Below are 57,671 nucleotides of genomic sequence, written 5' to 3'. Positions count from 1 at the left end.
CTTCCTGGATTGTCATTGTGATTATCAGCCGTGAGTTCGCGGTTACAGGCCTAAGGCTTGTCCTTGCAGGCGAAGGGGAAGTTGTGGCAGCCAATATGCTTGGCAAGGTGAAAACATGGGCGCAGATCGTCGCCATTTCGGCACTCTTGCTGCATAACATCATCTTTGAATTGATTTCCGTGCCATTCGATGACATTGCGCTTTGGGTGGCGATGATCTTTACAATCTGGTCAGGCTGGGATTATTTTTATAAAAATAGAGCAGCTTTCATCAATTCCAAGTAATAGGCAAGTGATGTAAGATGAGGCGTCAACAGGAGGGGACAAAGGAAATGAATGCAGAAATCATTGCGGTGGGTTCAGAGCTTTTGCTAGGACAAATCAACAATACAAACGCCAGATTCCTCTCCAGGCAGCTGGCGGATATCGGCATCAATGTGTTTTACCATACGGTTGTTGGAGACAATCCTTCCAGGCTCAAAGCGGCGATCGGGATAGCCGAGGAGCGCTCTGACTTGGTCATCTTCACAGGGGGCCTCGGCCCGACCAAGGATGATCTGACAAAAGAGGCCATTGCAGAGCATCTGGGCGCCGAGCTTGTCCACAATGAAGAGGCGCTCCGCCAAATCGAGCTTTATTTCGAAAGGACCGGCCGGGTGATGACAGAGAACAACCGGAAGCAGGCGATTGTACTTAAAGGCTCTGAAGTGCTTCCGAATGACCATGGCATGGCACCTGGAATGGTATATACAAAAGGTACTAAAACGTATATGCTCCTTCCCGGCCCTCCAAAGGAAATGGAGCCGATGTTCCTCGCATACGGCCACCCCGCACTGCTTGCCAGGATGGATTCTCAGGACAAAATCCTCTCCAGGGTGCTCCGGTTCTTCGGGATCGGGGAAGCTATGCTTGAGACAGAAATCGAGGACCTGATTGACAGTCAGTCCAATCCAACGATAGCGCCCCTCGCTGCAGACGGGGAAGTGACCCTGAGGCTGACAGCCAAGCATCAAAGCCTTGACGCGGCACTGCGGCTGATAGAAGAGGCAGAAGAGAAGATACTCAGCAGGACAGGTGAATTCTTCTATGGGTATGATGAAACCTCCTTAATGAATGAGCTGACAAAGCGTCTGAAGGAAAAAGGGCTGACGATCGGCTGTGCGGAAAGTCTGACAGGCGGGATGTTCCAGCAGGAATTCACTTCCATACCTGGAGCGGGAAGCCTTCTTAAGGGCGGAGTTGTCTGCTATACGAACGAAGTGAAGGAAAAAGTCCTGAAGGTAAAAAAGGAAACCATTGAAAAAGATGGCGTTGTCAGCAAAGCCTGTGCCGCAGAACTGGCTGAAAATGCAGCTTCCCTGACAGGCGCCGACATTGGGATCAGCTTTACCGGGGTTGCCGGACCGGATGAGCTTGAAGGCAAACCTGTCGGCACGGTCTACATCGGGATAGCCATCAAAGGCAGGCCGGTACATGTGGAGAAGCTGAACCTCGGCGGATCGCGTGCAGCCAACCGATCACGATCCGTGAAGTACGGCTGCCATTTCTTAATGAAAGAGCTGGAAGAGATATAAAGGAAACGGGCCGTTGGACTATGGCCTGTTTTCTATTTTTCTGGCATAAAGATCTACTTTGGACGGTCTTGTACATATTCAATTAAAGCAACATTAAGAAAAGCAGTTTAAGAGCAAGTTTTTTCTTCTCTCCCATCCATAAAAGAGCGGAGGACCATCCCGGATCTTTATGAGGGAATCCGTGACAGGTTGAAAAAAAGCGGAGAAATTTCCCCAAACACTCTAAAACAGCTCAAAGAGACGGAGAATGTCCGGCTATCATCTCAAAAAACAGGAAAATGGCCAACTTCAATCTGCTTAACCGGAGATTTTCCGCTTATTTACACCCAGCCAGGCCATATTCAGCAGTAAACTTGAGAAACTCCGTTTATTTTATGGCTTGCCGGCCATTCAAATAAAGGATAAGTCTGCCTGTTATTAAAACCATTCCTTTACGATCTCCCCGCTAGTCAGATAACTGATCTGGCAATTTGGCAAACTGCGAAACTCCGTAACTTCCCTTTCAATATTCAGAAAGCTTTCCGTTTTGCCGTTTCAGTATTAAAGGAGGCGGCTGAAAAGAGTTTTCTCTTGAGGGAATCGGGGTATTTACCCATCAATATCCCTCTCAAAAAAAACGAATGAATGTTCGACTTTTTGCTCGACAAACAAGCGGAAAAAGTATATAGTAAAGATAGGTTCTTTGAGATAGATTTTGTAATATGCAATGCATATTTTTCTTTATATATAAAGGAGGAAATCACTAGTGAGTGAACGTCAAGCTGCATTAGATATGGCTTTAAAGCAAATAGAAAAACAATTTGGTAAAGGTTCGATCATGAAGCTTGGAGAGCAGACAGACCGCAAAATTTCAACTTCTCCGAGCGGCTCCCTGGCGCTGGATGTTGCGCTTGGTGTCGGAGGCTACCCTAAGGGGCGCATAGTCGAAATCTATGGTCCGGAAAGCTCAGGTAAAACGACTGTTGCCCTTCATGCGATTGCTGAGGTGCAGGCAAATGGCGGACAAGCTGCCTTTATCGATGCTGAGCATGCCCTTGATCCTGTATATGCCCAAAAGCTGGGCGTAAACATTGATGAATTGCTGCTTTCCCAGCCTGATACCGGGGAACAGGCGCTAGAAATTGCTGAAGCCCTTGTGCGAAGCGGTGCCATTGATATCCTTGTCATCGACTCAGTAGCGGCACTTGTACCGAAAGCAGAGATTGAAGGAGAAATGGGTGACTCCCATGTCGGTCTCCAGGCCCGCCTTATGTCCCAGGCCCTTCGTAAATTATCTGGTGCGATCAATAAATCAAGGACGCTCGCCATCTTTATCAACCAGATCCGTGAAAAAGTCGGAGTCATGTTCGGAAATCCTGAAACCACTCCAGGCGGCCGTGCTCTTAAGTTCTACTCTTCCGTACGTCTGGAAGTGCGCCGTGCTGAAACGTTAAAGCAGGGCAATGAAATGGTCGGAAACAAGACAAAAATCAAGGTCGTCAAAAACAAGGTTGCTCCTCCATTCCGTGTCGCAGAAGTTGACATCATGTACGGGGAAGGCATCTCAAAAGAAGGCGAAATCATTGATATGGGCTCTGAACTGGATATTGTCCAGAAGAGCGGCTCCTGGTATTCATACAATGAAGAGAGACTGGGCCAAGGGCGTGAGAATGCGAAACAGTTCCTTAAGGAGAACCCTGATTTAAGGCTGACTATCCAAAAGCAGATCCGCGACCACTATGGTCTTGATGAGGAGAAGTTATTAGATGAAAACCAGGATCAGGATCAGGAGCATTTCGAACTGATTGACTGATCACTTGAGGCAAAGCCACAGGCTTTGCCTTTTGCTTTTATGGAGGTTAGAATGAAACAAAGGGCAGCTCATTTGGCATGGAATACGTCAAATGGGGGATACATCCGGCGCAGTTGCCAGACTTGTCCGAAATATTAAAAAAAGCCGCAAGGACAAACCCTTGACAATAAAAATCCACAGCTTTACAATTATATTGTATATTTTACATTTTTATGAGTATTTGAAAACGTTTAAAGCCTTAGTGCTGTATGTTGATCCTAAACAATGTACATGCCGACACTTTAGAAACGTAACACAAAAAAGTTCATAGCAAGAGGAGGTGAAATGATGGATATTTTATTAGTCATCTCCATTTTGCTTGCCCTAGTCGTCGGTGCAGTTGTTGGCTATTTTATTCGCAAATCGATTGCCGAAGCAAAAATTGCAGGAGCTAAGAACGCTGCTGAGCAAATCCTTGAGGATGCAAGGCGTGAAGCTGATGCTTTAAAGAAGGAAGCCCTGCTGGAAGCAAAAGATGAAATTCACAAGCTTCGGACTGAAGCTGAACAAGAAGTTCGTGATCGAAGAAATGAGCTGCAAAAACAAGAAAATCGTTTACTGCAAAAAGAGGAGAATCTTGACCGGAAAGATGAATCGCTTGATAAGCGTGAATCAATCCTGGAGAAAAGAGACGATTCTCTTAACAAAAAACAACAGCATATTGAAGAGATGGAAAGCAAAGTGGACGAGATGGTACGAGCACAGCAATCTGAGCTGGAACGCATCTCAGGCTTAACTCGTGAAGAGGCAAAATCCATCATTTTAGATCGGGTCGAGCAGGAAGTTGCTCACGATATTGCCATAATGGTGAAGGAAACGGAAAACCGCGCGAAGGAAGAGGCAGACAAGAAGGCGAAGGAAGTATTGTCATTGGCCATTCAGCGCTGCGCTGCAGACCATGTTGCAGAAACGACCGTATCAGTGGTCAATCTGCCTAACGATGAAATGAAGGGACGTATCATCGGCCGTGAAGGACGGAATATACGTACACTCGAAACGCTTACCGGAATTGATCTTATCATCGATGATACTCCGGAAGCAGTCATTTTATCCGGGTTTGATCCAATCCGCCGTGAGACAGCAAGGCTTGCTCTCGAAAAATTAGTTCAGGATGGACGCATTCACCCGGCGAGGATTGAGGAAATGGTGGATAAAGCGCGCCGCGAAGTGGACGAGCATATCCGTGAAATCGGTGAGCAGACGACCTTTGAGGTCGGCGTACACGGACTTCACCCGGACCTTATCAAAATTCTCGGCCGCCTGAAGTTCCGTACCAGCTACGGACAGAATGTGCTGAAACACTCAATGGAAGTTGCCCAGCTTTCAGGGCTGCTGGCTGCTGAGCTTGGCGAAGATGAAACGCTTGCCCGCCGCGCCGGCCTGCTTCATGATATCGGTAAAGCAATCGACCATGAAGTAGAAGGAAGCCATGTTGAAATCGGTGTTGAGCTTGCTACTAAGTACAAAGAGCATCCGGTTGTCATCAACAGCATTGCTTCCCACCATGGCGATACTGAGCCTACATCCATTATCGCTGTACTTGTTGCTGCAGCAGATGCTTTATCAGCAGCAAGGCCTGGAGCGAGAAGGGAAACGCTTGAAAATTATATCCGCCGTCTGGAAAAACTGGAGGAGATTTCCGAATCCTATGATGGGGTCGAGAAATCATTTGCCATCCAGGCCGGAAGGGAAATCAGGATTATGGTTAAGCCAGATCAGATTGATGACCTTGAGTCACACAGGCTCGCAAGGGATATACGCAAAAAGATTGAAGAAGAGCTTGATTATCCAGGACATATCAAGGTTACGGTCATCCGTGAAACGAGAGCCGTTGAATACGCAAAATAAAGCAGTGCTTCGGCGCTGCTTTATTTTTTTGGCATTACAATACGAATGGGAATCCTCCTTTTTGTGTTACAATGATAAAAGTGAAGAAATTGAAGTTAGAAAGGGTTTGCTGAATGAATATTTTGTTTGTTGGAGATGTAGTTGGTTCTCCCGGGCGTGATATGGTAAAAGAATATCTGCCCAAACTGAAAGATAAGTACCGTCCACAGGTGACCATTATTAATGGTGAAAATGCTGCAGGCGGAAAAGGAATTACTGAAAAGATTTACCGGGGGTTTTTGGAAGCAGGCGCGCAGGCGGTGACCCTTGGCAATCATACATGGGATAACAGAGAGATTTTTGAGTTTATTGAGAGTGCGAAATATCTGATCAGGCCTGCGAACTTCCCGGATAATAACCCTGGCAAAGGCATTGTCTATTTAAAGGTGAACAATGATGAAGTGGCTGTTATTAACCTTCAGGGCAGGACCTTTTTGCAGCCGTCCGACTGTCCGTTTAAAAAAGCGGATGAGCTCATCGAGGAAGCCCGGCAGCGCACTCCCTTCATCTTTGTCGATTTTCATGCGGAAGCGACAAGCGAAAAGCAGGCCATGGGCTGGTATCTTGATGGAAAGGCATCTGCTGTCGTTGGTACGCACACACATGTCCAGACGGCAGATAACCGGATCCTTCCTGACGGGACTGCCTTCATAACTGATGTAGGCATGACCGGCCCTTATGACGGAATCCTGGGCGTTGAGAAGGAAGCCGTATTGAAAAGGTTCATGACAAACCTTCCTGTCCGTTTTGAGGTGCCGAAGGAAGGCAGGGACCAGCTTAGCGCTGTATCGGTCGAACTGGACCGGAAAACAGGGCTTGCCAGGAAAATAGAAAGAATTCTGATCAACGAAGATCATCCTTTTTTCAGCTGAATAACAGGGGCTGCCTTTCCATGGGCAGTCTCTTTTTGTTTATGTGAATCCGTAAAGTACGGAATTTTCCAATATTTTGTCCAAGCTGGAATATGTTTTTTATCCTCTGAATATAGTAGCAATGGAATGATATACCTGATGTGCCCGGGGCATTAATCCCGAGGGCATGCAGGAGGGGATAAACAAGGAGGAGCTAGGAATGGAAATATTAAAAGTTTCAGCAAAGTCTAATCCTAATTCTGTAGCTGGTGCGCTTGCTGGTGTTCTGCGTGAAAGAGGCGGCGCAGAGATCCAGGCAATTGGTGCGGGTGCATTGAACCAAGCGGTTAAAGCAGTAGCGATCGCCCGAGGATTCGTAGCGCCTAGCGGAGTGGATTTGATCTGCATTCCTGCTTTCACCGATATTAAGATTGACGGTGAAGAGCGGACAGCGATCAAGCTGATTGTTGAGCCAAGATAACAAAAGGGAAAAGTAGAGGCATACAAAATATAGCGGCCCTTTGCTTTGGGCAATAAATAGCCGGCAGTACATCATTTTTGCCTGTTTGCTTAAAAAGAGCAAACAGGCTTTTTTCCATTCATGCATGTGCTGCTCCATTTTTATTTTATGATCAGTGCAGTCTGAATAAAGGAATTGAAATAGCATCCATCGAATATAGTTGCTATCCAGATATATTGAAAGGGGAGGAAAACATGAACATTTTTGATTCTCACTGCGACGTCCTTTATAAAATGTTTATTGATCCTTCAATTGATTTCAGGAGCAGCAGCCGGCTGCATATTGATTACGAGAAGCTTGTAAAAGCAGGCTCCAAGGTTCAATGCTTTGCCGTCTATGTCCCGGAATCGGTCCATCCGAACATGAAGTTTCATGCTGCGCTGTATATGATTGAGCTTTTTTACGATAGGGTGCTGAAGCCGTTCCCGAAGATGAAGCACATCAGGGATAGAGGGCAGGCATACCAGCTGAAGGAGGACGAAATCGGCGCAGTCCTGACTCTTGAAGGGTGCGACTGCATCGGAGATGACCTTCTTAAGCTGAAAACCCTGATAAGGCTTGGCGTATCTTCTGTCGGGCTCACCTGGAATTACAGCAATTATGCAGCAGACGGCGCCCTTGAGGAAAGGGGGGCAGGACTATCTTCATTTGGAAAAAAAGCGGTCGGGATCCTGAATGAAAAGCAGTGCTTATGCGATGTATCCCACCTCTCTGAGAAAGGGTTCTGGGATGTGATGGAGCTGGCAGAATTACCTTTTGCCTCCCATTCCAACTGCCATGCCCTCTGCCCTGTGCCAAGGAATTTGAACGACAATCAGCTGAAGGCGCTGATTGAGCGGGACAGCGTCATCGGACTGACATTTGTTCCGGAATTTTTGACAGGAACCAAAGAATCCGCGATTTCTGACATCCTTAAGCATGTAGAACATGTCTGTTCCCTGGGAGGAGAAGACCATACCGGTTTTGGATCAGATTTTGACGGCATTGATGATACAGTAAAAGGGCTGTCTTCTTTCCAATATTATGGGAACCTAGTAAACGAACTTCAAAAACATTATTCTGAGATACAAGTAGAAAAATTCCTTTTTCGCAATATGGAAAAAAGGCTGCCTCCTGCCTGAAGAAACGAGATTGGCGGATGAAGGACTTCCTTTAAAAAAACCTTTCGCTCAGGGGCTTAGGACAGGACTGTGCAAGCCATTCCTCCAAGGGATTTATTCTTTGGAAAGGGTTGCTTTTTTCGGGGGTTCGGTCTAGAATTGAAATCGTTTAGTACCCTTTTGCACCTTTTTTGAAGCTGTTTTCCATTGTTTGATAGGCTGCAGGGGTTAATTAATAGACCATACAATTATACATATATAGAACAATCCGAAGGGGTGTAATGAATGTTAAAGCAGCTTTCTTGGAAAGTAGGCGGACAGCAGGGGGAAGGAATTGAGAGTACAGGGGAAATCTTCTCTATAGCTCTTAACCGCCTCGGCTATTATTTATATGGGTACCGGCATTTTTCTTCGAGGATCAAAGGAGGGCATACGAATAATAAGATCCGGGTCAGCACGTCCCAGATCCGCTCCATTTCCGATGATCTTGATATTTTAGTAGCTTTTGACCAGGAAACGATTGATGTGAACTATAAAGAGCTTCATGATAAAGGCGTTATCATTGCCGATGCGAAATTTGATCCGAAGAAGCCAGAGGATACGAATGCATCGCTGTTTGCTGTACCTTTTACCGAGCTTGCCACTGAGCTGGGGACTTCTTTGATGAAAAATATGGTCGCTGTCGGCTCGACCTGTGCCATTCTTAACCTGGATATCAAAGTTTTTGAGGAAGTTGTCCAGGAGATTTTCGGCAGAAAAGGGCAGCAGGTTGTCGATAAAAATATGGAAGCCATCAAAGCCGGATTTGACCGGATGAAGGAACTGGCTGGCGAAGGCGCAGAACTTATGGAGCTTGAAAAAGCTGATGGGAAAAAGCGCATGTTCATGATCGGGAATGACGCCATCGCACTTGGTGCTCTTGCCGGCGGCTGCCGCTTCATGGCGGCCTATCCGATTACTCCTGCATCCGAGATCATGGAGTACCTGATCAAGAAGCTTCCACCGCTTGGCGGGAGCGTTATCCAGACAGAAGATGAAATTGCGGCTGTTACCATGGCGATCGGCGCCAACTATGGCGGTGTCCGTGCAATGACTGCTTCAGCAGGACCCGGGCTTTCATTGAAGATGGAAGCGATCGGTCTTTCCGGCATTACCGAAACGCCGCTTGTGATTGTAGACACACAGCGCGGAGGACCTTCTACAGGACTGCCTACAAAGCAGGAGCAGTCTGACCTGATGGCGATGATCTATGGAACCCACGGGGAAATCCCTAAGATCGTGTTTGCGCCAAGCACGGTCCAGGAAGCTTTCTATGATGCAGCAGAAGCTTTCAATCTGGCAGAAGAATACCAGTGCCCTGTCATCATGCTTTCTGACCTGCAGCTGTCTCTCGGCAAACAGACAGTCGAACCGCTGGACTTCAGCAAAGTTGAAATCCGCAGGGGCAAGCTAGTGGATGAAGAGCTGCCTGAAATCGAAAACAAAGGTTATTTCAAGCGCTATGAAGTGACAGAAGACGGGGTATCCCCGCGCGTGGTGCCAGGCATGAAGAACGGCATCCACCACGTAACCGGCGTAGAACATGACGAAACTGGAAAGCCTTCTGAATCCGCAGCAAACCGCAGAGATCAGATGAACAAGCGTTTCCGGAAAGTCGAAAATATCAAATTCAGCAATCCGATCCATAAAAATGCGCCGCATGAGGAAGCAGACCTCCTGATTGTCGGCTTCAACTCCACAAGGGGAGCGATAGAAGAGGCTATGGGCCGCCTTGAAAAGGATGGCCTGAAGGTGAATCATGCTCACATCCGCCTGATTCACCCGTTCCCGGCAGAAGAGCTCAGATCTCTGATGGAGTCTGCCAAAAAGGTGGCTGTGATTGAAAACAATGCAACAGGCCAGCTGGCAAACATCATCAAAATGAATGTCGGCCAGCATCAAAAAATCAATAAAATCCTGAAATATGACGGGAATCCATTCCTGCCTAATGAAATCCATACCACTTGCAAGGAGCTGTTCTAAATGGCCACATTTAAAGATTTTCGCAATAACGTCAAGCCAAACTGGTGCCCTGGATGCGGAGACTTCTCTGTCCAGGCCGCCATCCAGCGGGCAGCTGCCAATGTAGGGCTCGAGCCGGACAGCCTTGCAGTCGTCTCAGGCATTGGATGTTCCGGCAGGATTTCCGGCTATATCAACTCATATGGATTCCACGGCATCCACGGGCGCGCACTCCCGATTGCCCAAGGCCTTAAAATGGCAAACCGCGATCTGACAGTCATCGCTTCCGGCGGCGACGGTGACGGCTTTGCGATCGGGATGGGGCATACCGTCCATTCCATCCGCCGTAATGTCGATATTACCTATATTGTAATGGACAATCAGATTTACGGACTGACAAAAGGGCAGACTTCACCAAGGTCTGCTGCCGGATTCAAAACAAAGTCCACGCCGCACGGCTCTGTCGAGCAAGCCATTTCACCGATGGAAATGGCGCTGACAGCGGGGGCAACGTTTGTGGCCCAAAGCTTTTCAACTGACCTGAAGGACCTGACAGCGCTGATCGAAGCAGGCATCAAGCATAAAGGCTTCTCGCTCATCAACGTTTTCAGCCCCTGCGTGACTTATAATAAAGTGAATACGTACGACTGGTTCAAAGAAAACCTGACAAAGCTCGCCGATGTGGAAGGCTATGACTCTTCAGACCGCTCCATGGCCATGCAGACGCTGATGAAGCATGACGGACTTGTGACAGGCTTGATCTACCAGGATACAGAGCGCAAATCCTATCAGGAAATGCTCCCTGGCTATTCCGAAACACCGCTTGCCCATGCAGACCTGAAGCTCGATGAAGAGCATTTCGGCAAACTGACAGCAGAATTTATGTGAGTTGAAAAACCGCTGGGCCGCCCTGCGGAAAGCGAAGCTCCTGGAACGGAAAACAACAGACTTCATGTGAAAGGCAGGGGCCCTGCAAAGAAAATAGTTCAGATAATATGGAGCCAACAGCCTGAACAATACACGTTTTGTAATGGAAATTAATAAACCAAAATAGCCTGGGATATCCCGGGCTATTTTAAATAGGTTATTCTTATGCCCCATCGCTGGATAATTGAACTGCCGAGTTATTTTTAGTAAAACCAGGTTCCCTGCTGATGGAGAAAAATAGAGGGAGAAATTCCCCTAATATGAAAAATAGCACTGAAAACCCCTTAAATAGAGGGAGAGATTCCTCTTATTGGAATTGGAAGTATGAAAATAGAGGGCTTTTCTTTTAATAGAGGGAAAAACTCCCCTTATTTTACTCAAAAACCCGCTCTAATCTGCGATTAGCAGTAAAATCTCCCCTTATTTTTCTATCACGGTTACTACTCTTCAGCTTTCCATCTGCTGTATCTGCTAAGAGCAAGTATGTACTCAAAGCGGTCTCATTTGCCATTTTCAGTGATTCTCCACGGAAAGTGAACTACTTGCCTGCAAAGCCCATGCCTTTTTATCCAGCATCATCCCCAGCTGCCAAAGTACCAATAGAGTCAGTATCCTTACAGGATTTCTATTGTTTTCAGCGTTTTAAACCCTTATACTATTATAATGTGTACAACATTTTAACTGCGCTTACATGATAGAAATGAAAACAGCGATTAGCGTTTGGATAGACAGAAGAAAGGGGTACTTTCTATGAACGAAAAACAGCGGATGGAAGGCCAGCTGGCGGCTGCTGCCAATCTTTCGGACAAAAAATCCGAAAAGGACTACAGCCGATACTTTGAAACCGTATATGCGCCTCCTTCCTTGAAAGATGCAAAAAAACGCGGGAAAGAAGAGGTCCGCTATCATAAAGATTTCAATATTCCGGCTGAATTCCAAGGCATGGGGAATAACCGCAAATTCTATATCAGAACATTCGGCTGCCAGATGAACGAGCATGATACCGAAGTCATGGCCGGCATCTTCCTCAGTCTCGGCTATGAGCCGACTGATACTGTCGAGGATGCAAATGTCATTCTCCTGAACACTTGTGCAATCCGTGAAAATGCGGAAAACAAAGTATTCGGCGAGCTCGGCCATTTGAAGCACCTGAAGAAAGAACGCCCTGACCTGCTGCTCGGCGTATGCGGCTGCATGTCCCAGGAAGAATCTGTCGTGAATAAAATCCTCAAGACATATGACCAGGTGGATATGATCTTTGGCACGCATAATATCCACAGACTTCCGAACATTCTGCAGGAAGCTTATATGTCTAAAGAGATGGTCGTTGAAGTGTGGTCCAAAGAGGGAGATGTCATTGAAAATCTTCCTAAAGTCCGCAAAGGCAATATCAAGGCCTGGGTCAACATCATGTACGGCTGCGATAAATTCTGCACCTACTGCATTGTTCCTTACACAAGGGGCAAGGAGCGGAGCCGCCGTCCTGAAGAAATCATCCAGGAGGTGCGCCAGCTTGCCGCCCAGGGGTATCAGGAAATCACCCTTCTTGGCCAGAATGTCAATGCGTACGGCAAGGACTTTACAGACCTTCAGTACGGACTTGGCGATCTGATGGATGAAATCAGAAAGATTGATATTCCGAGAATCCGCTTCACTACAAGCCATCCGCGTGATTTTGATGATCATTTGATTGAAGTGCTTGCCAAAGGCGGCAACCTTCTTGAACATATCCACCTTCCAGTCCAGTCAGGCTCAACAGATGTCCTGAAAATCATGGCAAGGAAATATACACGCGAACAGTATTTGGAGCTGGTAAGGAAAATCAGGGCCGCCATTCCGAATGCCACTTTTACAACGGATATTATTGTCGGCTATCCGAATGAGACGGATGAGCAGTTTGAGGAAACTCTCTCCCTCTATAAGGAAGTCGGATACGAGTCTGCCTATACTTTCATCTACTCTCCGCGTGAAGGCACACCAGCGGCCAAGATGAAGGATAATGTGCCGATGGAGGTCAAGAAAGAGCGCCTTCAGCGCCTGAATGCCCTCGTTAATGAAATGTCGGCAGAAGCGATGAAGAAATATCACGGCCAGACTGTTGAAGTCCTGGTTGAAGGCGAAAGCAAAAACAATCCTGAAGTTCTGGCAGGGTATACAAGAAAGAATAAGCTTGTAAACTTTAAAGGGCCAAAGTCAGCGATTGGAAAGATTGTTTCTGTTAAAATTACAGATGCAAAAACATGGTCATTAAATGGAGAAATGGTTGAAGAGCTTCAACCAGCTGAGGTGAAATAATGGGAAAATATACTAAAGACGATATTATCGCACGTGCAAGGGAGCTTGCACAAATCATAGCAGAAACAGAAGAAGTGGACTTCTTCAAAAGAGCGGAAGCTCAGATCCACAGCAATGAAAAGGTCCGCACTGCGATCACCAGCATTAAAGGACTGCAGAAGCAGGCAGTCAATCTGCAGCATTTTGGCAAAGAAGAAGCTTTAAAAAAGACCGAAGCCAAAATCGAGGAGCTTGAGCGCCAGCTTGATGAGATTCCGGTTGTCCAGGAATTCAAGCAATCCCAGGTGGAAGTGAATGAGCTTCTTCAGCTTGTTGCGAACACCATCAGCAATAAAGTCACAGATGAAATCCTCGTTTCAACAGGAGGCAATATCCTGAGCGGTGAAACAGGAGCAGAACTGCAAAACAAAAACAGCTGCCAGCATTAATGCTCAGATCCCTGCATCCCTTTTGGGTGAAGGGGTCTTTTTTTTGCCTATTTTCATTCGAATGGCATCAGTCTCCCTAAGCCGGTGCTCCCCGGTCCGTTTCCATGGCACCAAACCATGGGTATCCGCATAGAATACCGTATATCGCACCCTACAAGAAGCTTTGCATGCACCCTTAAAATTGTAATCACACTAGTCTAATATCCCGCATAGGATGAATTGAAAATGAATGAGGAGGGTTCGCTCGCAATGGGAGAATACAGAGAGATAATTACAAAAGCCGTCGTAGCGAAGGGACGCAAATTCACCCAGTCCAATCATACGATATGCCCGGCACACCACCCGTCAAGCATCCTTGGCTGTTGGATCATCAACCACAAGTATGAGGCGAAAAAGGTCGGCAAGACAGTTGAAATCTGCGGCTATTATGACATTAACGTTTGGTATTCCTATAACGATAACACAAAGACGGAAGTCGTTACTGAACGGGTTGAATATAAAGATGTCATCAAACTTAAATACCGTGATCATGACTGCTTAGATGATCAGGATGTCATTGCCAAAGTACTGCAGCAGCCGAATTGTGTTGAAGCAGTCATTTCCCCGAACGGAAACAAAATCATCGTCCACGTGGAAAGGGAATTCCTTGTGGAAGTAATCGGCGAGACGAAAGTCTGTGTAGCTGTGTACCACGGCGAATGCGATTGCGATGATGACGAAGTATGGGGCCTCGATGTCGAGGATGAGGAATTTGAGGATTTGAATCCCCACTTCCTGGTCGGAACAGAAGAGGAATAATCGTAAACTAGGAAGGTTCCGCTTCCTAGTTTTCTTTTGTTTTCTCCGGAATCAGCCAGTCAAAAAGACGAAGGCGGCCTCCGTCCTTAGGCTGAATCTTCTGCATAGTGTTTCTCTTATAATGAATCTGAAGCAAGACTGGCAGACAAAGGAGAGATTTTTATGCAGATTTACCAGGTTAACCTGCAGTGCTTCCATCTGGAAGAGATGTGCGCCTTTTATACAGAAGTGCTTGAGATGGAGCTGATTCACCAGACTGAGAGATGGTTTTCCGTCAGGGCAGGAAGCACCAAGCTGTTTTTTGAAAAAGGGGAAACAGTCCCTTATTATCATCTTTGCTTCCGGACAGATGCAGCTTATTTTGAACATATTTTCAGCAGGCTTGGAGCAGAAAGCTGCCTGCTTGCCAACGAAGATGGCGAATACAGCATGTTTTGGGAGGGAAAGCAGGCCTATTTCACCGATCCGGACGGCAACATCCTTGAATGTCTTGAGCGGCCAGCATTGCGTTGCCAGGCAGTGGGCTGGCATGATGTCGGGGAAGTTGGTTTCCCTTCGGCTGACGTTGCCGGAATGCAGGCGAAGCTGCAGCCGATTCTTGCTGATAAGCAAGGGGCAGATAACAGTTCATTCGCGTTTTATGGTGATGATGCAGGTGTCCTTGTCCTTGTAAAAGAAGGGCGCTGCTGGTATCCCACAGACCGGAGAGCCGAGATCCATCCGATTACATTAATCGTCTCAGGCAGCAGGGATGCCTATTATATGGACGATGGCCTTCCGTACGAGATACAGGTCAGAGGGGAATGGCAGCAGCCAGTATCTGCCGTTCAAGTCAGGATTGCCAGGCCGACAAACCAGCTGGAAAAAATAAAGCATTTTTATGGAGAAGGCCTTGGCCTTATAGAGCTGGGGGGATTCCACCATGAAGGATATAAAGGGATTATGTACGGGCTTCCGGACAGGCAATATCATCTTGAATTCACCCAGACGGATGAAAAACAGGAACTCCCTGCACCTGCAAAAGACCATATGCTCGTCCTTTACATCCCTGACCTTCACAAACTCAAAGCGGCTGCTGCCCGGCTTTCAGCCTTGGGCTATCAGGAAGTCGAGCCGGAGAATCCCTACTGGGGAAGGGGCGGTATTACCATTGAAGATCCTGACGGCTGGAGGATTGTGCTGATGAATACAGCAGGGATTTGAGATAAGTTTATATTTTGCCAGAAAAAAAGTAATGCCAGATATCCCCTCTAACTCGTATTTCTGCCTGCTGTCATCATATCCCTCAGCAAACAACGGGAGCTTCGCTTATGCTATAATAGATAGCTGAAGAGAAATAATGAGAGATGTTGTTTGGAGGATATTATGGCAGCTTACACGCCGATGATACAGCAGTATTTACGAGTAAAAGCAGACTATCCTGATGCCTTTTTATTTTTCAGGCTCGGGGATTTCTATGAAATGTTTTTTGAAGATGCCATCAGGGCGTCCCAGGAGCTTGAGATTACCTTAACAGGCAAGAATGGCGGAGTGGAAGAGAAAATCCCGATGTGCGGGGTTCCCTACCACTCTGCCCAGCAATATATAGAGCAGCTGGTGGAAAGAGGCTATAAAGTAGCCATCTGCGAACAGACAGAGGACCCCCGCCAGGCCAAGGGCGTCGTGAAAAGGGAAGTGGTGCAGCTCGTCACGCCCGGTACCCTGATGGAAGGGCGCGGGCTCAATGAAAAGGAAAATAACTATATTGCATCCATTTCCGCATTTTCAGACGGGTCGTTTGGATTTGCCTGCAATGACCTTTCCACAGGAGAGAACAAAATCACCTTACTTGCCGGCCAGGAAGAAGTTCTGAATGAGCTCTCGATGTCAGGTGCAAAGGAAGTGGTTGTTTCCTCCGGCTTCGACCCGGAAATGGAGCGCAAATTCAGGGAGCGTTCTGTCGCGGCCGTGTCTTATGAACAGGACGCAGGCATATCAGAGATGAGCGCTCCCTTATTGGATGCCCTTAATCAGGACAAGCTCAGGGAGACAGCGGCAAGACTGCTGAATTATCTGTTCAGGACACAGAAACGGAGCCTTGACCACCTTCAGCCGTTTGCCACATACCAGGTGCACCAATTCATGAAGATTGACTATTTTTCCAAAAGGAATCTGGAGCTGACTGAAACAATCAGATCGAAAGGGAAAAAAGGTTCGCTTTTATGGCTTCTGGATGAAACAAAGACGGCAATGGGGGCAAGGATGCTGAAGCAGTGGATTGACCGTCCGCTGATCGATAAAGAGGCGATCGGGCGGCGCCATTCGCTTGTCCAGTCCCTTCTGGATGATTATTTTGCCAGGCAGGATCTGCGTGAAAAACTGAAAGAGGTTTATGATCTTGAGCGCCTTGCCGGACGTGTCGCATTCGGGAATGTTAATGCCCGCGATCTGATCCAGCTGAAAAGCTCGCTCCTCCAGGTGCCATTGCTGAAGGAGCTTGTGGGCGGCCTTCAGAATGAGGATGCGAAAGCGCTGGCGGAAAAGCTCGATGCATGTGAGGAAATCACGGATCTTCTTGAAAGCGCGATTGTTGATAATCCGCCGATTTCCGTGAAGGACGGGAATATGATCCGGGATGGCTACCATGATGAGCTGGATCAGTACCGCGACGCGAGCAGGAACGGCAAGACCTGGATTGCCCAGCTTGAGGCCCAGGAGCGGGAACGTACGGGCATCAAGTCTTTAAAAATTGGCTATAACCGGGTATTTGGCTATTATATTGAAGTTACGAAGGCTAATATCCATCTTCTTGAGGAAGGGCGGTATGACCGGAAGCAGACTTTGGCCAATGCCGAGCGGTATATCACCCCTGAGCTGAAGGAGAAGGAAACATTGATCCTTGAAGCGGAAGAGCGCATTACCGAGCTTGAGTATGAGCTGTTTTGCCATGTCCGCGACCATGTGAAGGAATACATCCCGAGGCTGCAGTCACTCGCTAGGACGGTCAGCGAGCTTGATGTGCTCCAGTGCTTTGCGCAGATCAGCGAGGACCGCCACTATGTCCGACCTGTTTTTTCCGGTAATCGGGAAATCAGCGTGAAGGAAGGGCGCCATCCTGTCGTGGAAAAAGTGATGGACAGCCAGGAATATGTCCCGAATGACTGTGTGATGGGTGACGGACGCGAACTGCTCCTGATCACAGGACCGAATATGTCCGGTAAGAGCACCTATATGCGCCAGGTTGCCCTGACTAGCATCCTTGCACAGATTGGCTGCTATGTTCCGGCTTCAGAGGCGGTGCTGCCGATTTTTGACCAGGTGTTCACGAGGATCGGGGCAGCGGATGATCTGATCTCCGGCCAGAGTACCTTTATGGTTGAAATGCTGGAAGCGAAGAATGCGATTGCCAATGCCACACAGAACAGCCTCATCCTTTTTGATGAAATCGGGCGCGGGACTTCCACCTATGATGGAATGGCGCTGGCCCAGGCGATCATTGAGTATATCCATTCACGGATCGGGGCAAAGACCCTGTTCTCGACCCATTATCATGAGCTGACCGTGCTTGCAGAAGAGCTCCCTGATCTGCAGAATATCCATGTCAGTGCCATTGAGCAAAATGGCAAGGTCGTGTTCCTTCATAAAATTAAAGAAGGAGCAGCAGACAAGAGCTATGGAATTCACGTCGCCCAGCTGGCAGAGCTGCCGGCAGAACTGATTGACCGGGCAAATGAAATACTGGAGAAGCTTGAAAAGAAAGAGGGAGAACCCGCTGAAAAGCCCGTCCGCGAAAAAGTAGCAGCAGGCATGCCTGAGCTCACTGCAGCTGACCCGGCCCCAGCTCCAGCTCCAGAAGTTCACGATGCCCAGCTGTCATTCTTTGATGGTCCGGCAGAGCCGAAGAAAGCAAGCTTGAGCCCGGCCGAAAAGAAAATCCTGGACAAGCTGGCCAAGATGGATATTCTTGAAATGACACCGCTTGATGCGATGAATACTTTATATGAACTGCAAAAAACGGCAAAAAGCACAAAGAAATAGTAAGAGGAGGTGTTGCTCGTGGGAAAGATAGTTCAGCTCGATGATGCCCTTTCCAATAAAATTGCCGCAGGTGAGGTGGTCGAACGGCCGGCATCTGTCGTAAAAGAGCTGGTGGAGAATTCCATTGATGCGGGAAGCACCATAATCGAAATTGATGCAGAAGAGGCGGGCCTCGCAAAAATCCGCATCATTGACAACGGGGAAGGCATTGAAGAAGACGATGTGATGACGGCCTTCCAGCGCCATGCCACAAGCAAGATCAAAGATGAAAATGATCTGTTCCGCATCCGGACACTCGGCTTCAGAGGGGAGGCGCTGCCCAGCATCGCCTCTGTCTCCAGGCTGGAGCTGAAGACCTCGACAGGAGATGCAGGCACAAGGATCCTGATTGAAGGCGGAAAGGTTGCAGAATTTGAAAAGTCCGCCAGCCGGAAAGGGACAGATATCACCATTTCCGATCTGTTTTATAATACACCGGCCCGGCTGAAATATATGAAGACGGTCCACACGGAGCTTGGCAATATTACCGACGTGGTCAACCGCCTCGCACTTGCCCATCCCGAGGTGTCCTTCCGCCTTGTCCATAATGGCCGGAAGCTCCTGCATACAGCCGGGAACGGAAATGTCCAGCAGGTGCTGGCTTCCATTTATGGCATGAATATTGTCAAGAAAATGATTCCCGTCGAAGCAAGCTCGCTCGATTTCCATGTTCATGGCTATATCGCGCTCCCGGAAATCACCCGCGCTTCGCGCAATTATATTTCAACAATGATCAACGGCCGGTTCATCAAGAATTATCCGCTGGTTAAAGCGATCCAGGAAGGATATCATACCCTGCTGCCGATCGGGCGTTATCCGATTGTGCTTTTGAATGTACAGATGGATCCGCTGCTTGTGGATGTCAATGTCCACCCTTCCAAAATGGAGGTCAGGCTGAGTAAGGAGCATGAACTGAATGAGCTTGTAGCCGGTACCATTAAAGAGGTCTTCAAGTCACAGGAACTGATTCCTGCCGGCTTTGCCCCGGCAAGGGCTGAAACACCGAAGTCTGAGCAGACCTTTTTTGAACTTGACCATCTTCCGGAAAAGGAGATGGAATATAAGGAACAGGCTCAGAACAGGCAGAATGACAGCAGGCAGGCCCCATCTGAATCCGGACAGCCAATGTTCATTAAAGAGGAAATAGCTGTCCGGCAACATGAGGAAGCACCGGCATTTAAGCCGCAGGATTTACTGCGGACTGACAGCATGGCATTTCCATTCAAGGCCGAACAGCCTGCGGAAAGCCAAGCCTTTTTGGAAGATGATGAAGAAGAGGTGATCGAGGGGACAGCAGAGCCGGAAGCTGCTGCCGTTCACAGGGTGCCGCCATTATATCCGATCGGCCAGATGCATGGCACCTATATTCTCGCCCAAAATGACCGCGGACTCTATATCATTGACCAGCATGCTGCCCAGGAGCGGATCAAGTACGAGTATTTCAGGGACAAAGTCGGCCAGGTGGAAAGCGAGCTGCAGGAAATGCTCGTTCCACTGACATTTGAGTACCCTGCAGATGAATATATTAAGATTAATGAGCATATTGCTGAGCTTGAAAAGGTCGGGATCTTCCTGGAACACTTCGGGCAGAACACATTCATTGTCAGGTCCCACCCCCAGTGGTTTCCTAAGGGAGAAGAGCAGCAGATCATAGAGGATATGATTGAACAAGTGCTTTCCATGAAAAAGGCCGATGTGAAAAAGCTGAGGGAAGAAGCAGCCATCATGATGAGCTGCAAAGCTTCTATCAAGGCCAACCACCATTTGCGCAATGATGAGATACAGGCTCTGCTTGATATGCTCCGCAAATCATCAGACCCGTTCACATGCCCGCACGGCCGTCCGATTATCATCCATTATTCTACCTATGAAATGGAAAAGATGTTTAAAAGAGTCATGTAGTTCTGTCATGTCTTACCTATATTTTAACAGTTTTATGAAATCCGGCAGAAAGCCCTTCCCACAGAGGAAGGGCTTTCTATATGATAGAAAAGGAGGCGAAATGAAATGAAAAGGTATTGGCTTGTGAGACTCAGGAAAAACAGGAATCTGACCCAGGCAGAAATTGCAGAGCTTATTCATATAGACAGAGCCTATTATTCACAAATTGAATCAGGCTTGAGAAATCCGAGCGAAGAAATCAGCCGATCGATCGGCAGGGTCCTCAACATTGATCCTTTGCTCCTTTTCTCAGATACCAATGCCTTTCAGGATGCATTTTTCCAGACCCAAAGCATCCTTGCCCACAGCGACCTCGACCTCCGCTATACATGGGTCTATAACCCGACCGGCATGGAGAAGGTCCAGCATTTTATCGGTGCCAGGGATGATGAGCTTAATTACACGATTGATGCAAAGAAAATACTCGATCTGAAACAGAAGGTCATCGATACTCAAAAGACCGTCTCCGTCTATGACAGCTGTTTCCACAACGGAGAATCTTATAATTATTGCTTCATCGGCTATCCTCTGGTCGATCAGTCAGGCGTATTGATAGGGGTAGGCACCATTGCCATGAGGATGGATAATATGGCAGTGGAAGAATGAACACGATATGCCCTTCTGGCAGGAAGGGCATATCGTGTTTAACGCCCGATTTCCAGTCTTATCTGCTTTCTGTTCTGCACTCTCTTTTGATAAGCTCCTTTTTCAACTCTTCAAATGTGCCGCTCAGATGGATAACCTGCGGTAAAAAATAGAAGGTGGAAGCTTCAGCCGGGTGTTCCTTCAAATCTCCCTCAGCGTATAGATACACCCGTTTTCCAAAGCCAAGGGCGAGCCCAAGCTCAATGTGGCTTCCTTTCCCTGCCGGAAGGAGAATGACAACAAAGCCAGCTTCCTTCACTGCTGCAAATTCAGCTTCCGCGATTGAGCGGAGCTCCTCCGCATCTTCAGCCCGGCTATTGCTGGTCCAGTCATAGGTTTGCCGAAAACCCTGCTCCTTTAAGATTGCCGCGAGCTCCCGAACCCGAGAAATATTGGAAAAACTTGAGCCGATGTAAAATTTCATCCTATCATCCTTTCAAGTAGTTATTCATAGTGTATAGTGTCAGAACAATTTGTCAATGAGAGCCAAAGTTGAAGGTTATAATAATAATATTATGTAAACAAAGATTCTGATTTCTGCCTGCATCCGTTTTACACACCTTCCAGTATAGTTTCGGCAGAAGGGAAATAAGGCAAGAACAGCGAAATAATGATTGAGAACTGGAAGGGGGAGGATATTGTATGCTGCTCGGCTTAAATCCTGATGAAGTGAGGCTGACAGACCATTCACCAGGCTGGAAAACAGAATTTCAAAAGGTGCGCAAAAATCTGCTAGAAAACACAAATATCCCTGACAGCCATATTGCACATATTGGCAGCACCGCTATCACAGGCATCCCAGCCAAACCCATCATTGATGTTATGGCAGCTGTTGAAGACCTGGCTGCTATTGATAAACAACTGATTGCCGGACTGAGAGCCGCAGGATTTCTTCAATTGAAAGTCAAACGGCCAGGGGAAATGGTTTTTGCCAGATTTGCGGATGAAGATTATAAAATCAAAACCCATTTCCTGCATCTTGTCGAATATGAAGGAGTTTTATGGAAGAATCTCCTTTTCTTCAGGGACTATTTAAACGATAACGAAGATGCAAGAAAAGAATATGTACAGCTGAAGCTTGATTATATTAAGAATACTTCCACAGGCATTAAAGCGTATACAGAGTACAAGGAAAGCTTTGTGAACAGGATTACAGAGCTGAGGGGAACAGAGGAAAAGTGATAGGTGGCCAAAACGGAAAAGCCATTAAACTGAAAAAAGAAGTCCGATGGATCTTTTTTGATGCGGGCGGTGTACTTTTTGATACACCTGTAAAACTGGGTGAAAGGGTTCAGGAGTTCCTGGTGAAGAAAGGATACAGTCTTTCAGAAATAGAGAAAAGCATTATAGCGGCTAAAGGGATACAGACACCCTTTGTGACGTCTTTTCAGGAAGAAGAGGACTTTTATAAAAGGTTTTATGGGACGATGGCAAGGGAGCTCGGTGATAAGGCACTAGGAGATGAATTGTTTTCTGAAACTCATTATGCAGCCCACTGTGAGCTTTACCCTGAGGTGATCCCTGTTTTGGAAGAGCTGAGCAGGAATTATGAACTGGCTGTCATCTCGAATGCGATGCCCAGTATGGACCAGGTGTTCAGCAGGCTGGGGATACGGCACTATTTTAAAACCATCATTCTCTCTGCTTTTGTACATACCGAAAAGCCGGATCCAGCTATCTATCAAAAAGCCCTTGACTGTATGAATGCTAAAGGTGAGGAAAGCGTCTTTATTGATGACAAGTTGATCAATATTGAAGGAGCCGGCAGGTCTGGGATAAAAGGTTTTCACCTGGACCGGAGCGGAATGGATCTAGCCGCTCTTCTGATGAAATATAACCTGCTGCAAAAAAATCTGTCCGGCTGAAGCCATGACTGGGGGATAAACAAACGGGCAAAGTTCCAGGAAGTCTGTCTTTTAAGGACTTTTTGCTCGTCTGCCAATCCAGTCGGAACAAGCTTTTACCACTATGCCTAAAACAAAAAGTGACAAGAACGAATAGGTATAATTCCATTTATACAAAATGTATAAACGATAATGCACAAACAATGGAATCATGATATACGAGACGAATAGAAAAATGGCCGCACTGGCAATCAGATAGTTTCTCCATTTGCGGAAGAATTGATAGCTTAAAGTGATCATAACCGGAATAACCGCAAAATCAACAGCATTGAAAGAGCGCAGGACGGTTATAAACTGATGCGGATAGGTCCACAGGCCATAAAAATAGCCTAATTCATCCACAATCCCGACAAGGATAAAACTTATAAGGAAAGCAAGGCTCATTTGCATCAGCCGGTAGCGGTCAATCAGAACCAATAACAGAAGTATGAATAATAGATTTAAGATAGTAATGAACCACCAGTGCGGACTGAATAAATCTTCAATCAGCCAGTATTCCAATTCCAGACGGCTGGCTCTTTCATTCAGGTCCTGGACCATCTTGAACATAATGGGTGCCTCCTATTATATTATCTAGTTGTTGATTATATCCAACGAGGCTTAAAATTATTCAGCAGTGGCTGTCCATAAAAAAACAGCCTATAAACGGCATGAAAGATCGTTTATAGGCTGTTTTTTTAAAAAGAAATACACTATCTCACTGCTGTCTGCAGCTTATCAATAAACTTAAGCGCCTTGCCTGTCCCGATTGCTACAGATTCAAGCGGGCTGGACGCGAGGTGGACGGGAACGACGATTTCCTGTGAAAGCCAGTCCTGCATGCCATTCAGCAGTGAGCCGCCTCCTGTAAGGATAACGCCGCGGTCCACTATATCGCCGCTCAGTTCTGCCGGGCTGTCTTCAAGAGTGGCCCGGATCGCTTCAAGGATATGAAGCAGGGATTCTTTCATTGCATCCCTGATCTCATATGAAGTAAGGCTAATGGTCTTCGGCAGTCCTGTTACCAGATCCCTGCCGCGGATATCCATTTTCATTTCCTCATGGTCGATGAGGGCATAGCCGATTTCCATTTTGACCAGTTCGGCTGTTCTTTCCCCGATCAGGACATTGTACTCTTTGCGTACATATTGGATAATATCGTCATCAAGCCTGTCTCCGCCTATGCGGACAGAATGGCAGGCTACCACTCCGCCAAATGAAATGATCGCCACTTCTGTCGATCCCCCGCCGATATCGACGATTACATTCGCGACTGGTTCATCGACCGGAAGCCCTGCCCCGATTGCTGCAGCTACAGGCTCTTCAATCAGGTGAACCTTCTTTGCTCCTGCATTCCGGACAGCATCATGGATGGCCCTTCTTTCAACGCTTGTTGAGCCTGATGGTGTGCAGACCACCACATTCGGCTTGCGGATGGCAAAGCCAAGCTTTTTCGATGCCTGTCTCATGACATGGCGAAGCAGCTCGGTCGTAATATCATAATCGGCAATTACTCCATCCTTCAAAGGACGGATGGCAACGATTTTGCCCGGCGTCTTGCCGATCATTTCCTTTGCTTCCGTGCCGACAGCAAGCACCTTCCTTGTATCTGTGTCAATGGCCACAACAGAAGGTTCGTTAAGGGCAATACCTTTATTTTTGCTGTACACCAGTATATTAGCAGTTCCTAAGTCAATTCCAATTTCAGAAGTTGAAATCATCCTATCACCTATTCTTTCATTATGATTGCCTAATAATCTTCTGTAACATTAGCACGAAAAAGGGGGTCTTCTGACGAATGTTATCGAATCGTTAAATAAATGTAATGAATGATGAAATTTTTATCATAAATGGTAAAATAAAAGGGAGGAATTGGCTGAATAAAGAAAAACCTTGCTGGCAATACTGCTTAGATATTCAACTGCACAGGCAAGTTATGGTAGGATATAGGAAAGCCAAAAGGATCAACAGCCCTTATGGCCCAGAGAATGAAAGATAAAGGCAGTGTGAATGGATTGGATACAAAGCAGAAATTGATCGTGCTGATCGGCCCGACAGCTGTCGGCAAAACCAGGCTCAGCATTGAATTGGCCAAAAGGTTTGATGCCGAAATCATCAGCGGCGACTCTATGCAGATCTATAAAGGCATGGATATAGGGACAGCCAAGATTACAGAGAACGAAATGGATGGGATCCCCCATCATTTGATTGATATTAAAGCGCCAAATGAACCTTTTTCAGCAGCTGAATTCCAGGAGCTCGTCAGAAAGGAAATCGCCTGCATCGCTTCCCGGGGGAAAATGCCTATGATTGTTGGGGGAACAGGCCTTTACATACAATCCGTCATTTATGACTATCAATTTTCCGAAGCCCCGTCAGATGATGCCTTCAGGGGTGAGCTGGAAAAGCGCCTTGAAGCAGAAGGGGCAGAGAGCCTATTCAAGGAACTTTGTGAAATCGATCCTGCCAGTGCCGAAAAAATGCACCCCAATAACACAAGAAGGGTGATCCGCGCGCTTGAGGTATACCATTGTACAGGAAAGACCATGTCCCAGTACCAGGAACAGCAGGTGCCTGAGCTGCTGTATGATACAAGCATCATCGGGCTATTCATGGACCGGGAAAAGCTGTATGATCGGATCAACAGCCGGGTTGATAAAATGATGGACGATGGCCTTCTGGAAGAAGTCGAAGCTCTTCACAGGCAGGGGCTAAAGGACTGCCAGTCAATCCAGGCAATCGGCTATAAGGAAGTCTATGAATACATAAACGGCCGCATCTCTTTAGAGGGCGCGGTCGAAAATCTGAAGCAAAATTCACGCAGATACGCAAAAAGGCAGCTGACCTGGTTTCGAAACAAGATGAATGTGGAATGGTTTGATATGACATATGTATCCGATCCAGGCTTGCTTGAAAAAAAAATCGCGGAAATTTCTGCGTATATTGAAGGAAAGCTTCAAATAAAATCGAATACATAATATTAGAGACAAAAGAGGAGGATTTATCATGAAACAATCCGTTAATATTCAAGACCAATTTCTTAACCAGCTTCGCAAGGACGGCACAGGGGTGACTGTATTCCTTTTGAACGGATTCCAATTGCGCGGGCAGATCAAAGGGTTTGATAACTTCACGGTGCTGTTTGAATCAGAAGGGAAGCAGCAGCTGGTCTATAAGCATGCCATTTCCACTTTTTCTCCGCAGCGCAACGTCCAGATCGATCTTGAAGGACAGCAATAGTCCATCCTATAAAGGAAAGTCCGCTTCTTCCGGGAAGCGGGCTTTTTATATTGAAGGCTAAGTTAAAGTTCAATTGTGATATTACTTATACTTGCTTATTACACTGACACACTCGATAGTTAAAATTCATCTAAGAGCCATTCCCCGCCCAGCTATAAAAGAGCGGACTTTCACGAGCCTGAATGAGGGAATCAGTGACAGGCTGAGGTGGAAATTAGCGGAGGAACTCCCCTTAACTTCGAAAAAACACTAAAAACAGCTCAAATAGACGGAGAAATTACAACTATCAACTCAGAAAACAGGAAAACGGACACCTTCGCTGCCCTTAACCGGAAATTCTCCGCTTATTTATACCTACTCTGGCCAAATTCAGCAGCTTAACAGTAGAATCTCCGTTTATTTTAAGGCTTGGCTGACACTCAATCAAGGATAGGACTTCCTAGTTTATCATTCCATTTAAACATTTATCACCAACAGAGTTTAACAAAGCGATATTGAAAGAACAATTTCCCTTTTCAGCAACTTTCTTTAATGATTTTGGAGGCTTGTGAATATATATAAAAATAACGGTTATTTCTCGGGAAACCGCAGGATATGACATCTGGAAGCTCCTGTATGGAGAAAAACCCGATATAATGTCGCTTCAGCAGTAAATATGGCTTTTTTTCTGCCTGAAAGATAGGCATTTGTCACAAGAGTCAGCTTCAGGGAGTATACTGGTGGGGAAATAGTGAGGTGAAAGCTTTGGACCAGCCGATACGCATGAAAAATAATGGCCAGATCAGCATTGTGCTCAATTCGCAGAAAAGGAAGCCATTCACAAAGGAAAGCCCGGACATCCAAGTTGTTCCAAGGGTATTGCCTCAGGAGCATGCAGCACTTAAAGAAATTGAGGAAGAGCTCGCGGCTCTTGTCGGCATGGAAGAAATGAAGCGGATGATAAAAGAAATTTATGCATGGATATATGTGAACAAGAAAAGGGAAGAAACAGGGCTGAAGGCAGGGAAACAGGCTCTGCATATGATGTTCAAGGGCAACCCGGGTACAGGGAAGACGACGGTCGCCAGGCTGATCGGCAAGCTATTCCTCAGGATGAATGTCCTTGCCAAAGGCCATCTGATCGAGGCGGAAAGAGCCGATCTTGTCGGTGAATATATCGGCCACACTGCACAAAAGACCCGTGACCTTATCAAGAAGGCAATCGGCGGCATTCTTTTCATAGATGAGGCCTATTCACTCGGCAGGGGAGGAGAGAAAGATTTTGGCAAAGAAGCGATAGATACGCTTGTCAAGCATATGGAGGACCGGCAGCACGAGTTCATCCTGATTCTTGCCGGCTACTCAAGGGAAATGGATTATTTCCTCACACTCAATCCCGGCCTTCATTCAAGATTTCCGCTTGTCATCGATTTTCCTGATTATACAATCGAGCAGCTGATGGAAATCGCGCAAAAGATGCTGGTGGAAAAAGAATATTCCCTGAGCCATGAAGCGGAGAAGAAGCTGAGGGAGCATCTTGTGTGGGCAAAATCGGATATCAGCACAACCGCTTTTTCCAATGGGCGCTATATCCGCAATATCCTTGAAAAATCGATCCGTGCACAGGCGATGAGGCTGCTGATGCAAAGCCATTTCGACCGGCATGAGCTGATGACGATCAGAAGCAATGATTTAATGTTTGAAGAAGATATGTAAGAAAAGCGCAAGGGCCTTGCTCACCCTTAAGGAACGCAGACTAAGAACGCCACGTCCTGTGGCAACGTCTGCATAACCCCCATCCTGGGGGCCTCAAGACGATCATCCCGGAAAGGCGTTCTTTGCCTTTTTGGGATGATTGGCTTGTGACCTCGAGGGGGTAGGCGCTGGAGCTAGACAGTAATCAAATTCGTAAAAGTTATATTTTCTTATCTTGTAAGAAAAAAAAGCAGGCTGCCGGGCCTGCTTTTCTTTTTCTATAGTATTTACTGCCTGGCTGCGCCAAGCCGCCTCGCCGGAAGCTTCCAGTGATAGGTGTATGACAGCACCCGGAGAAGGGTGATAGACACAAACAGGCTGTATAATGCAACGGCCGAGTCTGCCAGCCCGAGCCCGATGGCAAAGCCGCAGAGGATGGCCCAGACTGCGTAGATTTCCGATCTCAGCACCAGCGGCTTCCTCCCGGCAAGAAGGTCGCGGATGATGCCTCCGCCGCTTCCGGTCAGGACAGCAGCCACGATGACAGCGCTGAGCGGGTGGCCCATTTCCGATGCGTAAATCGCACCCTGGATCGCAAAGGCAGAAAGGCCGATTGCATCAAAGAAGTTCCCCCATTTTTGCCAGTGCCTTAACAGATTATTAGGGAACAGAAATACCGCTGTAATGGACAGCAGGGCAATCTGGAAGAACATCCCCTGCTCCCAAAGGGCTGAAACCGGCACCCCGATCAGAAGGTTGCGGATGGCGCCTCCGCCAAACGCTGTCACAATCCCGAGTATGTAAACCCCTAAAATATCATATTCTTCTTCCATGGCAATGATCGCGCCGCTTACTGCAAAAGCAATCGTGCCAATCATGCTCAATACTTCCCAAGTCATGGTGCATTTCTCCTCTGGTGAAGGCCGTAGCAGGCCAGCTTTTCATTTATATAAGGCAGGGCGTTATGCGTATTCCCCTGCATAAAATTCTATTCAAACCAAATATGATTTTAACATGCAAATATGATTTTTCAATCTTTATTTTCCAGCAGCGTAAAAGAATAAGAAACAGAGGGTTTTAAAGCGCTCAGGCTGGTGAAAATAGTAGGATGGAAAGCATATTTTTGGTATGATATTTGAAGGTCAGCTGTACGTGATTGTGTTTGAAGACTTATACAGAAAAGAGGGATTACTTGGAAAATAAAACGGAATTCGAAAGGGTTATTCTCGTAGGCTGCCAGACTGGCGAGGACGACAGGCATTTCCAGTATTCAATGGAAGAGCTTGCCTCATTGACAGAAACAGCCAACGGCAAGGTGCTCGCCGAGCTGTCCCAGAAAAGAGAAAGAATCCATCCTTCTACATATATAGGAAAAGGCAAGGTTGAAGAATTAAAGATGCTCGAGGAAGAGCTTGGAGCAGACTTGATCATCTTCAATGATGAGCTTTCACCAAGCCAGGTCAGGAATGTTTCCAATGAAGTGAACAGCAGGGTCATTGACCGGACTCAGCTGATCCTCGATATTTTCGCACAGCGGGCCAGGTCGAAGGAAGGGAAGCTGCAGGTTGAGCTTGCCCAGCTGCAGTATCTGCTCCCAAGGCTTGGCGGGCAGGGTATCCAGCTTTCCAGGCTTGGTGCGGGGATCGGGACAAGGGGGCCGGGGGAAACGAAGCTTGAATCCGACCGCCGCCATATCCGCAGGAAGATTGATGATATTAAGTCCCAGCTGTCTGTCATTGTGCAGCACAGGGACAGATACCGCGAGCGCCGCAAAAAAAATAAAGCGTTCCAGATTGCTCTTGTCGGCTACACAAATGCCGGGAAATCGACCCTGTTCAACCGGCTTGCCGAAGCTGAATCCTTTGAAGAGAACCAGCTCTTTGCGACGCTTGATCCGATGACAAGGAAGCTCATCCTCCCAAGCGGTTATCTGGCGCTTGCAACCGACACGGTCGGGTTCATTCAGGATCTGCCGACAACGCTTGTTGCAGCCTTCAGGTCGACGCTTGAGGAAGTGAGTGAAGCAGATCTGCTGCTACATGTCATCGATTCATCAAATCCGGATTATTTTCAGCATGAAAAGACTGTGAACAAGCTGCTCGAGGATCTTGATATCCAGCACATCCCGCAGCTGGCGGTTTATAATAAAAGTGACCAGGTGCATCCGGATTTCGTTCCATCGGCAAAGACCGAATCCGTTGTGATCAGCGCATTTGCGGATCAGGACCGCAGCATGCTGAAGCGAAAAATCGAGGAGCTTGTCCTGGGCATGATGAAGCCATACCAGGTAGAAATTCCGTCAACTGAAGGCAGATTGCTGTCGCAGCTGAAAAACGAAACCATATTGAGGGAGCTCTCATTCCAGGAAGAGACAGAGGTTTATCTCTGCAAAGGATATGCCCTTGAAGATCACCAGATCACTGGAGAATTAAATAAATATACAGTATAAAAAGGCCGGAGGGAATGAAACCTCCGGCTCTTGGATTGGAGAACAGCATGTTTCAGCATTTAGAATACGGAAGCCGGATTCAAGAACTGGCTTCACAGGCAGAAGAAAAAATTGCATCCGTTCATAAAAAGATTGACCAAAGAATCGAAGCCAACCAGTTCAGGGTGCTTGAAAGCTTTCAGCATTATAAGGTAAGCGATTCCCATTTCATTCCTTCGACCGGGTACGGCTATGATGATATCGGCCGGGATACACTCGAAGAAGTATATGCGAGGGTGTTCGGAGGGGAAGCAGGTCTTGTAAGGCCTCAGATCATCTCAGGAACACACGCCATCTCTACCGCTCTTTTCGGTATCCTCCGCCCAGGGGATGAACTGCTTTATATGACCGGTAAACCTTATGATACCCTTGAAGAAATCGTCGGCATCAGAGGCAAAGGGACAGGCTCTCTGAAGGAATTCGGCATAAGCTACAGCAGCGTTCCGCTCGGTGAAGATGGCTATGTGGATTTTGAAGCCGTCAGGAGCGCCATTAAGCCGAAAACGAAGATGATCGGAATACAGCGGTCTAAAGGCTATGCTGTCAGGCCTTCTTTTACAATTGCCCAGATCAAGGAAATGATTGAGTTTGTAAAAGGAATCAAGCCGGACGCGGTCGTCTTTGTGGACAATTGCTATGGGGAATTCATCGAGGAAATGGAGCCTTGCCATGTTGGCGCTGACCTGATGGCCGGATCCCTCATCAAGAATCCAGGCGGCGGCCTTGCCAAAACCGGCGGCTATATTGTCGGCAAAAAGGAATTGGTTGAGGCTTGCTCTTACAGAATGACATCGCCAGGGATCGGTGCGGAAGCGGGAGCCTCCCTATACAGTCTCCAGGAGATGTACCAGGGATTCTTCCTTGCTCCGCATGTTGCCGGCCAGGCACTGAAAGGGGCAGTATTCACTGCGGCACTGCTTGAAATGCTCGGAATGAATTCTTCGCCAAAATGGGATGCAGAGAGGACAGACCTGATTCAATCCGTCCAGTTCGATGACCGGGATAAAATGGTGGCATTCTGCCAGGCCATTCAATATGCATCTCCGATCAATTCCCATGTAACCCCTTATCCTGCTTATATGCCGGGCTATGAAGATGATGTGATCATGGCGGCAGGCACATTCATCCAGGGTGCGAGCATTGAGCTTACCGCCGATGGACCGACGCGTCCGCCGTATGTGGCCTATGTCCAGGGGGGGCTCACATACTCGCATGTAAAAATTGCCGTATGCACAGCGGTCAACCTTTTAGCAAAAAAGGGTTTAATACAACTTTAATAGGTGAATATATAAAAGGGCAGCAGAGGCTGTCCTTTTTAATTTTTGTCAGGGGGAAAATTTTTTGTGTTTTTAATGTTATAAAACCTTACATAAGGTTGACAACAAATCTGACATTACATATAATAAACACAAGAAATGATTGAAAAGGAGGAGAAATCGGATGAAAGGCAGTGAAATACGCCGTTCCATGCCGCTATTTCCAATTGGGACTGTAATGCAGCTGACTGAGCTGACGGCCAGGCAGATCCGCTATTACGAAGAGCACCAATTGATTTCTCCAGCACGAACTGACGGAAATAGACGGCTTTTTTCCTTAAATGATATTGATAAGCTCCTGGAGATCAAGGATTTGATCGATCAGGGAGTCAATATGGCGGGAATCAAGCAATTATTCGCCATGCAGGAACAAACATTATCAGCTGAAGTACAGCAGCAAGCAGAAAAAGTAAGGCGCGATTTGTCTGATGATGAATTGAGAAAGCTCCTGAGGCAGGAAATGATGCAGGCCGGCCGATTCAACCGGCATTCACTCCGCCAGGGAGATATGTCCCGCTTTTTCCATTAAATAAAATTGATGTGTCCTAAGGGAGGAAAAACTAATGGCTAACTACACTAAAGATGACATTAAACGTATTGCTGAAGAAGAAAACGTAAAATTTATCCGCCTTCAATTTACGGATATCCTCGGAACAATCAAAAACGTGGAAATCCCGATTTCCCAGCTTGAAAAAGCGCTGGACAACAAAATGATGTTCGACGGCTCTTCCATCGAAGGCTTCGTCCGCATTGAAGAATCAGATATGCTTCTGTATCCTGACCTCAGCACTTGGGTTGTATTCCCTTGGACAGCTGAAAAGGGCAAGGTTGCCCGCCTGATCTGCGATATCTACAACCCGGATATGACTCCATTTGATGGCGATCCGCGCAACAACCTGAGAAGAATCCTTGATGAGATGAAGGAATTAGGCTTCACAGACTTCAACCTCGGACCTGAGCCGGAATTCTTCCTGTTCAAGCTTGACCAGCAGGGCGAACCTACTCTTGAACTGAACGATAACGGAGGCTACTTCGACCTTGCGCCGACAGACCTTGGCGAAAACTGCCGACGCGACATCGTGCTCGAGCTTGAAGAAATGGGCTTTGAAATTGAAGCTTCCCACCACGAAGTGGCTCCAGGACAGCATGAAATCGACTTTAAATATGCTGATGCGCTGACTGCATGCGACCAGATCCAGACATTCAAGCTTGTTGTTAAAACAATCGCCCGCAAGCACGGCCTGCACGCAACATTCATGCCAAAGCCATTGTTCGGCGTAAACGGATCAGGGATGCACTGCAATATGTCCCTGTTCAATGAAGGCAAGAACTCATTCTATGATACTACTGGAAACCTTGAGCTAAGCGATACTGCCCGCCAGTTCATCGCCGGCATCATCAAGCACGCTCCGGCTTTCACAGCTGTAACGAACCCGACTGTCAACTCTTATAAGCGCCTTGTTCCCGGCTATGAAGCACCTTGCTATGTGGCATGGTCTGCAAGGAACCGTTCACCGCTTATCCGCATCCCGGCATCACGCGGCATGAGCACACGTGTTGAAGTCCGCAGCGTTGACCCGGCAGCCAACCCATACCTGGCTATGGCAGTGCTATTAAAAGCAGGGCTTGATGGAATCAAGAACAAACTGACTCCTCCTGCACCGGTAGACCGCAACATTTACGTGATGAACAAAGAAGAGCGCGTAGCAGAAGGCATTGAAGATCTTCCTGCAACACTAGCCCAGGCGCTTGACCAGCTGAAGAGCAATGAAATCATGGTTTCAGCCCTCGGGGAGCACATCTTCGAACACTTCATTGAAGCGAAGGAAATTGAGTGGGATATGTTCCGTACGCAAGTTCATCCTTGGGAGCGCGAGCAGTACCTGCAGATGTATTAATAGATTTGGCCCCTTGATACCATTGGTATTGAGGGGTTTTTTATTTCATGCATTCTCAAATGTTAGCCTCTGCCAGAAATATAGTTATCAGAAATGGCCGCCTGCTGGCGGCTTATTTATTTTGGCTTGAAAAGAAGATTGATATGAGATTTTTAGTGAAGTGGGGTATTGTACAAGCAGTTTTTGAATAGAAGCATACATCATATTGAGGTGATATTAATGGTAAAGATTTTTATTGATCCGGGTCATGGCGGTACAGATTCAGGAGCAGCAGGAAATAGTCTGCAAGAGAAAAACCTGACGCTTCAAATTGCCACAAGAATTAAAAATATATTGACATCAGAATATGACAATGTTTCCATCTTAATGAGCCGTACTGGTGATACCTTACCGACACTTGATGAACGGACAAGTAAAGCGAATGCCTGGGGGGCAGATTTTTTCCTGTCCATCCATGTCAACGCCGGAGGCGGGACAGGTTATGAGGACTACATTTATCCAGGTGCCGGTTCTCGAACTTCTACCTACCAGTCCACCATTCATGCAGAAGTTCTGAAGCTGGTCAATTTTACTGATCGGGGAAAGAAGAGCGGGAATTTTCATGTGCTCAGGGAATCGAATATGCCGGCACTTTTAACGGAGAATGGGTTCATTGATAATGTTAATGATGCAGCCAAGTTGAAGTCAGCTTCTTTCTTAGAGTCGATTGCCCGCGGCCATGTGAATGGAATCGTGAAGTGCTTTAATCTGCCTAAGAAAGCAACTGCAGTTTTTCACACAGTTGTTGCAGGCGATACGGTGTATGGATTAAGCAAGAGATACGGCAGCACAATAAATCAAATCAGACAATGGAATAATCTTGATGGCAGCTATACCATATATGTTGGCCAGCGCCTTAGAGTAAAATAATCTCTTGCGAAAAAAATTAGACAATACACAAAGTTATTGTTAAAAGTATATGCTAAATGATAATTAATAAAAGTCCAATTTCAACCCACCCATTTATGGTGGGTTCAATATTTCCTCTGAAAGATCATTAATGCTGTCTCTGCATGCAAAAAAACTCCTATAATATACGAGCAGCGAGTCTTGTCTTTTTCGCAGCAAATCAATCTTCTTTCACTGTCCAGCCATCTACACATATACCACTAACCCTTACTCCCCAAAATCTAAATATATATAAATGAAATAGAAAACTTGCAAATAAAGAGTATGATGTTTATGAATTAAACTGACTTTTTGAGATTGCTTGAGTGAACATTGTAAGGACATTTTCTGCCATCAAATTATAGTCCCATTTATTCAATGCCCATCGGATGGACTGTTCTCCAAACTCACGCCTTTTTTTTGCGTCATCCAGGAGAAAATGAAGCTGAATTTTCAAAGCCTCAATGTTATGAGCCCGAAAAATAAATCCGTTTATCTGATGCTGAACCATTTCGGGGAGACCAGTAGCATCACTTACGATAACTGGTAGCCCGGCTAACTGTGCTTCCATGACTGAATGAGGCTGGGTGTCCTGCAATCCTGGAAGGACAAAAATATCAGCACTTTTTAGATATGGGAAAACATTCTTGACGTTTCCAAAAAACTTTACTGAACTTGTAATCCCAAGGTTGCTGCACTGCTCTTCCAAATTAGTTTTTTCCTCGCCATCTCCCAAAATCCAGCACTCCCAATCTTGCCTTTCCTTAACCAGCATGCCAAGAGCTGATATGAGGGTGTTCACACCCTTTAAGGTTACAAGCCTGCCTGTGAATATAATGATTTTCTTTCCCCCAGTATCCAACTTTTCACTGGTTCCAAATGTTTCAAGAATGCTGCTTGTATCTACTCCGTAAGGGAATAAGACAACTTTTTCCTCCGGAACTTGTGAGCCGTTTACTATCAGCTCTCTCATCCATTGGGATTGGGAATGAATCATGTCACAGTAATAATACCCCAGCTTTTCAAGAGATTGAAAAAAATTATATACTTCAGTTTTTTGGAGAGTTTCATCTGAGGCATTTGGGAATTTACTCTTAAGATAAAATAAAATTTCACCTAGCAAATATCCATGTGCGCTCATTACCATAGGGACTTTAGAGGGTTTAATTCTTCCTATTACTCCCGCTGACATGACATCCTGAGCATAAATTACATCATAGTCTTCCAGACCATAATATCTAGCAGCATTATAAAGAGAGTACCGATACACCTCTGTTTGAAATATAAAGCTATCCGGATTGTAATCTGGATATGCTTTTAAAATTTCGCTAGAAGAAAAGGCACTCTGTTCAGTAAGCTCTTCAATCCTGTCATGAATTCTGTAATTATACGTTTTGAGATTCATGCTAAGGATAGACACCTCATGGTTAAGTGAGCGTAATCGATTAACCAGCTTGGACACGTACGTCCAAATGCCTCCTACTGAGGGTTGAGGATAATAGGATACAATCAATATTTTCATAATTGATCACTGTTCATATTTTTATAATGCTTCATATTGTTTATCTCCCTTTTTAACTTAGCTAAAAGTTATTGGTAATTTGGCAGAAAAAATTGGAGCACATTACCTTATTTTAGAGTATGTACTTAATCTTTTTAGGTGCTGGGTATCAGCCAAATCCCTAAAGGTCATTGTAAATAGGTGGTTAAATCAAATGCTGTAATTCGAAAAAATATAACTTAAAAATAGGTTTTTGATTTATAGTCTTAACCCAATCCGCCTTATTGGGACTTGCATAGAATAAAATTAGAAAGGTGGTGAAAAATATGGGGATATTTTTAGACGGTCGCACTAGTCAAAATGCTAGTCTTGCCAATTCATCAGCAGTTCCTATTCTTGTAGGAACTGAATCATTGTTTGGAGGTGTTGGTCTTCAAGTTGGACAACAACCACCTGGCATTATCAGGGTTAATTTCAACGGTACTATAGCCGTTCAGTTACCACTGCTCCCTGTTTTAACATCAGTTACAATTGAAGTTGTAAGGGGTACTGAAGAAACTGGTCTAACAACTGTTTATAGTGCTGAACAGCAGTTGAGTTTAGAAATTTTAGGCCCTCAAGTCATTAGCTTCAATGGAGCAGATTTTAATCCGCCTAAGCCAGCAAATGGACAACTAGTCTATCGCGCCTACATTACTGCATCGGCAGTCGGAACAGTAAGAGTCGGTCCTGAAAGCTTTAATGCTTATGCAACGGCTGGATAAATAATCTAACTAAGCTATTATTAACGCTTGGTGCGATTTATTACTCTAAAGTGTCGACTTTTCACTATATATGGAAAAAGAGGACAGTTTCAAATTCTGTCCCCTTTTTTTATTCTTTAACAGATATAAATCAAATTTTAGTCGAGGAAGGCTTTCACGCACACTTGCTGTTTAGGATAATGAATATAACTGTTAGAAGCATAAACTTTTTGCACTGCTATAAAACACTTAACATTCCCATTGTGATGTTTATATTCCTTCGGATTGATCCTTACTTTGGCTGTGCCTCGATGACCGTCGTTCCGAGTAATGAGTTATCCACATACGTGTTTATTTTCCAACGTCCTTCCCTGACAGGGGTAATATTTGCTATAAATTTTAGTGCATTTTCCGAATAGGGCATGCTTTGTTTTTCATCGCTGGACAAATCAACCAACTTGGTGTCTGCTAGGTATATTTCTTCGTTTTTATCCTTCTCGCTGATTCCCTTAATTGTAACTTTCTCATGAAGCAATTCTTTTTTTTCTTCTGGTTTCATCCATAAATACCAAGTGTGTTTTCCTTGGGTATCTACCCTGATTACATCCGGAGAAAGGGCATATTTCCCTCCATATAAATTCAAAGACTTCCCTTCCAGTTCTATAGCTGTGCGAGCTGTAGGCGACCAGGTTTTCAGTTCTTCTATAGAATTGTGGCTTACGGCAGGAAGTTCTTTTATTTCATTTTCATTAGAACATCCTGAACTTATCAATAGTGTGAAGAGTACATAAGCTGATATTTTCTTCAAAAGTCTATCTCCCAACTGTATAATATATACAATTATAACGTGATATTTTAAGAGCAGGAATAACAAGACGGTTGGGAAAATTTTAAGCACATGGTTTATAAGTGATTGCACCTTCTAATATGAGAGCGAATTTACGCCGTAAAGGCAGGCAAAAAGTTGATAAGGGGGTTATATGCATGCACTTTGACAGGATACTGAATTCTACTGAACTGGAAGCATGGGACATTTTTTTGGATGATAAAACGTATCGAATGATAATCATTGATGAAAAAAGACCCAGCACTCCTGATGATTTTTCTCAGGAAGATAGTTTGCCATCTGACGAAATGAGATCGAACATCATCAAAGCAGAAGTTTACTCAGAGGAAAAAGTTCTGGATGACCACATATATCCTCTGGATCAGCTGGCAAAAAGCTTTACTGATCATCTTGCGCTTGCTCATTGCCATGTAAGAGTGAATTTTTATGTGGAAGATATAGAAAGTGCACTGAATGACCATGTAAAAAGGAAATTGGGCTGCAGTTACGATGAGATTCCTATGGAAAGATTTTTTTATCTCAATCAAAATCCGGATTCGAAATAATGGCCAATCGTTATTCATTGAAATTACACATTGACTAAGTTCTATTCCTTCTCTTTTCACCAAGGGGGCCGTATTATGATAAAGAGGGGGGAATAGTATGAAACGCGACTGGCTGATAACGCTTAGAAAAAATAAAAATCTGACTCAAGCGGACGTGGCAGACTCGATTTTTATCGACCGGGCCTATTATTCGCAGATCGAATCTGGTACAAGAAATCCCAGTGTGGATATAAGCAGGAACCTTGCTAAGGTTTTAGATATAAACCCTTCGCTTCTATTGTCTGATTTAGCCGCCTTTCAAGAGGTGTTCACGCGAACGAAATGCATGCTTGCGCACAGTGACCTTGATCTGAGATATACATGGATTTTTGATTCGGCCAATCAGGAGGAAGTCAATCAGTTTATCGGTGCAAGGGATGATGAATTAAGCTTTTGCATCGATTCCCAAAAATTGATCTCTCTTAAACAAAGAGTACTGGATACCAAAGAAACATCAGGAACATTCGCAGAATATGAATATAACAATGAAGTACACACTCATTATATAGTAGGATATCCCCTGCTAGGGGAAGAAGGCGAATTAATTGGCATTGGTACATTTGGGATCAAAATAAATGCTTTGGGTTTATAATTCCTGGATTAATGTAGGATGCAGACATTCTAAATGGCCATAAACAAATAGCGCGGCCAGCCAAAAAGGGAAATGCCTTGAACAAAAGTTCAAGGTATTTCCCTTTTCTTAAACTATCTCACTGCATCAAAAGCATTGATTTGCCACTTCCCGCGTACCTTTACAAACGTAACCTTTTTCTTTTCATGCTGCTTTTCGCCGTAAGGCACCGTGAATTCAAACTGGCGGATATCTTTCCTGGAATAGATCAGCTTTGCCTTAGCTTTATTCCACTGGAGCAGGCTGCCGCCATCGGCATTTGGCTGTGCCATTTTTCCTTTATACTCAATGAATCTGTATTTCTTGTAGCCTTTATCGATTGCATTTAAGGTGAAAGATTCGTTAAGGTACTTGGTCAGCTTTGCTTTCGTATTGATTTCACTGCAAAGGTAGCGATATTCTGTGCCTTTGTACTGAAAAGTCTTGATGGAGCAGGCTGTATTCTTCTTAGATGGGATATGTCCGTTCATAGCATTCCAGTGATGCACACGTGCGCTCTGCGCCAGTTCGACTGCTTTTTTGCTGCTTAAATCTCCGCTCGCGGATTTGGCCGAGGCGCCAAGGCTGAAAGTAAACAGGGCGACAGCAGCCAGCAGGATGGATAATAATTTTTTCATTTTAAAGCCTCCAATAAGTTGTAGTCACTTGCTAACCTTATATTATCGTTCCATTTCTTCAAAAGAGTTACAGAAAGGTTACCGAAATGCAGATGATTGTTTACAGTTTTCAGGCATAAAAAGAGCCTCTGCCCAATATCCCGGGAGAGGCTTCTTACGTCTTTACTTTTGCTGTTTTAAGCATAGCTTCTGCATTTCCTCCTGTTTCATTTCTTTTCGGCCCTGATGAGGTCAAGGCTGCGGATCAGAGCTTCACCGCCAAGTCCTGCCAGCATGGACAGGAATGCTACCTTCAAGAGGGAGCTTGCATCTGATGAAAGCACAAGCAGCGCTGAGGCGAGTGATCCTAATACCATTTCCTCCAAAAAGCCGAGATAGATGAATTGCTTTGTTCTTTTCGGCATGATCAGCTTCCCGTGCTTCTTAAGATGCCCAACCGCGCCGACAAGGCCACCAATGAATATTGCGAAGACGACATGCTGCCACATTTGCCTCACACTCCTAAAGCCGGTATTTTTGGTGCGACCTTAGGTCAATCATGGTGCTGTCTCTATTATATAACAGAGCGGGAGAGGAAAGATATGCATAAATCGACTGAATTTTCAGCACACAGCGAATGGTATATATGTACTCTTCAGGAAAAAGTAAGCAGCAAAGATGCGACTATTCTAGTGCTCACAAGGTTATTGGGCAGAAAAAAACCCAGGCAACACATGGCCCGGGCTGAGAGAATCATATAATCAGTGGATATGGCGGTAGACGCCAATGACCTTGCCAAGAATGGAAACATTCCTGAGAATGATAGGCTCCATTGTAGAGTTTTCAGGCTGAAGCCTGATATAATCCCTTTCCTTGAAGAAACGCTTGACAGTTGCTTCATCCTCATCTGTCATTGCAACGACGATATCGCCATTGTTGGCTGACTGCTGCTGGCGGACGATGACGTAGTCTCCGTCAAGGATGCCGGCTTCAATCATACTTTCACCCATGATTTCAAGCATGAAGACCTGTTCGGCTGCCGGTGCCATGCTTTCAGGAAGCGGGAAGAACTCTTCTACATTTTCAATCGCAGTGATCGGCTGTCCTGCTGTAACCTTCCCGAGGATAGGAACGTTGACGACATTATTCCTTGGAATATGAGATGTTTCATCAAGCTCCAGGATTTCAATTGCACGCGGCTTTGTCGGATCCCTTCTGATCATCCCTTTGCTTTCGAGGCGGGCAAGATGCCCATGCACAGTCGAGCTGGAGGCCAGGCCGACTGCTTCCCCAATTTCCCTGACTGAAGGGGGATAGCCCTTCGCTTTCACTTCTTCCTTGATAAATTCGAGTATATCCTGCTGCCTTTTTGATATTTTAGCCATGTATTCGCACCCCGTATGGTTATTATTGATTAAATTATAGCATGTACCCGGAACAGATACAAACATAAGTTCGAATTTTTGTTGACGGAAAACACATGTTCGGTTTATAATAAATTTAACGAAATGCGAACATATATTCTGACAGTGGGGTGTCTTGTATGAAAAAATTGTGGAATCAATACTCATATGCTATTATACTTATCGTTCTAAGCTTTGGGGCGGCTTTGCTGCTTACCGGATACGACAAAATTTTCGGTGGAGAAGACTACATAAAGGTGACGGTTGATGAAGGAGATACATTATGGGGGCTGTCTCAGCAATTTTCGGACAAGCATAAGCTGTCTGCAGAAGACTTTGTAATGTGGGTGGAAGAGGAGAATGGAATCGCCGGCAGTGCAATCCAAGCGGGGGAGCAGATTTTGATCCCGGTTAAAGCAGACAGCCATACAAGGCAGCTGCAGGATGATCTGCAGAACTTTGCGGGTGAATGACATAAAGGAGCATATATGAAAGCAGTAATCTATTGCAGGGTATCGACAACAAAAGAAGCGCAGGAAACATCCCTGGAGAGGCAGGAGGAGGAACTGACTGCGCTTGCCGGGGAAAAAGGCTTTGAAGTAGCCGCGATCATCAGGGAACAGGCAAGCGGGTATGACCTGGAGAGGGACGGTGTACTCGAGCTTCTTGATCTTATAAAGGATGAAGGCATAAAAGCCGTCCTTATCCAGGATGAAACGAGGCTCGGAAGGGGCAATGCCAAAATCGCCCTGCTTCACTTCATATATAAAGAGGGCGCTGTGCTCTACAGCATTTCCCACAATGGTGAGCTGCAGCTTTCCGAATCAGATTCCATGGTTCTTAATATCGTCTCGATGGTGGAAGAATATCAGCGCAAGCTGCATAATATCAAGATCAAAAGAGGCATGAAAAGGGCAGTGGACAAAGGATTCAGGCCAGAGAAGAACCTGAAGAATCTGGGGGAGCACTCTGGAAGGGAACGGATCGAGGTTCCAATAGAAGAAATTGTCCGCCTGAGAGCCAGCAGGCTGACATTTTCGGAGATCGCGGCAACTCTCAGGGGCTTCGGCTATCCCATTTCCAAGGCGACAGTGCACAGGCGCTATCAGGAATACATAGATGCACAGGAAGAGTAAGAGTGTTTGCCTTGGCAAACGCTTTTTTTTATAGTAACATTTGATGTATTCTCCGGCCGTTTAGACCAGGGCCCTAAGGGGAAGACGACTAGAGAAAGCCAAATGAAATGAATGAAAAAGGAGCGTTATTATGCTGCCTAAAGATAAAATGGCCAGAATCAATGAGCTGGCAAACAAAGCTAAGACCGCAGGGCTGACGAATGAAGAGGCAAAGGAACAGACAAAGCTTCGCAGCGAGTATCTGCAGACATTCCGTTCCAATATGCTCACAACCTTAAAAGGTGTAACCATCATGGATCCAAAGGGGAATGACGTTACACCGAAAAAGATAAAAAAGCTGCGTGAGGACGAGAAGAAGCGCCTTCATTAATGCATCAGGCCAAAAAGGAATACAACAATCTGTGTTCCTTTTTGGATTTATTTTTTGGTTCTCTTTTACATACAGGTTTCCAAAATGCACAAGATATACAGAAGCTTCTCAGTTGTGTAAAATAAAGAGCCGCTATAAAATTAATTGAGCAGGATTTTTTTAAAGAGAGGATGTAGTATATGTTTGAATCTATCGATGATTTGTCCATAAGCTCGATCAGAACTCTATCTATCGATGCTATTGAAAAAGCAAATTCCGGCCACCCTGGCATGCCTATGGGGGCAGCTCCTATGGCGTACACACTCTGGAGCCGTTTCATGAACCATAACCCGGCAAACCCTGAGTGGTTTAACCGTGACCGTTTTGTCTTATCTGCAGGACATGGTTCCATGCTTCTATACAGTCTGCTCCATTTATCAGGCTATGGTCTCACAATCGATGACCTGAAAGAATTCCGCCAATGGGGAAGCAAGACTCCCGGACACCCTGAATACAAACATACAAAGGGCGTTGACGCGACAACTGGTCCGCTTGGACAGGGAATCTCAATGGCAGTCGGCATGGCTATGGCTGAGCGCCACCTGGCAGCCGTCTACAATAAAGACAAGTATAATGTAGTCGACCACTTTACATACAGCATTTGCGGCGACGGTGACCTTATGGAAGGTGTATCTGCCGAAGCAGCATCGCTGGCAGGCCACCTGAAGCTTGGCAAGCTCGTTGTCCTTTATGATTCAAATGATATCTCCCTTGACGGCGACCTTGACCGCTCTTTCTCTGAAAGTGTGGAGCAAAGGTTCAAATCTTACGGCTGGCAGTATATCCGTGTTGAAGATGGTAATGACCTTCACGAAGTGGCGAAAGCGCTTGAGGAAGCAAGAGGCGACCTTGACCATCCGACTATGATTGAAGTAAAAACGGTCATCGGATTCGGCTCACCTAACAAATCCGGGAAATCAGATGTTCACGGCGCACCGCTTGGTGCAGATGAGCTGAAGCTGACGAAGGAAGCTTACAAGTGGACTTTTGAAGAAGATTTCCATGTTCCGGATGAAGTGTACAGCCACTTCAAGAAACACATCGCAGAACGCGGAGAAAAGACTGAGCAGGAATGGAACTCTATGCTTGAAAGCTATAAGCAGGAATTCCCTGAGCTCGGTGCACAGCTTGACGGAGCAATGAAAGGCGAGCTTCCGCAAGGATGGGATAAGGATATCCCTGTATACGAAACAGGTTCAAGCCTGGCAAGCCGCGCCTCTTCAGGAGAAGCACTGAACGGAATCGCGCAGAATCTTCCATTCTTTATCGGCGGATCTGCTGACCTTGCCGGTTCAAATAAAACGATGATCAAAGGCTCGGGCGACTTTACCCCTGCTTCATTCGAAGGCCGCAACATCTGGTTCGGCGTAAGGGAATTCGCCATGGGTGCCGCCCTAAACGGTATGGCCCTTCATGGAGGCTTAAAGGTATTCGGAGGAACATTCTTCGTATTCTCTGACTATCTTCGCCCGGCAATCCGCTTAGCTGCCCTGATGGGTCTGCCTGTTACTTATGTATTCACGCATGACAGCATCGCGGTTGGTGAGGACGGCCCTACACACGAGCCGGTTGAACAGCTTGCATCACTTCGTGCGATGCCTAATCTGTCTGTCATCCGCCCGGCTGATGGCAATGAAACCTCTGCTGCATGGAAAGTGGCGGTAGAATCACAGGATAAGCCGACAGCTCTTGTGCTGACGCGCCAAAACCTGCCTACCCTCCAGGATACTGACAAAAACGCGTATGAAGGCGTATCTAAAGGGGCTTATGTTGTCTCACCGGCTGGCAAAGATCAGGCAGATGCCCTGCTGCTTGCTTCCGGATCTGAAGTGCATCTTGCTGTAAAAGCGCAGGAAGCCCTGAAGAAAGAAGGCATCGATGCAGCAGTTGTTTCCATGCCTGCATGGGACCGCTTTGAAGCACAGTCCAAGGAATATAAAGAAAGCGTCATTCCGAAGGCTGTCAAGAAGCGCCTTGCCATAGAAATGGGCTCTTCACTTGGCTGGCACCGTTATGCCGGTGATGAAGGCGAAGTATTGGCGATCGATACATTCGGCGCATCTGCACCAGGTGAGAAGATCATCGAAGAGTACGGCTTCACAGTTGAAAACGTGGTTGCACGTTTAAAGGCCCTTCTGTAAAGGGTATAAAGAGAGCGTCAGAGTACGCTCTCTTTTTTATTTCCTTATAATTGATTGAATATTTTTATTTTTTATATAATTGATAGGCAAATAAGCCTGTTCGACAAAATTAGTGCCTATTTTTGACGCTGAAAGACAAAGTAACTGATTCTGTTCCCTTATACTTGAAGCAATATAGAAGATATTGGAGGAGATGTTGGTGAGAACCTATCAGCTTTATTTAATAGAAGACGAATTTGCTTCCCATTATTTCGGCAGAGAGCGGATGTTCTACCAGCTCTTTCAGGAATACAGCCGTTCGAAGGGAGAGCTGAAATCGATCCTGTCACGCCAGATTGAGTTTATCACAAGGCCGATTCCCGCCCTCAGGCTTCACCAGTATCTTACACAGCAGCTTTCAAGGAAAAAAGGAGCATCAGCCGATCAGGGGGCCTATGTTATCCAAAACGGAAAAAACAGTTCAGCGCGGCTTGAAATCTATGACCGATGTTTAGTGATTGAATCACATGGGAATTATGATGCAGAAACGGTGTTCTTTGAAATCCTCCGGAAAAATGAATCCTCTTATCTGGCGGTTGATATGACGAACAGGCGCTTTGGCTGGCTGAAGCCGATCAAAGAAAGAAAATTTATTTAAATAGGGGAAAAACAGGTGCAAATATTGTATAATAACCTTTGGTTTAGTACACTGTATGATAGACAACATGAAGGAGGAAGTTTTGAATGTGGGACGTTATTCTAGTTGGTATACTGGCATTGATCGCCGGTGTAGCACTAGGATTTTTCATCGCTCGTAAATATATGATGAGCTACTTAAAGAAAAATCCGCCAATCAACGAACAAATGCTTAAAATGATGATGATGCAAATGGGTATGAAACCATCTCAGAAGAAAATTAATCAGATGATGTCTGCCATGAATAAGCAGTCCGGCAAGTAAGGCTTACATAGGGCTCCCTATTGTAATAAAGTCTATTACATGGCCATCACTGTACACAAGAAAGCCGCTTTTTCTGTGATTATGACAGAGAAAGCGGCTTTTTAGATAAAAATCGTAAATGTTAAGCTGAGGATAACATGAAAAAATACAGATTGAAAACTGGCTTTAACGGCAGATTCAAACGCGGTACAGTATTCTGGCTGATTGCTGAATCCGAATTCATCGGCATTAAGGAATATGTCCTGCGGACGAAAGACCTGGAGCACCGGATCCAAATTTCAGAAGAAGAGCTGATGAAGCATTTTGTGCGTCTTTATGACGGAAACGGAAGCTGATAGAGGACAAGCACCTGGGTGACAGGGATACTTGTCCTCTTTTTATTATGCTTCTGGCGTAGATGTGAAAACGGAAAATCCGTAGATGCCGAAATCAAGAAGGGTCACGAGCTGAAAGCCGTTAGCCAGAAGGCATTCTGATGCCGGGCCATAAAGGGCTCCTGTTTCAAGTGTCTCAAGGCAGGCTTCTGCATCATTTCCCAGAACAGTCGCCTGGGAAATCCTTCTCAGTGATACAGGACTTAATGGGTTCCGGAACCAGCAGACTGTTACGACTGTCGGAAGGCTTGGCAAAGATGGAATACCAGCAGACATTTAAACACCTCTTTTCCTTTTTATCTCTATAGTTAATGCTTGTATGCTCCAACTTGTCCCTGCCAATATCACGGATTTTGATAAATGATGAATATGTCTTTAGTGCGCCCCTTGAAAAATCTTTCTTATTTTTAAAATATTTGATAAACTATTTGGAGCATAATTGAGGAAAATTCAGGAACACGAGAGCCGGGGGAAGCAAGCATGAAAGTATTTGCAGATTTAATGTGGTTTTTTAAGCAAGAGAAGAAATCGTATGTGACAGGGATTTTCCTGCTGCTGTTTGTAGCATTCCTGCAGCTGATTCCGCCAAAGGTCATCGGGATTGTGGTTGATCATATCAAAAACGATACTTTGACCAGCGGCCTTCTTGTCAACTGGCTCCTGATATTGATCGGAGCCGCACTCATGATGTACATATTGCGCTATTATTGGCGGATCATGATTTTCGGATCTGCCGTCAAGCTGTCCAGGCAGCTGAGGAACAGGCTGTACCGGCATTTTACAGAGATGCCGCAATCGTTTTACCAAAGAAGGCGGGTCGGGGACCTGATGGCCCATGCGACAAATGACCTGCAGGCCGTCCAGCAGACGGCCGGCTCAGGCGTTTTGACCCTTGTCGACTCGCTTGCGACCGGTGGATTTGTCATCATCGCCATGGCTGCGACGATCAGCTGGAAGCTGACGCTCATCTGCCTGATCCCGATGCCTCTCATGGCGATTTTGACGAGCTGGTATGGGACGCTCCTCCATAAGCGGTTCCATGGGGCACAGGAGGCTTTTTCTGCTTTAAATGATAAGACACAGGAAAGCATCACAGGCATCAAGGTCATCAAGACCTTTGGCCAGGAGAAAGAAGATATAGAGGATTTCCGCAAGCAATCACATGATGTGGTGGAGAAAAATATTTCAGTGGCCAAGGTAGATTCACTATTCGATCCAACAATCAGCATCATCGTCGGGGTTTCCTTTTTCCTGTCTGTCGCTTTTGGTGCCAGATATGTGATTTCAGGGGAATTAACGATCGGGGAGCTTGTTTCGTTTACAACGTATCTCGGACTCTTGATTTGGCCGATGCTTGCCTTTGGCTGGCTCTTTAATATCGTTGAAAGAGGGCGGGCTTCCAATGACCGGATCATGAGCCTGCTTGCCGAAAAGGCAGAGGTGGCTGACAAGGAAGGGGCACTTGCAATCGTTCCGAGCGGGGATCTTGTTTATGATATAAATAAATTTCATTACCCTAACGAAGAAAAACCTGTCCTTGAAGACATCCAATTTCAATTGAAAAGGGGAGAAACCCTTGGGATCGTCGGGAAGACAGGTGCCGGGAAAACAACGCTCCTTAAGCTGCTGATCAGGGAATTTGACGGTTTTGAAGGGGATGTCCGCTTTGGCAGCCATTCTGTCAATGATTATACGCTCGAAAAGCTGCATGAGGCCATTGGCTATGTTCCGCAGGATCATTTCCTTTTTTCAGCCACGGTTGCAGAAAATATCGCCTTTGCAAACCCTTCCTCTGAGCGGGAGGAAGTATTTAAGGCAGCAAAGCTTGCCAATATCCATGAAGATATCCTTCAATTTACGGAAGGTTATGAAACGGTTGTCGGTGAGCGCGGCGTTTCCTTGTCTGGCGGGCAGAAGCAGCGGATCTCAATCGCCAGGGCGCTCATGATGGACCCGGAAGTACTGATCCTGGATGACTCTCTGTCAGCGGTTGATGCGAAGACCGAGGAAGCCATCCTGAACGGCCTCAGGAAAAACCGGGCAGGCAAGACGACCATCATCACCGCCCACCGCTTGAGTGCGATTCAGCATGCGAATCTGATCCTTGTGCTCGATGAGGGCAGGATAGCGCAAAAAGGCACACACGACGAGCTGATGGAAGAAGAAGGCTGGTATAAGAGCATGTATCTCCGCCAGCAGCTTGAAGAACTTGTAGAGCACGGAGGCAGAAATCATGGAGCATAACCAGCAGGATATCAATAAGAAAGAACAGCGGACCGTCCTATACCGGCTCCTTGCTTATACAAAGCCGCATAAAGCAACGCTTATCCTCGCCTTCAGCCTGTTGCTGCTGACAACGATCGGCGATATCATGGGGCCTATCCTTGTTAAAATATTCATTGACGATTATCTGACCCCAAGGAATCTGGCATTTGAGCCTTTGTTCCTGCTCGGGGCAGGCTATATCGGCATCCAGGTCATGAATGTCCTGATCTCTTATTTCCAGCTGCTTAAGTTCCAGGAGATCGCACTAAAGATCATTCAGCAGCTGCGGATCGACGTTTTTTCAAAGGTGCAGTCGCTCGGCCTGAAATACTTCGACCAGACGCCGGCCGGAAGCATTGTCTCGCGGGTCACGAATGATACAGAGGCCATCAAGGATATGTTTGTCAGCGTCCTGGTCATCTTCATACAGAGCGGCTTTCTGCTGATCGGGATATTCATCGCGATGTTTGCCCTGAATGTCCAGCTGGCATTATTCTGTCTGGTGATCCTTCCTATCATCTTTATGATCATGCAGATGTACCGCAAATACAGCTCGCGCTTTTATCAGGATATGAGAGAAAGGCTCAGCCAGCTGAATGCGAAGCTCAGCGAGTCGCTCCAGGGAATGGGGATCATCCAGGTGTTCAGGCAGGAAAAGCGCCTGCGCAAGGAATTTGCAGACATTAACCAGAAGCATTATGACGCAGGAATGAGGAACATCAAGGTTGATGGGCTGCTCCTCAGGCCGGCAATCGACCTGGTCTATACACTTGCGCTTGTAATTGTCCTGGGCTTTTTCGGGATTACCTCATTCAGCAATCCGATTGAAGTCGGAGTTTTATTCGCATTTGTCAGCTATCTGGACCGCTTTTTCGAGCCGGTCAACAATATGATGCAGCGGTTATCCATGTACCAGCAGGCCATCATTGCCGGCTCCAGGGTCTTCAGGCTCCTGGATGAAGAAGAGCTTGCGCCCGCTCAAAAGGAAGAGAAGCTTTCAATCGGGGACGGACAGATTGAATTCAAGGATGTCAGCTTTTCGTATGATGGGAAGCGGGATGTGCTGAAAAACATCAGCTTTACTGCCAAGCCGGGCGAAACAGTGGCGCTGGTTGGCCATACAGGAAGCGGAAAGAGCTCGATCATCAATCTGATGATGAGGTTTTATGAATTCTCAAGAGGTGACATTCTGATTGACGGGCAGTCGATTAAGTCTTATCCAAGGGAAGAGCTGAGGGAAAAGCTTGGTCTAGTCCTCCAGGATCCATTCCTGTTTTATGGAACGGTCAAGGACAATATCCGCCTCCATGATACAGAGATGACCGATAAGGAAATAGAGGAAGCTGCCCATTTCGTTCAGGCTCATACCTTCATTGAGAAGCTTGATGACCGCTACGATCACAAGGTAGTTGAGAGAGGCTCGACCTTCTCCAGCGGTCAGAGGCAGCTGATTGCTTTCGCACGCACGATTGCAGCCAACCCGAAAATCCTTGTGCTTGATGAAGCGACTGCCAATATCGACACTGAGACAGAGGAGGCCATCCAGACGGCCCTTGAGAAGATGAGGAAGGGGCGCACAACCATTGCCATCGCCCACAGGCTTTCCACCATCCAGGATGCTGAATTGATCCTTGTCCTTCACCAGGGGGAAATCGTGGAACGGGGCACCCACCAGGAACTGCTGGCATTAAAAGGCTTGTACCATAAAATGTACCTGCTGCAGAACGGTTCAGTCGAGAGAGTGGAAGACGCTGTCGGCAACGCTTAAAAGACAAAATAAAAACAGCTTGGGCTTATATAGCTTCCAAGCTGTTTTTCTATTGTGTCTGAACCTTTTTTATAAAAATACGGTTATATTCGTTCAAGAGATGGTCAAGCTCCTGACTGTACTTAATCGCAGCAGTTGAATGCAGGCCATTCTTCATGGCGACTTGGATTAGTTCAGCCCGCTTATTCTCAATCAAAGACAGTAGTTCTTGTTTTCCTGCCACGGCTGATAGTCCTTTCCTGTGGATTTAAAAGAGGCCCCATTTTATTATTGTCTGTATGTAAGTTTCCAAATCAAAACCATGTAAAAACATGAAAGATTATAACAAATAATGTTAGTTACTCATACAGTATATCGAATAATGGTAATAAATTCAAAAGAAAGTTTCTCTGATATGACAAAAACATTATCAAAATTATAACATGTCCTTTATATGTTTTTAATATAATTATAGTAGGTCACAAAGTGTTCACAGGGTGACCATTATCTTTCTTGGCGAGATTTTGTTAAAATGGTAAAGAATCAAGGAAAAGTAGGTGTCTTGAATGACTGATGTCAATATATTCATCGCCCTTGGAGCGGGCTTCCTGAGCTTCATTTCTCCCTGCTGCCTGCCATTGTATCCCGCATTCTTATCTTACATAACCGGCATGTCAGTGGGCGAGCTGAAAGAAGAAAACGCGATGCTGCAGAAGCGCAGCATGCTGCATACCCTTTTCTTCCTGCTCGGGTTCTGCATTATTTTCATTGCCCTCGGCTTTGGGGGATCTTTTATCGGAAGAATATTCAGCGATCATAATGATCTGATCAGGCAGATCGGTGCCATCTTCATCGTCATATTCGGATTGATGGTTGTCGGCGTTTTCAAGCCGGAGGCACTCATGAAGGAAAGGCGCCTCGAATTCAAAAACAGACCTGGCGGCTACCTGGGTTCAGTCCTGATCGGCCTTGCATTTGCAGCAGGATGGACGCCATGCACAGGACCGATCCTCATGTCCGTTTGGGCACTCGCTGCCTCTAACCCGGGCTCAGGCCTTGTGTATATGATTGCCTATTCACTCGGATTTGCGATTCCATTCTTCGTCCTGTCGTTCTTTATCGGCAAAATGCAATGGATCCGCCGCAATAACGTGAAAATCATGAAGATCGGCGGCTATGTGATGATTGTCATGGGTATTGTGCTGTTCTTTGACTGGATGACTCAGATCATATCTATAATGACTGCTATGTTTGGCGGATTTAAAGGTTTCTAAAGGATGGCCCGGCAAAAATGCCGGGTTTTCTTTTATTTTTCCATAAATTACAACTTGAAATTTGAAGAAAAAGCGAAATTTGTCGGATTCTTTGGATTGAATTCTCCCTCACATTCCGTTATATTGAAATATGTGCTCTTTTATCTGAAACTGTTTTTTGACATGTGACAATATAGAAAAATACATACTAATAGATTGATTTCTGTTGCAGTGTCGAGGGGGAACCAGCATGGCAAGAATATTAATTGTAGATGACGCAAAATTCATGAGAATTACCTTAACCAACATATTAAAGAAAGCCGAACATGAAATCGTCGGGGAGGCCGAAAACGGCCGCGAAGCAATTGACCTTTACCGCGAGCTCAAGCCGGAGCTCGTAACCATGGATATCACCATGCCGGAGATGAGCGGCCTTGAAGCCATGAAGGAAATCAAACAGGAATTTCCTGACGCCAAGGTAGTCATGTGCTCAGCGATGGGCCAGCAGAAGATGGTGGTCGAAGCCATCGAAGCCGGCGCCAAAGACTTTATTGTAAAGCCATTTGATGAAGGCCGCGTGCTCGACGCAGTCAACCGGGTCCTCAGCTGACCCAAAGCCATTTAAGCCTGCTTAAATGGCTTTTCTTTTTGCACCGATGCCCAAAGTCCCGAAAAATATTTTCTAAACAGAGGAATTTAGGATATAATATAATGGTAAATATTAAACATACAAAGGATGAATGCTATGAACATGGTTGTAGCTTCTTCGATCGGAGCCATCTGCATGGCTGTTTTTGTCATGTTCATCCGGATGCGGGCAGCCAAGAAACCTGCTTCAGCCAAAAAGATCATCTTGCCGCCGCTTTTCATGAGCACGGGCGCCCTGATGTTCGTCTTTCCGTACTTTCGCGTCACACCGCTTGAGATATTAGAAGCTGCCGGAGTCGGCATGCTGTTTTCAATCCTGTTGATCAAAACCTCGGCATTTGAAGTGCGTGATAATGATATTTTCTTAAAAAGATCAAAGGCCTTTGCCTTTATCCTGGTCGGCCTTCTTGTCGTCCGGATTGTGGCCAAGCTGATCCTCAGCTCCACGATTGACGTCGGACAGCTGAGCGGCATGTTCTGGATCCTTGCTTTCGGCATGATCGTCCCTTGGCGGATCGCCATGTACCTGAACTACAAAAAGATCTACAATGAGCTCAATGGTACCTCATTGAATACAAAAACAACCGTATAAAACAGTGAAAACATCGAACTCGCTTTCGGTGTTTTTTATTATGGAAAAGAAAAAAACCACTCCACGGACAGCGGAATGGTTTCTAGAATAAATGCTCATAAGGAGCCATATCAATTTGTCTTTCAGTCAGTTTGCGGCGCAGGAATTTGTGATCACGCTTGGGAGTCGCCAAAATATAGCCGCGAATGATGAGATCCTCCGTAATGCGCTTCGCCTTCTCATTCAATGCCAGCTCGCCGATCTTCCCGGCAATCTTCTGCCGTGCCACATCACGGAAAAGCTCAGGCACCGGACTCACCAAATCCTCCAAGAGCACCTTCTGATCCTTAGCCCAAAGGCTACGCGTCTGATTCACATAATGCTCTTCCCAATCAAGAATCGACTTCCCATCCTCTTTCGGCATCCGCTTCAAAAACTTCCGGAACATAAAAAAGCCGCCGATCGCAAACAGTGATACCAGCACAACCACCCAAAACAAAATAAACACCAAAAACCAGCCAGTAAGCTCTGTTGTCATTCTACTCACCTACATTACAATAACTTATTTACTATTATTATAAGCATATGAAGGGAAGGAGACAAGCCGAATCCTGCATAAAAAGTGGAACATAAGGGAAACGGCCAAGCCATTTAAACTTGTTTGATGGTACAATAAGGAAAAAGGGGAGGGGAACTGATTGGAAAGCATAGGCCGTCTTCAGCAGGAAAAAGAAAAGCTGCAAAAGCAAAAGGATGGGTTATTATTGCAGATTTTTCTGCGCATCGGTCTTCTCGTTGCAGCAGGTATCGCCTACGGACTCTTCATGAGCTTTTTCAGCCCTATTGAAGGGGCAGTCGAAACCATCATTTTCTTTGTCCTCGCCGCATTGGCCGTCTTTCTATGGATCCGCTTCATGGTGCAGCTTTTTCGTGTTTACAAGGTGCAATTTGAAATCAATAAGAATAATAAAAAGCTGCTGAAAAAAATCGCGGAAGAAGATCAGGGCCAGAATAAAGGCAAAGGAACCGGCAGCTGGAGCTAAAGGCTTGAAAAGCAGCCCAAAATCCGTCATAATATCATTATTGCCAAATAACAAAAGCAGATGACTGCTACTCACGGGGCTGAATGGGGTACTGGTGTCCCTCACGGTCTTCAAAACCGCTCGTGACCTGCGTGCCAGGTCAGCTGGGTTCGATTCCCAGGCGGTCCCGCCATAATATACATATTAGTGCCGCACAGTGATGAGACTGTGCGGTTTTTTGTGTTGTTTTATGCTTTAATGTGTGGGGGAGGACTCCTAAATTTCATTAGGTAGTTAATAACTTAGGGATGTAATTTTACTCTTTTTGAATTTGTCATGAGTATTCTAACTTTTACTAACTAAATTGGCATGAACGGCAACCTGAAAATTCTATTTTTTCTAATAATATCGTCGATTTATATTATTTTTTAAAATATAATATAATAAAAATATACTTATATCGGAGGATATACTAGTGTTTAGAAGTGAAATCAGAGACAGTGTAATTAAACCCCTTATTGATAAAGTCCAAAAAAAAGATTATGGAAAGTATTTACACACGATAAAGTTGGTCAACCTTAGACGATTTCAATCCCAAGAAATCACATTCGATTTTCCAGTAACTGCACTAGTGGCTCCAAACGGTGGAGGTAAGACTACAGTACTTGGTGCTGCTGCCTTAGCATACAAAGAAGTAAAACCCGGACTATTTTTTACGAAAAGTGGCAAATTTGACAATAGCATGGCAAATTGGAGAATGGAGTATTCCTTAGTAGATAAGAGTGTTTCTACGAAGAGTGATTTTATAAGGAGAACAGCAGCGTTTAAAGACTTTAAGTGGAAAAGAGATAGTTTTCTTAGTAGAAATGTAATTATCATGGGTGTATCTAGAACTGTGCCTGCTGTGGAAAGAACAGAATTAAAAAAGTGCGCTACCAAGAAATTCACAGTTAACCCTTCCCAAATCAGTGAGTTTGAAGAAACAGTATTACAAGCTGTTGAAAAAATACTTGGAAAAAGTGTGGAGGGTTATAAGCATATTCAAGTGGATAACAAAGGTCGGGTTTCATTATTGACTGGTATTAGTGAAGTGGGGACAGAATTCTCAGAGTTCCACTTTGGTGCTGGTGAATCAAGTATTATTAGGCTGATTATGGAAGTTGAAGCATCCCCTAAAAATTCTCTTGTCTTAATAGAAGAAATAGAAAATGGATTACACCCTATTGCTACTAGAAGACTTGTTGAGTATCTTATTGAAGCTGCCAATAGGAAAAAGATTCAATCCATATTTACTACACATTCCGATTATGCTCTTATGCCTTTACCAGGGGAAGCTATTTGGGCTGCTATGGATGGGAAATTAGCACAGGGTAGATTAAGCATTTCAGCATTAAGGGAATTACGTGATAAAGAGGAAACAAAATTAATAATATTTACTGAAGATGAATTTACACAGCTATGGGTTAAAACTATGTTACGTTTTTATAATGTGGATTTACAATCTGTTGAGGTACATTTTATTGGTGGAGATGGTAATGCTGTGCTATTCAACAAATATAACAATGAAAACCCTGCTCGTAAGGCGCCTTCTGTTTGCTTTATTGATGGTGATTCCCCTCAATCTGAATCTGGTAAAGATAAAGTGTTTAGGCTACCAGGCTTATACCCTGAAGAATATATTTATAATGAAATAAGAAATAATTTCACAGAAATAGGTGCTATGTTATGTTATAGCCTTGGATGGGATATCTCAAAACAGAGTGAGCTAAAACAAAAAATAGAAAGTGTAAAGTCTACAACCAGAGATTATCACTTATTATTTGCACAACTAGGTATACAACTGAGTCTTATTTCTGAAGAAGCTGTTCGAGCTGCCTTTTTAAATCTATGGTGCCAACAGTTCAAACCTGAATTAGATAACACCCTTAAACATTTAAAGGAAATGCTTCCCGTACCTGAAAGCGTATATTAACATCCGTTTCTGTATTAGGCAATCAATCATTGAATGGGCTGCCTTTTTATTGGTTTTGTACTTTAAAAACTCCTGTTAAAAACCCTTGGCTCCCATGGCTCTTGTTATTTTATTGAACTGGACCCAATAGAATAACTTGATAAAACGGTTAAGGTATAGGGAGAGGCATTGAAATGATTAGATTTTATCAGGATGGGGGGCGGAAGGGCAGCTGGAGCTCTTTGCGGTCTTTAAAATCGCTCGTTACCTTCATGCCAGGTCAGCGATTTCAAGCTGATCCCGCCGAATATACATGTGATTTCCGTACAGTTTTAAAGAGACTGTTTGGTATTTCCTGTTCTTTTCTCTGCTCTGTGGGGTTTGCCCCCAAGACTAATAGCGCGCTACCGAATTACGATATCAGGTCGTTAACTATCATTTCATTCTGCCATTGTGAAAGGTAATTGGGTATTAATAGCTATGAAAGTAGCTATTTGTCACTGATGCCAATTGTAGATATATGATCGAAAATAGTTCCAGATACTTCCTTGAGAAAAAGCGAAGGTTTACCGGGTTATATTTCATTAATAGAAGAATGATTTAGTGTACCTAGCCGGATCCGCTTAACTGGCACTTAGATTTTGTAATTATATACTGCCAAACTGGTTGAGTCTTCCTAGTTTCATGAGGCTGTAGAAACATCTAATATCTTAATTCTTATCCTAATAATTTATGCTAAATACCTATATTAAAGGGGGCGGGTTTTTGAAGTTAACAGAGCAGGATTTTCTTGAACACTTAAATGAACAAATCTATTTTTTACAAATTTCTTCTGAAAATTTCGATAAGGGCATCTTTATCGAAGCAAAAAGGTTGGCAGTTGTCATTAGAACACTATTACACGATACAACTAGTTCCACTTCTTTGCTAACTCATTTAAAAGTAAAGCAAAAGTTATATTATTTTAATACTGCTATCCCTGAAAGTAAATTTGGTTTAACTGGTATAAGAACAACTACAGAAGGAGGGGGTAGAACTGAGTACTACCCACCTTTAAATAATCTTAGTGAAAAGAGAAAGCAAAGACCATGGGTTACTTTTAGTACTTGGTGGAGCGAGATGATAGTCTTGGACGATGGCCGTAATAAATTTTCTAGAAAAGATTTAGTTTTAAGTGTATCTAATAAAGATGGAGGAGCACATGTCGATAAAAAACTGAATGGCTCTTATTCGGACCTTTCTCGAGGGAATTCAATGAATCTGTTTCATGAAAATATTGATGGTTCACAAAAGTCTATTACTGGTATAGAACTAGCCAGTATTAGGCAAATCACCTTTGAATTATTAGAAACTCTTCAAAAGAGGTCCTCCTAATCTCCATCCTTTTGTTATCTGGTGGCGTATATTATGTCAAATTTGGTCTATATCAATGACTGCGATTATCTACTCACCCATGTTCAATTCTATCTAAGAGATGAACAAACATATAGGAGTGATTTAAATCGCAGATGTTTATAAATGGTTGGACTCAGTTTGAAAGAGAAATTCCATAGAGTGAGGTGTTTCATCAAAAAATAGGTGCTTGACTTGACCTCACATTTATTAAAGCTTTAAAGTGTGAGGGGTCAGGCACCATTCTCTCAGCAATAATGTAAAGTCAGGTGGTCTAGGTGAAGATAAATGAGGTTACAAAAGGGTATATAGCTACAAGTTTACTATTAATAATTTATATAACATTGTTTTTATTACTGTTGAAGTCCTTTTTCAAAATAGAATCGAGCATTTTTATTGCTATTATTGGCTTTGTTGGAGCAATAGTTGGTGGGACAATCTCTGGTTTTTTAACTTTGCAGGGTGTTAGTTTAACTCTTAAACAACAACAATTAGATAGGTTAGATGAAAAAAACAATCTGTATAATTTAACATTCAATGAATTATTGCATCGTAACATGACTTTACAAACATCAATCAAGTCTCTGAACAGTAATAACATTAGCGATAAACTTGATAAAGTATATTATGATGCAAAGAACTTATCTGAAGTTTCCAAAAGGCTTTTTGTAGATGCTGCAAAGATTAACCCTGAGGTGTTAAGAGTTTTACGAAGTACAAGTTGGGATGCAGATGATGTTTGGGAATTTATAGATTTTGCTTCGGAAAACGATTACGAAACGGATTACATCATTCACGAATTAATGACTAATTATTATCCTCGAATAGCAAGAAATGATTCAGAGCTTGAGTCACATGGCGCGGATTTAAGAAAACAAATATATAACATAAATCAATAATAAGTAATTTGGCATTCATTTCATGGGTGCTTTTTATTTTGCAGATAGAAGGTATTGGTGATTAAATTTGATTTTGTATTTTTATAAAAATTTGAGGTTTAAATGCTATAATCCATCTTGGAAAAACAGGATAAACTGATTGCTGTCGTGATTATTGCAGTTGAAATGAGCCACTTATGCGGAGTTTTGAGCCAGTCATTGCGGAGAAAAGAGCCACCATTTGCGGAATGAAAAATAGGTCCTGACCCCATGTTTAGTAAAGCTTTAAAGTGTGGGGGCAGGAACCATTCTTTATTGGCTGTATTCAAATTAAAAAATATTAATTTAATGTTATTAGTAA

59 protein-coding genes and 1 tRNA gene (1 of these 60 running past the window's edge) are annotated in these 57,671 nt (G+C 45.2%); 47 read left to right on the top strand and 13 right to left on the bottom strand.

The annotated features are described in order from the left end of the window. The 16 genes from pgsA to RBB45_RS10915 all read left to right on the top strand — a co-directional run. Nucleotides 1-284: the 3' portion of a CDP-diacylglycerol--glycerol-3-phosphate 3-phosphatidyltransferase gene (gene pgsA, locus RBB45_RS10990; protein ID WP_009791529.1), read on the top strand. Its footprint begins 295 nt before the window's first position; only the last 284 of its 579 coding nucleotides appear in the window; the start codon falls outside the window, past its left edge; the stop codon is at nt 282-284. Nucleotides 285-331: 47 nt separating this feature from the next. Continuing rightward, nucleotides 332-1,573, top strand: coding sequence for a competence/damage-inducible protein A (locus RBB45_RS10985; protein ID WP_101547516.1), 1,242 nt, complete (start codon nt 332-334; stop codon nt 1,571-1,573). Nucleotides 1,574-2,318: 745 nt separating this feature from the next. Then, nucleotides 2,319-3,365 (top strand): recombinase RecA, encoded by a 1,047-nt coding sequence (gene recA / locus RBB45_RS10980; RefSeq protein WP_022543735.1) that lies wholly within the window; start codon nt 2,319-2,321, stop codon nt 3,363-3,365. Between the two features lie 324 nt (nt 3,366-3,689). After that, nucleotides 3,690-5,252: a ribonuclease Y gene (gene rny / locus RBB45_RS10975; protein WP_306009582.1), complete on the top strand. Its 1,563-nt coding sequence runs from the start codon at nt 3,690-3,692 to the stop codon at nt 5,250-5,252. 113 nt (nt 5,253-5,365) lie between these two features. Further along, entirely contained in the window at nt 5,366-6,163 is a 798-nt protein-coding gene (locus tag RBB45_RS10970; protein ID WP_009791523.1) for a TIGR00282 family metallophosphoesterase, read from the top strand. Between the two features lie 199 nt (nt 6,164-6,362). Beyond that, on the top strand, nt 6,363-6,623 hold the full coding sequence (spoVS, locus tag RBB45_RS10965) for a stage V sporulation protein SpoVS (protein ID WP_009791522.1): 261 nt from the start codon (nt 6,363-6,365) through the stop codon (nt 6,621-6,623). A gap of 233 nt (nt 6,624-6,856) precedes the next feature. Next, nucleotides 6,857-7,783 carry a dipeptidase gene (locus RBB45_RS10960; RefSeq protein WP_148950266.1) on the top strand — a complete coding sequence of 309 codons (927 nt, stop codon included), beginning with the start codon at nt 6,857-6,859 and terminating at the stop codon, nt 7,781-7,783. A gap of 264 nt (nt 7,784-8,047) precedes the next feature. Continuing rightward, nucleotides 8,048-9,784: a 2-oxoacid:acceptor oxidoreductase subunit alpha gene (locus RBB45_RS10955; protein WP_306009581.1), complete on the top strand. Its 1,737-nt coding sequence runs from the start codon at nt 8,048-8,050 to the stop codon at nt 9,782-9,784. Then, nucleotides 9,785-10,651 carry a 2-oxoacid:ferredoxin oxidoreductase subunit beta gene (locus tag RBB45_RS10950; RefSeq protein ID WP_009791518.1) on the top strand — a complete coding sequence of 289 codons (867 nt, stop codon included), beginning with the start codon at nt 9,785-9,787 and terminating at the stop codon, nt 10,649-10,651. Between the two features lie 789 nt (nt 10,652-11,440). Next, nucleotides 11,441-12,985, top strand: coding sequence for a tRNA (N6-isopentenyl adenosine(37)-C2)-methylthiotransferase MiaB (gene miaB, locus RBB45_RS10945; protein WP_306009580.1), 1,545 nt, complete (start codon nt 11,441-11,443; stop codon nt 12,983-12,985). Beyond that, entirely contained in the window at nt 12,985-13,413 is a 429-nt protein-coding gene (locus RBB45_RS10940; protein WP_009791516.1) for a YlbF/YmcA family competence regulator, read from the top strand. The genes miaB and RBB45_RS10940 overlap by 1 nt, the downstream gene beginning before the upstream one ends. A gap of 249 nt (nt 13,414-13,662) precedes the next feature. Beyond that, on the top strand, nt 13,663-14,211 hold the full coding sequence (locus RBB45_RS10935; protein ID WP_009791515.1) for an outer spore coat protein CotE: 549 nt from the start codon (nt 13,663-13,665) through the stop codon (nt 14,209-14,211). A gap of 162 nt (nt 14,212-14,373) precedes the next feature. Then, nucleotides 14,374-15,414, top strand: a complete 1,041-nt coding sequence (locus RBB45_RS26290) for a VOC family protein (RefSeq protein ID WP_371931570.1) — start codon at nt 14,374-14,376, stop codon at nt 15,412-15,414. Between the two features lie 162 nt (nt 15,415-15,576). Beyond that, a complete protein-coding gene (mutS, locus tag RBB45_RS10925; protein ID WP_187445448.1) occupies nt 15,577-18,228 on the top strand; it encodes a DNA mismatch repair protein MutS in 2,652 nt (883 codons plus the stop codon). An 18-nt stretch (nt 18,229-18,246) separates the two neighbouring features. Next, nucleotides 18,247-20,169 carry a DNA mismatch repair endonuclease MutL gene (gene mutL / locus RBB45_RS10920; RefSeq protein ID WP_306009579.1) on the top strand — a complete coding sequence of 641 codons (1,923 nt, stop codon included), beginning with the start codon at nt 18,247-18,249 and terminating at the stop codon, nt 20,167-20,169. A gap of 105 nt (nt 20,170-20,274) precedes the next feature. Further along, on the top strand, nt 20,275-20,814 hold the full coding sequence (locus tag RBB45_RS10915; protein ID WP_101547521.1) for a helix-turn-helix domain-containing protein: 540 nt from the start codon (nt 20,275-20,277) through the stop codon (nt 20,812-20,814). Between the two features lie 58 nt (nt 20,815-20,872). On the opposite strand, the gene RBB45_RS10910 is transcribed toward RBB45_RS10915, so the two are convergent. Continuing rightward, nucleotides 20,873-21,277, bottom strand: coding sequence for a nucleoside 2-deoxyribosyltransferase (locus RBB45_RS10910; protein ID WP_094767410.1), 405 nt, complete (start codon nt 21,275-21,277; stop codon nt 20,873-20,875). Nucleotides 21,278-21,495: 218 nt separating this feature from the next. Between RBB45_RS10910 and RBB45_RS10905 the strand changes: the two genes are divergently transcribed. Continuing rightward, nucleotides 21,496-22,035, top strand: coding sequence for a GrpB family protein (locus tag RBB45_RS10905; RefSeq protein WP_306009578.1), 540 nt, complete (start codon nt 21,496-21,498; stop codon nt 22,033-22,035). After that, nucleotides 22,032-22,718, top strand: coding sequence for an HAD family hydrolase (locus tag RBB45_RS10900; RefSeq protein ID WP_094767408.1), 687 nt, complete (start codon nt 22,032-22,034; stop codon nt 22,716-22,718). Before RBB45_RS10905 ends, RBB45_RS10900 begins: the two co-directional genes overlap by 4 nt. 51 nt (nt 22,719-22,769) lie before the next feature. Here RBB45_RS10900 and RBB45_RS10895 read toward each other — a convergent pair whose 3' ends face one another. Continuing rightward, nucleotides 22,770-23,306, bottom strand: a complete 537-nt coding sequence (locus RBB45_RS10895) for a CBO0543 family protein (RefSeq protein WP_009791506.1) — start codon at nt 23,304-23,306, stop codon at nt 22,770-22,772. Between the two features lie 143 nt (nt 23,307-23,449). Then, complete coding sequence (gene mreBH / locus RBB45_RS10890; RefSeq protein WP_009791505.1) at nt 23,450-24,457, bottom strand: rod-share determining protein MreBH; 1,008 nt, start codon at nt 24,455-24,457, stop codon at nt 23,450-23,452. Nucleotides 24,458-24,712: 255 nt separating this feature from the next. On the opposite strand from mreBH, the gene miaA reads away from it, so the two are divergent. The 3 genes from miaA to spoVK all read left to right on the top strand — a co-directional run bounded on the left by miaA (nt 24,713) and on the right by spoVK (nt 27,671). Beyond that, nucleotides 24,713-25,714 carry a tRNA (adenosine(37)-N6)-dimethylallyltransferase MiaA gene (gene miaA / locus RBB45_RS10885; RefSeq protein WP_306009577.1) on the top strand — a complete coding sequence of 334 codons (1,002 nt, stop codon included), beginning with the start codon at nt 24,713-24,715 and terminating at the stop codon, nt 25,712-25,714. Between the two features lie 28 nt (nt 25,715-25,742). Further along, nucleotides 25,743-25,976 carry an RNA chaperone Hfq gene (hfq, locus tag RBB45_RS10880; RefSeq protein WP_022543740.1) on the top strand — a complete coding sequence of 78 codons (234 nt, stop codon included), beginning with the start codon at nt 25,743-25,745 and terminating at the stop codon, nt 25,974-25,976. Between the two features lie 744 nt (nt 25,977-26,720). Further along, on the top strand, nt 26,721-27,671 hold the full coding sequence (gene spoVK / locus RBB45_RS10875; RefSeq protein WP_094767522.1) for a stage V sporulation protein K: 951 nt from the start codon (nt 26,721-26,723) through the stop codon (nt 27,669-27,671). Between the two features lie 266 nt (nt 27,672-27,937). On the opposite strand, the gene RBB45_RS10870 is transcribed toward spoVK, so the two are convergent. Beyond that, nucleotides 27,938-28,549, bottom strand: a complete 612-nt coding sequence (locus RBB45_RS10870) for a trimeric intracellular cation channel family protein (RefSeq protein WP_094767406.1) — start codon at nt 28,547-28,549, stop codon at nt 27,938-27,940. Nucleotides 28,550-28,842: 293 nt separating this feature from the next. On the opposite strand from RBB45_RS10870, the gene hflX reads away from it, so the two are divergent. From hflX to RBB45_RS10840, 6 genes are all read left to right on the top strand, one after another. After that, nucleotides 28,843-30,099, top strand: coding sequence for a GTPase HflX (gene hflX, locus RBB45_RS10865; RefSeq protein ID WP_129611744.1), 1,257 nt, complete (start codon nt 28,843-28,845; stop codon nt 30,097-30,099). 47 nt (nt 30,100-30,146) lie between these two features. Beyond that, nucleotides 30,147-31,415, top strand: a complete 1,269-nt coding sequence (locus tag RBB45_RS10860) for a methionine gamma-lyase family protein (RefSeq protein ID WP_306009576.1) — start codon at nt 30,147-30,149, stop codon at nt 31,413-31,415. 163 nt (nt 31,416-31,578) lie between these two features. Then, nucleotides 31,579-31,983, top strand: coding sequence for a MerR family transcriptional regulator (locus tag RBB45_RS10855; RefSeq protein ID WP_009791586.1), 405 nt, complete (start codon nt 31,579-31,581; stop codon nt 31,981-31,983). 34 nt (nt 31,984-32,017) lie between these two features. Further along, nucleotides 32,018-33,352 carry a type I glutamate--ammonia ligase gene (glnA, locus tag RBB45_RS10850; RefSeq protein ID WP_009791587.1) on the top strand — a complete coding sequence of 445 codons (1,335 nt, stop codon included), beginning with the start codon at nt 32,018-32,020 and terminating at the stop codon, nt 33,350-33,352. A 47-nt stretch (nt 33,353-33,399) separates the two neighbouring features. Then, nucleotides 33,400-33,543 carry a hypothetical protein gene (locus RBB45_RS10845; RefSeq protein ID WP_170939414.1) on the top strand — a complete coding sequence of 48 codons (144 nt, stop codon included), beginning with the start codon at nt 33,400-33,402 and terminating at the stop codon, nt 33,541-33,543. Between the two features lie 28 nt (nt 33,544-33,571). Further along, on the top strand, nt 33,572-34,261 hold the full coding sequence (locus RBB45_RS10840; RefSeq protein ID WP_094767401.1) for an N-acetylmuramoyl-L-alanine amidase: 690 nt from the start codon (nt 33,572-33,574) through the stop codon (nt 34,259-34,261). 310 nt (nt 34,262-34,571) lie between these two features. Here RBB45_RS10840 and RBB45_RS10835 read toward each other — a convergent pair whose 3' ends face one another. Beyond that, nucleotides 34,572-35,801 (bottom strand): glycosyltransferase family 4 protein, encoded by a 1,230-nt coding sequence (locus tag RBB45_RS10835; protein WP_094767400.1) that lies wholly within the window; start codon nt 35,799-35,801, stop codon nt 34,572-34,574. 305 nt (nt 35,802-36,106) lie between these two features. On the opposite strand from RBB45_RS10835, the gene RBB45_RS10830 reads away from it, so the two are divergent. Next, a complete protein-coding gene (locus RBB45_RS10830) occupies nt 36,107-36,544 on the top strand; it encodes a hypothetical protein (RefSeq protein WP_009791591.1) in 438 nt (145 codons plus the stop codon). A 271-nt stretch (nt 36,545-36,815) separates the two neighbouring features. Here RBB45_RS10830 and RBB45_RS10825 read toward each other — a convergent pair whose 3' ends face one another. Beyond that, nucleotides 36,816-37,331 (bottom strand): hypothetical protein, encoded by a 516-nt coding sequence (locus tag RBB45_RS10825; protein ID WP_306009575.1) that lies wholly within the window; start codon nt 37,329-37,331, stop codon nt 36,816-36,818. A gap of 230 nt (nt 37,332-37,561) precedes the next feature. Here RBB45_RS10825 and RBB45_RS10820 point away from each other — a divergent pair, with 230 nt between their 5' ends. Both RBB45_RS10820 and RBB45_RS10815 read left to right on the top strand, forming a co-directional pair. Continuing rightward, nucleotides 37,562-37,915, top strand: a complete 354-nt coding sequence (locus RBB45_RS10820; RefSeq protein ID WP_156917002.1) for a hypothetical protein — start codon at nt 37,562-37,564, stop codon at nt 37,913-37,915. Nucleotides 37,916-38,012: 97 nt separating this feature from the next. Then, nucleotides 38,013-38,546 (top strand): helix-turn-helix domain-containing protein, encoded by a 534-nt coding sequence (locus RBB45_RS10815; protein WP_009791594.1) that lies wholly within the window; start codon nt 38,013-38,015, stop codon nt 38,544-38,546. A gap of 113 nt (nt 38,547-38,659) precedes the next feature. Here RBB45_RS10815 and RBB45_RS10810 read toward each other — a convergent pair whose 3' ends face one another. From RBB45_RS10810 to lexA, 3 genes are all read right to left on the bottom strand, one after another. Next, entirely contained in the window at nt 38,660-39,202 is a 543-nt protein-coding gene (locus RBB45_RS10810; protein WP_009791595.1) for an IseA DL-endopeptidase inhibitor family protein, read from the bottom strand. 206 nt (nt 39,203-39,408) lie between these two features. Further along, the gene (locus RBB45_RS10805) at nt 39,409-39,690 is read right to left on the bottom strand and encodes a DUF4257 domain-containing protein (protein WP_094767396.1); all 282 of its coding nucleotides are present in this window, start codon (nt 39,688-39,690) and stop codon (nt 39,409-39,411) included. Between the two features lie 252 nt (nt 39,691-39,942). Further along, nucleotides 39,943-40,566, bottom strand: coding sequence for a transcriptional repressor LexA (gene lexA, locus RBB45_RS10800; RefSeq protein ID WP_009791598.1), 624 nt, complete (start codon nt 40,564-40,566; stop codon nt 39,943-39,945). A gap of 158 nt (nt 40,567-40,724) precedes the next feature. Between lexA and yneA the strand changes: the two genes are divergently transcribed. From yneA to RBB45_RS10765, 7 genes are all read left to right on the top strand, one after another. After that, nucleotides 40,725-41,057 (top strand): cell division suppressor protein YneA, encoded by a 333-nt coding sequence (gene yneA, locus RBB45_RS10795; protein WP_306009574.1) that lies wholly within the window; start codon nt 40,725-40,727, stop codon nt 41,055-41,057. A 15-nt stretch (nt 41,058-41,072) separates the two neighbouring features. Next, complete coding sequence (locus RBB45_RS10790) at nt 41,073-41,720, top strand: YneB family resolvase-like protein (protein ID WP_009791600.1); 648 nt, start codon at nt 41,073-41,075, stop codon at nt 41,718-41,720. 130 nt (nt 41,721-41,850) lie between these two features. Continuing rightward, on the top strand, nt 41,851-42,090 hold the full coding sequence (locus RBB45_RS10785; RefSeq protein WP_009791601.1) for a DUF896 domain-containing protein: 240 nt from the start codon (nt 41,851-41,853) through the stop codon (nt 42,088-42,090). 179 nt (nt 42,091-42,269) lie between these two features. Beyond that, nucleotides 42,270-44,270 (top strand): transketolase, encoded by a 2,001-nt coding sequence (gene tkt, locus RBB45_RS10780; RefSeq protein WP_101547527.1) that lies wholly within the window; start codon nt 42,270-42,272, stop codon nt 44,268-44,270. 199 nt (nt 44,271-44,469) lie between these two features. Continuing rightward, the gene (gene sirA / locus RBB45_RS10775; RefSeq protein ID WP_022543749.1) at nt 44,470-44,907 is read left to right on the top strand and encodes a sporulation inhibitor of replication protein SirA; all 438 of its coding nucleotides are present in this window, start codon (nt 44,470-44,472) and stop codon (nt 44,905-44,907) included. Nucleotides 44,908-44,993: 86 nt separating this feature from the next. Continuing rightward, nucleotides 44,994-45,209 carry a YneF family protein gene (locus RBB45_RS10770; protein ID WP_009790944.1) on the top strand — a complete coding sequence of 72 codons (216 nt, stop codon included), beginning with the start codon at nt 44,994-44,996 and terminating at the stop codon, nt 45,207-45,209. Nucleotides 45,210-45,346: 137 nt separating this feature from the next. Further along, complete coding sequence (locus RBB45_RS10765; RefSeq protein WP_009790945.1) at nt 45,347-45,544, top strand: hypothetical protein; 198 nt, start codon at nt 45,347-45,349, stop codon at nt 45,542-45,544. Nucleotides 45,545-45,589: 45 nt separating this feature from the next. Here RBB45_RS10765 and RBB45_RS10760 read toward each other — a convergent pair whose 3' ends face one another. Next, nucleotides 45,590-45,859, bottom strand: coding sequence for a hypothetical protein (locus RBB45_RS10760; protein ID WP_101547528.1), 270 nt, complete (start codon nt 45,857-45,859; stop codon nt 45,590-45,592). 204 nt (nt 45,860-46,063) lie between these two features. Here RBB45_RS10760 and RBB45_RS10755 point away from each other — a divergent pair, with 204 nt between their 5' ends. Then, nucleotides 46,064-47,827 carry an ABC transporter transmembrane domain-containing protein gene (locus RBB45_RS10755; RefSeq protein WP_306009573.1) on the top strand — a complete coding sequence of 588 codons (1,764 nt, stop codon included), beginning with the start codon at nt 46,064-46,066 and terminating at the stop codon, nt 47,825-47,827. Further along, nucleotides 47,817-49,616, top strand: a complete 1,800-nt coding sequence (locus RBB45_RS10750; RefSeq protein ID WP_009790948.1) for an ABC transporter ATP-binding protein — start codon at nt 47,817-47,819, stop codon at nt 49,614-49,616. Before RBB45_RS10755 ends, RBB45_RS10750 begins: the two co-directional genes overlap by 11 nt. A 49-nt stretch (nt 49,617-49,665) precedes the next feature. On the opposite strand, the gene RBB45_RS10745 is transcribed toward RBB45_RS10750, so the two are convergent. After that, nucleotides 49,666-49,839: an aspartyl-phosphate phosphatase Spo0E family protein gene (locus RBB45_RS10745; RefSeq protein ID WP_009790949.1), complete on the bottom strand. Its 174-nt coding sequence runs from the start codon at nt 49,837-49,839 to the stop codon at nt 49,666-49,668. Nucleotides 49,840-50,161: 322 nt separating this feature from the next. On the opposite strand from RBB45_RS10745, the gene RBB45_RS10740 reads away from it, so the two are divergent. From RBB45_RS10740 to RBB45_RS10730, 3 genes are all read left to right on the top strand, one after another. Further along, the gene (locus tag RBB45_RS10740) at nt 50,162-50,869 is read left to right on the top strand and encodes a cytochrome c biogenesis CcdA family protein (RefSeq protein ID WP_009790950.1); all 708 of its coding nucleotides are present in this window, start codon (nt 50,162-50,164) and stop codon (nt 50,867-50,869) included. A 229-nt stretch (nt 50,870-51,098) separates the two neighbouring features. Beyond that, entirely contained in the window at nt 51,099-51,458 is a 360-nt protein-coding gene (locus tag RBB45_RS10735; protein WP_101547530.1) for a response regulator, read from the top strand. 135 nt (nt 51,459-51,593) lie between these two features. Continuing rightward, complete coding sequence (locus RBB45_RS10730) at nt 51,594-52,088, top strand: CcdC family protein (protein WP_022543750.1); 495 nt, start codon at nt 51,594-51,596, stop codon at nt 52,086-52,088. An 82-nt stretch (nt 52,089-52,170) separates the two neighbouring features. Here RBB45_RS10730 and RBB45_RS10725 read toward each other — a convergent pair whose 3' ends face one another. Continuing rightward, nucleotides 52,171-52,605, bottom strand: coding sequence for a DUF2621 domain-containing protein (locus RBB45_RS10725; protein ID WP_009790954.1), 435 nt, complete (start codon nt 52,603-52,605; stop codon nt 52,171-52,173). A 160-nt stretch (nt 52,606-52,765) separates the two neighbouring features. Here RBB45_RS10725 and RBB45_RS10720 point away from each other — a divergent pair, with 160 nt between their 5' ends. From RBB45_RS10720 to RBB45_RS10700, 5 genes are all read left to right on the top strand, one after another. Beyond that, nucleotides 52,766-53,110 (top strand): hypothetical protein, encoded by a 345-nt coding sequence (locus RBB45_RS10720; protein WP_009790955.1) that lies wholly within the window; start codon nt 52,766-52,768, stop codon nt 53,108-53,110. Between the two features lie 75 nt (nt 53,111-53,185). After that, a tRNA-Sec gene (locus RBB45_RS10715) sits at nt 53,186-53,282 on the top strand. Nucleotides 53,283-53,564: 282 nt separating this feature from the next. Beyond that, a complete protein-coding gene (locus RBB45_RS10710; protein WP_306009572.1) occupies nt 53,565-55,061 on the top strand; it encodes an ATP-dependent nuclease in 1,497 nt (498 codons plus the stop codon). A gap of 744 nt (nt 55,062-55,805) precedes the next feature. Next, nucleotides 55,806-56,414 (top strand): hypothetical protein, encoded by a 609-nt coding sequence (locus tag RBB45_RS10705; RefSeq protein WP_306009571.1) that lies wholly within the window; start codon nt 55,806-55,808, stop codon nt 56,412-56,414. 296 nt (nt 56,415-56,710) lie between these two features. Further along, nucleotides 56,711-57,331 (top strand): hypothetical protein, encoded by a 621-nt coding sequence (locus RBB45_RS10700; RefSeq protein ID WP_306009570.1) that lies wholly within the window; start codon nt 56,711-56,713, stop codon nt 57,329-57,331. A 98-nt stretch (nt 57,332-57,429) separates the two neighbouring features. On the opposite strand, the gene RBB45_RS10695 is transcribed toward RBB45_RS10700, so the two are convergent. Then, a partial coding sequence (locus tag RBB45_RS10695) for a hypothetical protein (RefSeq protein WP_306009569.1) occupies nt 57,430-57,671 on the bottom strand: 242 nt, incomplete at its 5' end.

The sequence above is a fragment of the Bacillus sp. MMSF_3328 genome, assembly GCF_030733525.1.
GTDB classification, from domain to species: domain Bacteria; phylum Bacillota; class Bacilli; order Bacillales; family Cytobacillaceae; genus Bacillus_AB; species Bacillus_AB infantis.
This window is presented reverse-complemented; position numbering and strand designations above follow the sequence as displayed.

Bases quoted from the DNA above. Each gene is read 5' to 3' on its own strand.
- RBB45_RS10985 (WP_101547516.1), top strand. From the start codon at position 332: ATGAATGCAGAAATCATTGCGGTGGGTTCAGAGCTTTTGCTAGGACAA.
- rny (WP_306009582.1), top strand. From the start codon at position 3,690: ATGATGGATATTTTATTAGTCATCTCCATTTTGCTTGCCCTAGTCGTC.
- RBB45_RS10970 (WP_009791523.1), top strand. From the start codon at position 5,366: ATGAATATTTTGTTTGTTGGAGATGTAGTTGGTTCTCCCGGGCGTGAT.
- spoVS (WP_009791522.1), top strand. From the start codon at position 6,363: ATGGAAATATTAAAAGTTTCAGCAAAGTCTAATCCTAATTCTGTAGCT.
- RBB45_RS10960 (WP_148950266.1), top strand. From the start codon at position 6,857: ATGAACATTTTTGATTCTCACTGCGACGTCCTTTATAAAATGTTTATT.
- RBB45_RS10955 (WP_306009581.1), top strand. From the start codon at position 8,048: ATGTTAAAGCAGCTTTCTTGGAAAGTAGGCGGACAGCAGGGGGAAGGA.
- RBB45_RS10950 (WP_009791518.1), top strand. From the start codon at position 9,785: ATGGCCACATTTAAAGATTTTCGCAATAACGTCAAGCCAAACTGGTGC.
- miaB (WP_306009580.1), top strand. From the start codon at position 11,441: ATGAACGAAAAACAGCGGATGGAAGGCCAGCTGGCGGCTGCTGCCAAT.
- RBB45_RS10940 (WP_009791516.1), top strand. From the start codon at position 12,985: ATGGGAAAATATACTAAAGACGATATTATCGCACGTGCAAGGGAGCTT.
- RBB45_RS10935 (WP_009791515.1), top strand. From the start codon at position 13,663: ATGGGAGAATACAGAGAGATAATTACAAAAGCCGTCGTAGCGAAGGGA.
- RBB45_RS26290 (WP_371931570.1), top strand. From the start codon at position 14,374: ATGCAGATTTACCAGGTTAACCTGCAGTGCTTCCATCTGGAAGAGATG.
- mutS (WP_187445448.1), top strand. From the start codon at position 15,577: ATGGCAGCTTACACGCCGATGATACAGCAGTATTTACGAGTAAAAGCA.
- RBB45_RS10915 (WP_101547521.1), top strand. From the start codon at position 20,275: ATGAAAAGGTATTGGCTTGTGAGACTCAGGAAAAACAGGAATCTGACC.
- RBB45_RS10910 (WP_094767410.1), bottom strand. From the start codon at position 21,277: ATGAAATTTTACATCGGCTCAAGTTTTTCCAATATTTCTCGGGTTCGG.
- RBB45_RS10905 (WP_306009578.1), top strand. From the start codon at position 21,496: ATGCTGCTCGGCTTAAATCCTGATGAAGTGAGGCTGACAGACCATTCA.
- RBB45_RS10895 (WP_009791506.1), bottom strand. From the start codon at position 23,306: ATGTTCAAGATGGTCCAGGACCTGAATGAAAGAGCCAGCCGTCTGGAA.
- mreBH (WP_009791505.1), bottom strand. From the start codon at position 24,457: ATGATTTCAACTTCTGAAATTGGAATTGACTTAGGAACTGCTAATATA.
- miaA (WP_306009577.1), top strand. From the start codon at position 24,713: ATGGCCCAGAGAATGAAAGATAAAGGCAGTGTGAATGGATTGGATACA.
- hfq (WP_022543740.1), top strand. From the start codon at position 25,743: ATGAAACAATCCGTTAATATTCAAGACCAATTTCTTAACCAGCTTCGC.
- RBB45_RS10870 (WP_094767406.1), bottom strand. From the start codon at position 28,549: ATGACTTGGGAAGTATTGAGCATGATTGGCACGATTGCTTTTGCAGTA.
- RBB45_RS10860 (WP_306009576.1), top strand. From the start codon at position 30,147: ATGTTTCAGCATTTAGAATACGGAAGCCGGATTCAAGAACTGGCTTCA.
- RBB45_RS10855 (WP_009791586.1), top strand. From the start codon at position 31,579: ATGAAAGGCAGTGAAATACGCCGTTCCATGCCGCTATTTCCAATTGGG.
- glnA (WP_009791587.1), top strand. From the start codon at position 32,018: ATGGCTAACTACACTAAAGATGACATTAAACGTATTGCTGAAGAAGAA.
- RBB45_RS10845 (WP_170939414.1), top strand. From the start codon at position 33,400: ATGCATTCTCAAATGTTAGCCTCTGCCAGAAATATAGTTATCAGAAAT.
- RBB45_RS10840 (WP_094767401.1), top strand. From the start codon at position 33,572: ATGGTAAAGATTTTTATTGATCCGGGTCATGGCGGTACAGATTCAGGA.
- RBB45_RS10835 (WP_094767400.1), bottom strand. From the start codon at position 35,801: ATGAAAATATTGATTGTATCCTATTATCCTCAACCCTCAGTAGGAGGC.
- RBB45_RS10830 (WP_009791591.1), top strand. From the start codon at position 36,107: ATGGGGATATTTTTAGACGGTCGCACTAGTCAAAATGCTAGTCTTGCC.
- RBB45_RS10815 (WP_009791594.1), top strand. From the start codon at position 38,013: ATGAAACGCGACTGGCTGATAACGCTTAGAAAAAATAAAAATCTGACT.
- RBB45_RS10810 (WP_009791595.1), bottom strand. From the start codon at position 39,202: ATGAAAAAATTATTATCCATCCTGCTGGCTGCTGTCGCCCTGTTTACT.
- RBB45_RS10805 (WP_094767396.1), bottom strand. From the start codon at position 39,690: ATGTGGCAGCATGTCGTCTTCGCAATATTCATTGGTGGCCTTGTCGGC.
- lexA (WP_009791598.1), bottom strand. From the start codon at position 40,566: ATGGCTAAAATATCAAAAAGGCAGCAGGATATACTCGAATTTATCAAG.
- yneA (WP_306009574.1), top strand. From the start codon at position 40,725: ATGAAAAAATTGTGGAATCAATACTCATATGCTATTATACTTATCGTT.
- RBB45_RS10790 (WP_009791600.1), top strand. From the start codon at position 41,073: ATGAAAGCAGTAATCTATTGCAGGGTATCGACAACAAAAGAAGCGCAG.
- RBB45_RS10785 (WP_009791601.1), top strand. From the start codon at position 41,851: ATGCTGCCTAAAGATAAAATGGCCAGAATCAATGAGCTGGCAAACAAA.
- tkt (WP_101547527.1), top strand. From the start codon at position 42,270: ATGTTTGAATCTATCGATGATTTGTCCATAAGCTCGATCAGAACTCTA.
- RBB45_RS10770 (WP_009790944.1), top strand. From the start codon at position 44,994: ATGTGGGACGTTATTCTAGTTGGTATACTGGCATTGATCGCCGGTGTA.
- RBB45_RS10765 (WP_009790945.1), top strand. From the start codon at position 45,347: ATGAAAAAATACAGATTGAAAACTGGCTTTAACGGCAGATTCAAACGC.
- RBB45_RS10760 (WP_101547528.1), bottom strand. From the start codon at position 45,859: ATGTCTGCTGGTATTCCATCTTTGCCAAGCCTTCCGACAGTCGTAACA.
- RBB45_RS10755 (WP_306009573.1), top strand. From the start codon at position 46,064: ATGAAAGTATTTGCAGATTTAATGTGGTTTTTTAAGCAAGAGAAGAAA.
- RBB45_RS10750 (WP_009790948.1), top strand. From the start codon at position 47,817: ATGGAGCATAACCAGCAGGATATCAATAAGAAAGAACAGCGGACCGTC.
- RBB45_RS10740 (WP_009790950.1), top strand. From the start codon at position 50,162: ATGACTGATGTCAATATATTCATCGCCCTTGGAGCGGGCTTCCTGAGC.
- RBB45_RS10735 (WP_101547530.1), top strand. From the start codon at position 51,099: ATGGCAAGAATATTAATTGTAGATGACGCAAAATTCATGAGAATTACC.
- RBB45_RS10730 (WP_022543750.1), top strand. From the start codon at position 51,594: ATGAACATGGTTGTAGCTTCTTCGATCGGAGCCATCTGCATGGCTGTT.
- RBB45_RS10725 (WP_009790954.1), bottom strand. From the start codon at position 52,605: ATGACAACAGAGCTTACTGGCTGGTTTTTGGTGTTTATTTTGTTTTGG.